Raw genomic sequence first — 54986 nt, 5'->3', positions numbered from 1 at the left:
CGGACTTCTCGGCCGTGGCCTTGAGCGCTTCCGCCTGCGGACCGGCCGCTTGAGTATTGTATCCAAGCAGCACGGCTTCCCCGTCGGAGATCTGCTTCTGCGCGGCTTTGAGCACCAGCGGCGGCACATCATTGCCCTCTTCGACGGCGGCGAGGAACTCCTCGGAGGTGACGTTCTCCAGCCCCATGTCGGCAAAGAGCCACAGCGGCACAGGCTCGGTCGCCGCGACCTTCTCCCCGCCGTGGTCCTTCTTCACCGCATCGATGTCGGTCTGCAGCTCGTCGAGTTCGGACTTGTAGTCCTTCGCGTTCGCTGTGAACTCGTCCTTGTGGTCGGGCAGTTCCTCGCCGAGGTGGGTCGCCACTTCGTCGACGAGTTTCGTCATCGTCGGCACCGAGTACCAGAGATGTTCGTTGAACGATCCGTGATCGTGGTCGTGGCCCTCATGATCTTCGCTTTCCTCGGAGTGGTCGTGGCCCTCTTCCGAGTGTTCGTCATCGTCGTGGGTGTGTCCGCCGCCGTGGGCCTCTTCGTCCTCCTCGCCCTCACCATGGTCGTGGTCGTGCGGCTCATTGCCGAGACCTTCGGAGCCGGGCAGACCGGAGATCGCCACGGTGTCGATGGTCGTGACTTCAGTGCCCGAAGCTTCGAGCATCGTGGTCATGAACGCATCGTAGCCGCCGCCGTTCTCGACGACGAGGTCGGCCTTCGAGAGTTTGAGGCGGTCCTGGGTGGTCGCCTCGTAGGAGTGCGGGTCCTGGTTCGGATCGTCGATGATCGGGCTGACGTCGGCGAAGTCGCCGGCGACCTGAGAGACGATGTCGGCGTAGACGTTCGTCGAGGTCACTACGCGCAATTGGCTCGAGTCCGAGTCGGAGGAGCCTCCCCCGCAGCCGCTGAGGACCAACGCCGTGGAGGCCGCGATGGCTCCGGTGGTGAGAACGATGCGGGAAGCTGGCATGAGGGGCCTTTCTGAGGCGGTGGTGTGTTTGCGACATCGTCGACGATACTCAGATGAAGGGTCGGCCACTAATATAAATATTTATATATAGCAACGCATTTATGCGTCACCCGTCGCCAGGGAGATGTCTCGTCCGCACCTGCCCTCTTCTGTCTCTCAAGCAGCGCGAAGCTCGACTCCAGTAGCGCAAATCCCAGCTCAAGTAGCGCGAAGCTCGAAGCAACCAGCGCGAAATCCGGCTCAAGTAGCGCGAAGCCCGAAAAGCGCGCCGCTGGCGGAACGTTTTTCGCGTTTCGCGCTACCTGAGCGACCAGACTCCTCTCTCGCGAGACGCAGAACCGCCCGAGAGTCTCCTCCCGGGCGGTTCATCGTTCGGCGACCGGCTTCTTCAGCCTCCACCGGCCAGCAACCGGCTTCTTCGGCCCTCAGCGGTCAGTTGACGGTTGCCTTCAGCCTTCAGCAGTCCGCTGCCGGCCTCTTCGGCCTCCACCGGTCAGTTGCCGGTTGTCACAGTGCCGGTCAGGCGGCCTTCGCTTCGAGCTTGGCGGCCAGCAGCGCAGCGATCTGCACCGTGTTCAGCGCCGCGCCCTTGCGCAGGTTGTCGTTGGCGACGAAGAGGACGAGCCCCTTGCCGGCCGGAGCCGACTGGTCGGCGCGGATGCGACCGACGAAGCTCACGTTCTGTCCGGCAGCCTTGAGCGGCGTCGGCACGTCGTCGAGGGCAACGCCGGGAGCCTGGCTGAGGATCTCCGACGCCTGTTCGGGGCTGATCTCGGAGTCGAACTCGGCGTGGATGCTCAGGCTGTGTCCGGTGAACACCGGCACGCGCACGCAGGTGCCGGCAACAAGAAGCTCGGGCAGGCCGAGGATCTTCCGGCTTTCGTTGCGCAGCTTCTTCTCCTCGTCCGTCTCGTTCTGACCGTCGTCGACGACCGCTCCGGCCATCGGCAGGACGTTGAACGCGATCGGTTCGACGTAGTTGTCCGGTTCCGGCAGGGTCACCGCGGTGCCGTCGGTGGTGAGCTTGCGGGCATCGGAGATGCCGGCTTCGAGCTGCCCGGCGAGCTCCTCGACTCCCGACAGTCCCGAACCGGACACCGCCTGGTACGTGGACACGATGAGACGGGACAGACCGGCCTTCGCGTGGAGAGCCTTGAGCACGGGCATCGCGGCCATGGTCGTGCAGTTCGGGTTCGCGATGATGCCCTTGGGCAGCTCATCGAGGGCCTCGGGGTTGACCTCGCTGACGACCAGCGGGACCTCCGGGTCCGAACGCCAGGCCGAGGAATTGTCGACGACGGTGACGCCGGCGGCGGCGAAACGTTCGGCCTGTGCCCGGGAGGTGGCCCCACCCGCGGAGAACAGGGCGATGTCGAGTCCGCTCGGGTCCGCCTCGGCGGCATCCTCGACGGTGATCGGCTGACCCTTGAAGTCGATGGTCTTCCCAGCCGAACGGGCCGAGGCGAACAGCCTCAGGGTCCCGATCTCGAATCCGGGATCGTCGGCCAGAAGGTCGAGCATGACGCCTCCGACCTGGCCGGTGGCTCCGACTACTCCAACATCCACACTCATCGTCCGGTACCTCCGTACACCACGGCTTCGTTGTCTTCGCTGTTGAGTCCGTAGGCGGCGTGGGCGGCACGGACCGCGTCGTCGAGCAGATCTGCTCGGGTGACGACGCTGATGCGGATCTCCGAGGTGGAGATCATGTCGATATTGACCTGGGCTTCACTGAGTGCCTCGAACAGGGTCGCGGTCACACCCGGGTGGGACCGCATTCCGGCACCGACGACGGAGAGCTTGCCGATCTGGTCGTCGTAGCGAACCTGGTCGAAGCCGATCTCGGCCTTCACCGCGTCGAGGGCTTCGAGTGCCTTCGCACCGTCGGCCATGGGCAGGGTGAAGGAGATGTCCGTCTTGCCCGGTTCGCGGGTGGAGATGTTCTGGACGATCATGTCGATATTGGCTTCTTGCTTCGCCAAGGTCTTGAAGATCTCGGCGGCCTTGCCTGGGACGTCGGGAACACCGACGATCGTGACTTTGGCTTCCGAGCGATCATGGGCGACGCCGGAGATGATTGCCTGTTCCATGGTGGACTCCGTTTCTGATTCCGCTGCCGGGGTCGAGGAACCCCGTCCCTGTCGGAAGGCTTCGGGGATGGGTGAATCGGTCACCCAGGTACCTTGGTTGCGAGAGAATGAGGACCGCACGTGCACAGGCACGTTGTAGCGGCGGGCGTATTCGACGCAGCGGAGCATGAGGACCTTGGCGCCTGAGGCGGCCATCTCCATCATCTCCTCGTAGCCGATCTCATCGATCTTGCGCGCCGAGGGCACGATCCGCGGGTCGGCGGTGAAGACACCATCGACATCGGTGTAGATCTCACACACATCGGCATCGAGGGACGCGGCCAACGCCACAGCCGTGGTGTCGGAGCCGCCGCGGCCGAGCGTGGTGATGTTCTTCGCGGTCTGACTGACTCCCTGGAACCCCGCGACGATGGCAACGTATCCCTCGTCGAGGGAGGACCGGATCCGGCCGGGGGTGACATCGATGATGCGGGCCTTGCCGAACTGCTCATCGGTGATGACTCCGGCCTGGGAGCCGGTGAAGGATTGGGCTTCGAAGCCGAGATTGGCGATCGCCATGGCCAGGACCGCCATCGAGATGCGCTCACCGGCGGTCAGCAGCATATCGAGTTCGCGGGCGGGTGGCATGGGGGAAACCTGTTGGGCTAAGTCGATGAGATCATCGGTACTGTCACCCATGGCCGACACCACAACTACTACTTCGTGGCCGGCTTGACGGTACTCGACAATTCGTTTGGCCACCCGCTTGACCGATTCCGCATCGGCTACCGAGGACCCACCGAACTTCTGGACGACTATGCTCACTGCAGTATCTTCCTTATCGCTGATAAGTTCCGTGCCAGGCGATCGATTCCATGGTTCCACGCATGGAGGTCTCGTGCTTCATCGATCAGGATTTCAGCCGTGTCGGGCTCCCGGCACCTCGACCATTGTATGAGGTAGGTCATTGCGGTTCACCTTCGCCCGCCATTCAGACACCGCCTGACCGGGCCCGACACCGCTCGTCTCCACCCCGTCCGATCACCGTGTACATGGGCGAAGCGAGGGGTGGCCACCGACCGTTCAGTCCCCGTTCAGAAATTGTTATACAAGGGGGTCCGAAAGGGGCGATCCGGGCAGGGCGACGACGGTCCGGATCCGTCGCCGAGGTGGTCAGTCGATTTCGCGGCGGCCGGAGAATGCCCGACCCAGGGTGACTTCGTCGGCGTATTCGAGGTCGCCGCCCACGGGCAGGCCCGAGGCCAGCCGGGTCACGGTCACGCCGAGGCTGCCGAGCAGGCGCACGAGGTAGGTGGCGGTGGCTTCGCCTTCGAGGTTCGGGTCGGTGGCGATGACGGTCTCGGTGACCTCGCCGTCCTGCAGCCGGGTCATGAGTTCCTTGATCCGCAGATTGTCCGGGCCGACCCCGGCCATCGGGTCGATCGCCCCGCCGAGGACGTGGTAGAGACCCCGGTATTCCCGGGTCCGTTCGATGGCGACGACGTCCTTGGGCTCTTCGACCACACAGACCATCGACCGGTCACGACGCGGATCCTGACAGACCGTGCATTCGGCTTCTTCGGACACGTTTCCGCAGATCTCGCAGAACCGCACCCGCTTCTTGACGTCGGTGAGGGCCTGCGCGAGCGCGTTGACGTCCTGCGCATCCGTCTGGAGGATGTGGAAGGCGAGTCGCTGCGCTGATTTCGGCCCGATGCCAGGAAGCTTGCCGAACTCTTCGACCAGATCCTGGAGGGCACCTTCGTAGACAGCGCTCATACTTCTCTTTCGTCAATGATTTCGCCACCGAGGACACGCGCGATCACGTCGACCCCCATCTGGGGTGCCTCGGAGACGTCGAGATCCGTTTCCGGATCATACTCGTCCTCATCCGATCCCGGATTCTGCGGGTACGGGTTGGCCACCGGCGCCGAGGCGCTGCCCTGCCCGCCGTAGCCACCGCCGTTGGTCGGGGTGTCGGAACCGAAACCGGATCCGCCCGGCGAGGAGGTGTTGACCCCATGCTTCTCTGCCAGTGCGGCGAAGCGGGATTTGAATGGCTTCGCCTCGTTCCCCCGGGCCGTCGGCGGGGTCTGAACGGGAGGTGCCGGCGGGGTGTCCGGTGCCGAGGATCCTCCCCCGAAACCGCTGGGGGCCGCGGTGACGTCCGGATAGTCGAGATCATCGTCCGGCGGTGGGACGACAACGGCTCCGACGTCGACGGCTCCGCTGCCTGCACTGGTGGAGTCGACATCCGTGGGACCGTCATCAAACGGCGCGGAGGTCGGCCCGTCATGCCAGTTCGGTTCATCCCACCGCGGTTCGACGTACTCCATCGGCGAGTTCTCATCAGTGGGCGATGACTCCTGTGCACTCGACGAAGGCGGCGGTGTGCCGAACGACGATGCCTGACCATGGGAATCATGCGTGTGCTCGACTGACGAGGGCGCATGCGTCGAAGCGGACAAGCTGTCGCCGCCCGCCGGTTCGGGTGCTTCGTCGGTCGATGCCCCGAAGAAGTCATCATCGGAGAGGTCGGGGACGACGATCTCACGGTCGTCGGATCCGAGTCCGGGGTCATTCGTACCGACATTCGGTTCGACCGGGCCCGCCGGTTCGGGCGCAGTCTCCGATTGAGTTGCAGTCTCCGGTTGGGTTGTAGCCTCTGGTCGGGTTGCAGCCTCTGATTCGGGCGCAGCCTCCGGTTGGGGCGCAGTCTCCGGATCGGCGACATCCCCGGACGGGGCGGGCTCGTCGCGTCGTGCGGAATCGTCTGTCACCGGTCCGGCCGGTTCGGCTTCCGTGGTGTGCCCGTAGCCGGGGCGGCTGTCTTCAGAGTTCGGTTCGCTGGGTCGCCCCGGCTGGTCTCCCTCCTCGTCATCGGAGGACCAGGGGCCCTGGGTCGGGCCGCTCGGTTCCCAGAACTTCTCATGGTCGACCTGCGGTTTGTCGACTTCACGGGTGCCGACGACTGCGGCAACTTCCTGCGGGCTGGGGCGGCGCTGAGTCGGAGCGGGTCCGTAGCTGCCTCCGCCAGTGCTCATCGGTGGCGCCGAGGATCCCTTGCCCTGAGGGCTGCCTCCCGAGGCGTTGCCGCCGATGCGGCCGACCTCTCCAATGTCGATGCGCGCCTGGATGCCGAGCACATCATTGATGGCCGCGGCCAGTTTCGACGCATGATCGCGCTGCTGGAAGCCCTGCACCGAACCAGGGTTGTTGAAGCCGAGGTAGACGGTCCCGTCGGAGAACGACTGCGGGATCGCATTGGCGGCGATGATCGCTCGGGTCAGTCGACTGCGTTTCTCCACCGCCGCGAGGATGCTCGGCCATGCCCGACGGATGGCTTCGATCTCTCCGCCGATATCGCCGCGGCCGGCCACCGAGGTGGCTTCCGGAGCCGACTGTTCGCGCGCAGTCTCGGGCGCAGCCTGCTCCCGCACCGACTCATGCGTGTTCCGCTGCGATGCGTTCGGCTGCGGTGCGTTCGGCTGCTGCGCCGTCGGAGCGGATTGATCCTGGGGGCCGGGTCCGGCCTGCCCCACGTCGGGTTCGGCCTCCTGCGAGTTCGGGCCCGGCTGCTGGTTGCCCGGCTCCTGGGCCGGTGTCGGCTCAGGTTCCGGCGAGCTCGGACCCGGTTCTGCGGCGTCCGGCTCCGCAGGTGCCGTTGGCTGAGACTGTTCTGCCGGCCTCTCAGACGCTGTCGGTGGAGACTGTTCTGCCGGCTGAGGCTCTTCTGGTCGCTGAGGCGGCTCAGCGGGTGCGTTGAGCATCGATTCGGCGGCGACGGCCATGGCCGCGATGTCGTCGAAATCGTCATGAGCGGCAGATCGGGGCTGTCCCGCTGACGCGTTCTGCGTCGGCGCTTCGTTGCCTCGTCCGTCCGTTCCACCCGGTGCCTGACCCTGTGCCTGCCCCTGGCCGGGCACCGGTCCCTGCCCCTGGCCGGGCACAGGTCCCTGCCCGGGCCCCGCCGCCTGTCCGGGGACCTGCCCCTGTTCAGAAGTCTGCGCAGGCGGCACGTTCGCGGCGACGCCGGTGGCGGACATGCCGATGCGACGCTCCATCCGTTCGACCCGGCTGAGCACGGCATCGCGGCTTCGGCCGGAGCCTGGCAGCAGGATGCGCGCACACATGAGTTCGAGCTGCAGCCTCGGCGAGGTCGCTCCCGACATCTCAGTCAGTCCCACATTGAGCAGGTCTGCGGCACGTGAGAGTTCGCCCTGGCCGAAGCCGTTGGCCTGCAGGGTCAACCGCTCCAAACGGTCCGGCGGCACCTCGGGCAGGAAAGCATGGGCCGCTTCGGGGGCGGCGTTGATGACGATGAGGTCACGGAAGCGCTCAAGGAGGTCCTCGACGAACCGTCTGGGGTCCTGACCGGATTCGATGACGCGTTCCACAGCCCGGTAGACCCCGGCACCGTCACCGGCGGAGAACGCATCGACGATGTCGGACAGCAGTGAGTCCGGGGTGTAGCCGAGCAGAGCCACGGCCCGCCCGTAGTCGACTCCGTCCGGCCCGGAGCCGGCGATGAGCTGGTCGAGCACGGACAGGGTGTCGCGCACGGATCCGCCGCCGGCACGCACGACCAGCGGCAGCACGCCCTTGGCGACATTCACATCCTCGCGAGCACACAGATCCTCGAGGTAATTGCCCAGGGCCTCGGGCGGCACCAGTCGGAAGGGATAGTGGTGGGTCCGCGACCGGATCGTGCCGATGACCTTCTCCGGCTCGGTCGTGGCGAAGACGAACTTGATGTGCGGCGGCGGCTCTTCGACGATCTTGAGCAGAGCGTTGAAGCCCTGCGAGGTGACCATGTGCGCCTCATCGAGGATGAACACCTTGTAACGATCCCGCGCGGGCGCATAGATCGCGCGCTCACGCAGATCACGGGCGTCATCGACACCGTTGTGGCTGGCCGCGTCGATCTCGACGACGTCGAGCGAACCCGGTCCCCCGTTCGCCAGATCCCGACAGCTCGGGCACTCCCCGCAGGGCACCGGCGTCGGTCCCTGCTCGCAGTTGAGGCACCGGGCCAGGATCCGCGCCGAGGTGGTCTTTCCGCACCCGCGCGGTCCGGAGAACAGATAGGCATGGTTGATGCGGCCACGTTCGATGGCGGCCTTCAGCGGATCGGTCACATGCTCTTGACCGATGACCTCGTCGAAGGTCTCTGGGCGGTATCTTCTGTACAGTGCGGTGGACACGTCCCCTAGCCTAATGCCAACGGCTGACACGAGATAAGGCACGCTCTCACCCCGCCTTTGTCGCCCGCCGTGCGATCAGGCACGATAGAGATCATGACCCGCCCCAACCCCGGTTCCGACGAGAACGACCCCGCGAAGACCTTCCGCATCGGCCACAGGGAACGTGACGAAGCGATCGAGATTCTGCGCGAGGCGGCCGGGGACGGACGGATCACGGTCGACGAACTCGACGAACGGATGGAGAAGGTCCAGTCCGCGAAATTCCCGGTCGACCTCGACGAAGTCCTGTCCGATCTCATCACGGAACTGCCGTCCGATCGCTTCCGCCCCACCTCGGCAGTCTCACCGATCGACAACCGCGCGCTGGCCCTCCAAGGTCGGGACCGGTTAGATCCGCTCATCATTCGGGCCGGCTGGGAGTCCGAGGTCCGCCGCGCCAATTGGGCCGTTCCGCCATTCATCCGCTTGGAACCGGCGATGTCGAACATCGAACTCAACTTCCTCGAAGTCGAGACCGCCTTAGAGACCATCGACGTCGAAATCATCGCGGGCCTGGGATCGGTCACCGTTGTCATCCCCGACGACTGGGCCGTCAACGTCGACGCACTGTCGAAGACCTGGGGCAGCGTGAAATCCGTGGTCAACGCGGTCCCGACCGGCCGCCGTCCCCTCGTGCGGATGAGCGGATCGGTGGGAATGGGCTCGTTCAAGGCCCGCTTCGCGAACTACTTCGACCGGCGACGAATGGCCAAGTGATGGAACCCGGACTCGGTGCGGTCATCTTCCTCACCTTCTGCATCATCGCCGTCTTCAGCCTCGGCGCGTTCCTCATCTACCGGGTGATGACCAAACCCGGCGCGCACATCGGCTCCCGACTGCCCGAATACGACCCCGACAGCGCCGAGGATCCCGACGCCGAGGCTGCCCCCACCGAGCCGTCCCCTCGGGACTCCCCCGCCGGCCGGGATCTCCTCGACGGCCCGGACGACCCCGACAGCCCGGATGACCGCGAGGATCGGAACGGCCCTCGCGGACCCGACCGTCGATGAGAACACCGCGTCCCTGACACCGCATCGCGTCCCTGACATCGCGCAGCCGGTGTGAACACAGGATCTGCGACGGCCCGGCATCCTTGAAAACCCGGGCCGCCCGTGATCGACTCTTGCCATGACCGAGATTCGGATCACACGCATCGACTCCGCCGATGAGGACGGCCTGCTCGCCTGGAACGAGCTCATGCGCGTCGCCTACACCTCAGATCGCACGGCCGCGTGGTGGCGCAGCCCCGAGACGACGCTGAGCCAGTTCGCCACGCCGCGCACCGACAAGGAGGACTTCGCGCTCATCGCCCACCTCGGCGACGAGGCCGTCGGCGGTGCCGAGATCAACGTCACCGCCGATTCCCCGGCCGAGGTCGAACTCGGTGTCCTGCCGGCCTGCCGCCGACGCGGCTGCGGTACGGCCCTCGCCGAGGCGGTCGAACAGATCCTGGCCGACCGCGACCGCCCCTCGGTGATCGTCCAGACCGAAACCTACTGCCCCGAAGGCGTCGCATTCGCCGAGTCCCGAGACATGCGCATCGGCAATGAGGAGCACCGGCTGCTGCTCGACCTGCCCGCCTATCTGCAGGCCGATGCCGATCGGTACAAGGACTCCGGTGCCGCCACGACCGTTCCCGTGATCAAGGAGGACCCGGACTTCTCGGTCACTTCGTGGATCGGCGGCTGCCCGGAAGAGGTCCTCGCCTCCTGGACGCGGCTGCGGGAGCAGATGGACGAAGACGTCCCGGTCGGCGACCTCACCCGCACCGTCAGCCATGCCAGCACCGCCGCCATCCGCAGCCACGAGGAGCGGATGGAAGAGCAGGGCTGGACCCTGGTCGGTTCGATGGCGCATGTCGGCGACCTCGCCGTCGGCTATACGGAGATCATGGTCTCGGCCCATGACCCGCAGATCGTCATCCAGGAGGACACGCTCGTCGACCGCGCCTATCGGAATCGGGGCATCGGACGGGCCCTCAAGATCGCGAACCTCCGCCAACTGCCCGCTGTGGAGGCGACGGCCTCCGCGCGGTGGGTGCAGACGTACACGGCGACGAACAACGATCCGATGCTCGCGCTCAACCGGGACCTCGGCTTCACCGTCGCCGATACGATGACGGCGCTCGAGGGTCGGGTCGACCGCAACAGGGCATGACCCGTTCCCGTCAGCCGGCCAGCAGTGAGGCGAGTCCGCCGACGAGGCCGAAGGAGATGCCGAGCACCCAACCGAGGACGAGGAGTCCGAGGAAGACGATGCCGAGGATGAAGCCCCATTTGCCCATCTCGTTGTCTGCCCGACCGGCGTCCTGAGAACGCTTGCGTGCCATGTGGCCGGTGATGATGCCGATGACGGGGCCGAGGAAGTTGAAGCCGAGGAAGGTCGACAGAGTCGCGACGAGTGAGACGATGCCGAGCACCTTGCCCGGGTCCTCCTCGGTGCGCGGATCGGTGCGCGAAGCATAGGCCATCGGGGGCTGGCCCGGGTAGGTCTGGGGAGCGCCCGGGTAGGTCTGGGACACGCCGGACGGGTTCTGCTGGGAATAGGGCGGCAGTTCCTGTCCTGCGTGTGCAGCGTCCAACTGTCCCGAGTGGGGGTCGTCGTGCTGTCCGGGCAGTGGGGTGGGGGCGGCGTTCATGACGTCTGGTCTCCTTCCGAAAGACTGTTGAGACCAGCTTAGGAAGAACACGGTGGCCGCCGATATGGACCAATCCCCCGCCTCGGCGAAGGAAATCCCGACACTCAGCGCAGGTCGCCGCCGCGCACTTCAGCGCACATCGACGAGGGCCTGGTCTTTTCGCCCCATGAGGTAGAGGAGCAGCTCGAGCGGCGCCCCGGTGATCGTGGAACCGTCCCCCGCCTGCTTCTTCCCAGCGGTGCGAGACCCGAAGCCCGGTGCCGTGATCGTCACGGGGCCCTCGGCTTTGGCAGCGAAGGGCAGGAGCGCGACCCTCGTCTGCGCCCAGACGGTCGCGGTCTCTGCACGGGAGAGCTGTCGCGGCATCCATTCGATGGCGGCACGGCGGATGTCTTCGTGGTGGACGAGGAATTCGGTCGTGTTCATCACGGGCTCGACTCCGGGCAAGGCGCCCGGAGTCCACTTCGGTGGGGCCGCGACGAGGCCGAGCAGCTGGGCGAAGGGCGTCTGCGCGTAGTCGGCCTCCTTCGCCTCTCTCCGATCGTCGAATCTCGATAGGAAGATGCCCAGCGCCGCGGACGGGTGGCGTTCGCGGATGACGAGGTGGGTGGCAAGATCCCTGACGGTCCACCCCTCACACAGAGTGGGCGCATCCTCACCCGCACGGCGGGCGGAGTCGACGAGACGCAGGCGTTCGGCGCGGGCCAGATTTTCTCTCATGTCCGCCAGTCTTCCATCCCCGGCTTGGACTCACCTGGAAGCCCACGCGCTGATGAAGTCCGCGACGCGCGAAACCGAGCGGAAGTCCGCGAGTTCATCGCCGCGGGTGGGCCCGTCGGTGACGATGACGACGGGTTTGTCCTCTTTCGCTGCGGAACGAACAACGCGCAGACCCGAGAGCACCGCGAGCGAGGATCCGAGCACGACGATCCCCGACGCCTCATCGCAGATCCGGTTCGCCTCCTGCAGTCGGGCCGGCGGCACCGAGTCACCGAAGTAGACGACATCGGGTTTGAGGATGCCTGCACATTCGGGACAGTCGGCGATGACGAAGCCCGCGGTGTCATCGAGGTCGACGTCACCGTCGGGGGCGCTCTCGAGATCGTCGGGATCGATCCCGACTTCCTGGGCGAAGCCCGGATTGAGCTCGCTCAGTCTCTGCTGCAGCCAGTCCCGATCGACGAGGTGGCCGTTGTCGAGGCAGATGACCCGATCGAGGCTGCCGTGCAGGTCGATGACGGGGCTCGGCAGCGGCCCGGCTCCCGCAGCGCCGCGTCTGAGTGCGACCGCCTCGGCGGCGGCCTGATGGAGTCCGTCGACGTTCTGGGTGACGATGCCGGCCACGGGAAGACCCGCGAGGGCGAGATGGCCGGCATTGGGCCGGGAACGGCGCATCCGCGGCCAGCCGATCCATGACCGCGCCCAATACCGGGCACGCTGATCGGGGTGGGAGAGGAAGGTCTGGATGGTCATCGGCGATCGCGGCTGCGCGTCCGGCCCGCGGTAGTCCGGGACACCGGAGTCCGTGCTCATTCCCGCTCCCGTGAGCACCGCCCATTCCGACGTGTCGAAACGCGTCGTGAGGACATCGATGATCTCCTCATCGCTGTGGCTGGGCCCCGGACGCGTTCTGTCGCGCAGGGGATCGAAGATGACTGCCATGGTCCCACCTTAGACATCGGGGCTGACTTGCGTCAGTCCCCGGGGCTAGGGTGGAGGCATGGTCAACGTTCTGCTCGTTCATCATTCCCCGTCGACGGCGACGAAGCGGATCGCCGAGGCGGCTCTGGCCGGACTGCGGCTGCCCGAGCTCGGCGACATCGACGTCACCGTCCGACCCGCTCTGGACACCAGTGTCGACGATGTCCTCGCCGCCGATGCCTATGTGCTCGGGACGACCGCGAACTTCGGGTACATCTCGGGTGCGCTCAAGCACTTCTTCGACACCACCTATGACGCGGTGCGGGAGCCGACGGCCGGTCGGCCCTTCTCCTACTGGATCCACGGCGGCTATGACACGACCGGCGCCGAGACCGCGATGAGTCAGATCACCACCGGTCTGGGATGGAAGCTGGCCTTCGACCCCCTCGTCTTCACCGGTGAGGTCAGCGACTCCCACCTCGAGGCGGCCACAGAGCTCGCCGCTACGGTCGCCGCCTCGGCCGGCTGACGTCCGGGCGTCCACCTTCACCTGTCTCAAACTCCTGGGGATTCCTGCATGAAAGTACTTTCCATAATGGAAAGTACTTGTTACACTGAAATGACTTTCAGCCGCATCGCCTCCGCGATGCCCACCCGAAGGAGCAGGCATGGAGACCACCCCCACCCCACAGCAGGCCGACGAACTCCTCGCACAGGTCGACGCTTCGCAGAAGCAGGCCCGAACACATGACTCCTGGCCGCTGGTGACGATGCTCTTCGTCCTCACCGCAGGCATCTCCGTCGGCCTCGTCGCCATCGGCATCATCGACGACGACACGACACAGCTGATCATCTTCGGTGCGGGTCTGGCCTGGCTGGTGCCGGCGATGATCGTCTACCTCGTCAAGGCGCTGAGCTGGAGCCGACGCTCAACCGCTCTGCTGCTGACCTGGCTGCCGCTGACCGTCCTCGTCACCCTGGCCGCGATCATCACCGACTCGATCTCACCGGGGCCCGTGGTCCCGCTGGCGGCTGCCGCCTTCCTGTGGATCGCCTCACCGGTCATCGCGCTCATCGGCCTGCGCCGCTGAGTCCGAGACCCGCGAGACCGCCCGAGACGAAGGACCCGATCATGACCTCGAAGAACAACGCTGCCGACGACACGATCCCCGACCTCGGCGATTCCCTGGCTCGGATCGATCCGGGCCTGGGCAATCCGACCCGACTGGGCATCGTCGCCAGCCTCAAAAACCGCGACCGGGCAGAGTTCCGACTCCTGCGGGATTCGCTCGGCGTCTCGGACTCCGTGCTCTCCCGGCACATCACGGCCCTGGAATCGACCGGCATGGTCGCGGTAAAGAAGGGCTATGTCGGCAAACGCCCCCGGACCTGGGTCTCGATCACCGACGAAGGCACGCGACGCTTGGACGCCCACGTTCAGGCGCTGCGGGAGCTTGCCGGCAGCTGAACCGTCTGCCCAGGTGAGAGACCTCATCGAGCAACTGGGTGTGCCTGAGTGACCGGGCCCGCCCGTATCGATAACATGGGGAGTCGGAGCGATCCGGCTCCCCGATGCAAGGAGGCACGATGAGCACCACCTCGGTCAACAGCGGACTCGAATTCCGTGAGCTCCACGAGATCTCCCATCTCATCCGCTCCGGACGGCTGAGCGCCCGGGAAGCCACCACGGCGATGCTCGACCGCATCGCAGACCTTGATCCGGCGCTGGGATCCTATGTCACCGTGATGGGCGAGACGGCACTCGCCGAGGCGGCCGACCGCGATGACCGCCTCGCCCGGGGCGATTGGCTCGGCCCGCTGCACGGAGTGCCGCTGGCGATCAAGGACCTCGCGTACACCCACGATGCACCGACCGGGGCGGGCACGACCATCCACGCGGACTTCCAACCGGACTGCGACGCCACCGTCGTCGCTCGGCTGAGGGCGGCAGGGGCGATCATCCTCGGCAAGCTGCGCCTGACCGAGGGCGCCTTCACCGGTCACCATCCCGATCTGCCCACGCCGGTCAACCCCTGGGACTCCGAGACTTGGACGGGGGTGTCCTCGAGCGGTTCGGGCGTCGCCACCGCCGCCGGCCTCTGCTTCGGCTCCCTGGGCTCGGACACCGGCGGCTCGATCCGCCTCCCCTCCTCGGCCAACGGCGTCACGGGACTCAAACCCACCTGGGGGCGAGTCTCGCGCCACGGCATCTTCGGCCTCGCCCCGAGCCTCGATCACATCGGGCCGATGACACGCAGCGCCCGGGACGCCGCACTCATCCTCGAAACCATCGCCGGACACGATCCGCACGATCCGACCTCGGCACTGGCTCCGGTGCCCCGCTACAGTCGGCATCTGAGACTCGAGCGAACCCCGGTCGTCGGCTTCGACCGGGAGCTGGCCGCCGAGCACTTCGACGATGCGACGAACGCCATGCTCGAATCGACGATCGAGACGATCACCGGACTGGGCTGGCGCGTTCTCGACGTCCGCACTCCGGGCCTGCCCGAAGCGGCCCAGGAATGGACGGCTCTGTGCGGTGTCGAGACCGCCGGGGTCCACGCCGCGACCTACCCTGCACGTCAGAGCGACTACGGTCCCGACCTGTCCGGGCTCATCGAGATCGGACAGGGACTGACCGCCGTCGACTACCACCGACTGCTCGAGTCCCGCCGCGCATTCACCGGGCGCATGCGCTCCCTCATGGCCGATATCGATCTGCTCCTGCTGCCCGGCATCGGAGTGGCCTCCCCGACGATCGACCAGATGAGCTCTCTCGCGACCGGCCCCGAGCTGTTTGCTGCCGTGACGGTTCCCACGGCGCCGATCGACAGCTGCGGACTGCCGTCGATCACCCTGCCCGCGGGCTTCACCGACCGCGGCACCCCGGTGGCCGCACAGTTCGTCGCCGGGGACTTCGACGAGCAGCTGCTCCTCGCCGCCGGCCACACCCTGCAGCAGGTCACCGATTTCCACCGTGAGCATCCGGACCTCGTCGCGCACTGATGCCGCAGTATCCTTGATCCGTGCCCACGATCAAGCCCTGCTCCCCGACGGCTCGACCGTCCTCGTCCGTCGTGGAGCGTCGTCTTCCCCGCTACGCGGCCGGCCAGCTCCCGATGCCGACGAGGATCCTCGGCTCGCGGGAGGCCATGGGCGAGGAGACGTACTGGGCCGAGCACTCGCACCCCACGCATGAGCTGCTGTGGCGCGATTCCGGGGTCGGCACCGTCACAGTCGGCTCCCGAACGTGGACGATCACCGCACCCCTGGGAATGTGGATCCCCGCAGGCGTCGCCCACTCCGGCTGGACCCCGGCCGGTGTCGTCCTCCGCGCGGCCCATTTCAGTGTCGACGGCCCCCGCGTCAGTGACACCCCGACGGCGATCGCCGTCACCGATCTCCTCCGCCTTCTGCTCGATCGACTGCTCGATCTCGAGGTCAGCAGCGAGTCCTATGCCCTGACCGAGGCGATGATCCTCGACGTCATGGCACCGACCGGTCATGAGCTGCTCGTCCACCAGCCGAGCAGCTCACTGCTGAGACCCATCGTCGACGCGGTCCTCGACGATCCGAGCGATCCGACGAGTCTGCAGGAGTGGTCCCGGAGGCTGGGCGTGAGCTCCCGGACCATCACTCGCGCTTTCGCTGCCGAGACCGGCTTGGGTTTCAACCGGTGGATCACGACCGCTCGGATCCAACATGCGGTCACCCTCATGGGCGCCGGCCATGAGATCGAGACCGCCGCCCTCGACGTCGGCTACTCGTCCGCGAGCGCCTTCACCACCGCGTTCAAGCGGATCACCGGCACCACTCCGGGTCTCTTCGGCCGCTGAGATCGCCGCCGGGGCCGACCGCTCAGCTGGGCCGGGTCGGGCAATCTCCTGTCCGTTCCGCGAAATCATGTGTCCGAATATCCTGATTGCGCCCGGCCGCCTCCTCGGATACCTTGATTAGGCACACCTAAGCTACCGGTCCTTGCGACGCATGCTCCGGGCCCCTGAACTCATCCGATCCGGGAGCCTCGACCCGCGGGCAAGCACTGCCGAAAGGAAACGATGTCCCGTCCACACCGTGCGCTGGTTCTCACCGCAGCCGCCTCCGCCGTGTTCATGCTCGCCGCATGCTCACCGTCCGACTCCTCCAACGAAGCCGACGGCGGTGACAGCTCGTGGCAGCCGGTGACCATCGAGCATGCTCTCGGAACGACGAAGATCGCGGAGAAGCCCGAGCGGGTCGCCACCGTCAATTGGGCCAATCACGAGGTTCCTCTGGCCCTCGGCGTCGTCCCTGTCGGCATGGCGCGGGCGGACTTCGGCGATGACGACGGCAACGGGGTCCTCCCCTGGGTCGAGGACAGGCTCGAGGAACTCGACGCCGAGACCCCGACTCTCTTCGACGAGACCGACGGCGTCGATTTCGAAGCCGTCGCCGACACAGAGCCGGACGTCATCCTCGCCGGCTACTCCGGTCTGTCTCAGGAAGACTACGACACGCTGTCGGAGATCGCTCCAGTCGTCGCCTACCCCGACACGGCCTGGGGCACCCCGTGGCGGGAGATGATCGAGATCAACAGCGAAGCCATCGGCATGAAGGCTGAAGGTGAACAGCTGGTCGAGGATCTCGAATCCGAGATCGACTCTGCCGTGGACGAGCACCCGGCGATCAAGGACAAATCGACGATGTTCCTCACCCACGTCGATCCCTCCGATCTGTCCGAGGTCAACTTCTACACCACGCACGACACCCGTGCGATGTTCTTCGAGGACCTGGGTATGAAGGCCCCGGCCAGCATCGAGAAGGCATCGGACGACACCGATCAGTTCTCCTCATCGGTCAGCGCCGAACAGGCCGATGTCTTCGACGATGTCGACATCATCGTCACCTACGGCGACGACGAGCTCGTCAAGACCCTCGAAGGCGACAAGCTGCTCTCACAGATGACGGCGGTGAAGAACGACGCCATCGTCAACCTGCCCAGCGATGACCCCCTGGGCACCGCGGCGAATCCGACTCCGCTGTCGATCTCCTTCGTCCTCGACGACTACCTCGACGCCCTCGACGGGGCCGCCTCGGCCGAGAAGTAGGACCCGCTCATCGCGATGACCGCACTCACCACCATCGAGTCGACCGCCGCCCGGCTGCGGCGGTCGACTCGCGTCCGCCTGCTGTGGATGCTCGCCGCGCTCACCCTCGTCGTCGTCCTCGGCATCGCCTCGACGATGATCGGCTCCCGCGGCGTCGACCTCGCCGATGTCATCGCCGCCTACGGCGGCTCGGCCACCGGCTTCGACCAGGCGGCCGTGGCCAAACGCATCCCACGTACCCTGCTCGCCGTCTGCGTCGGCGCCGCCCTCGGCGTCTCGGGCGCAGTGATGCAGGGGGTGACCCGCAACCCGCTGGCCGATCCCGGGATCCTCGGCGTCAACACCGGAGCCTCCCTGGCCGTGGTCATCGGCATCGCCTACTTCGGACTGGCCAGCGCCACCCAGTACATCTGGTTCGCCATCATCGGCGCGGCCATCACCGCGGTATTCGTCTACACGATCGGGTCCTTGGGCAGGCAGGGAGCGACCCCGCTCAAGCTGGCCCTGGCCGGGGCCGCCACCGCAGCGGCCCTGACCTCCTTCATCAGCGCCGTCGTTCTGCCCCGCGGTGACATCTCCGACCTCGCCCGCGACTGGCAGATCGGCGGGGTCGGCGGAGTGACGATGAGTGCGGTCATCCTCGTCGGACCGTTCCTCCTCGCCGGGTTCCTCATCTGCATCTATTCGGCCCCCGGGCTCAACGCCCTGGCCCTCGGCGACGAACTCGCCGCCGGACTCGGCCAACACGTCGGCCTGACCCGGCTCGTCTCCGCGGCCGGCGCCGTCGTCCTCTGCGGCGGCGCGACCGCGGTGGCCGGACCGATCGGCTTCCTCGGACTCGTCATCCCCCATGCCTGTCGTCTGCTCATCGGCGTCGACCATCGGTGGCTGATCCCGTTCTCTGCAGTCACCGGTGCGGGACTGCTGACGGCATCGGATATCCTCGGGCGCATCATCGCCCGCCCCGCCGAACTCGACGTCGGCATCCTCACCGCCCTCATCGGCGCCCCCTTCTTCATCGCCATCGTCCGTCGGCAGAAGGTCAGGTCCCTGTGAGTCTGACCCAGCACAGTTCCACCGCCGAGGCGGTCGCCGGCCTGCGCAGATCGCGCGCAAGGCGATACACGACCATCGTCTCCGTGCTCGCCGCGCTCGTCGTGGTCGTCTTCCTCACCAGCCTCATGGTCGGTCAGACGTTCTACTCGCCGGCCGAGGTCATCGGCGTGATCAGAGGCGAGCAGGTGCCGGGAGCCTCCTTCACGGTCGGTCGGCTGCGCCTGCCCCGGGCGGTGCTCGCCGCACTGGTCGGTCTGAGCTTCGGGCTCGGCGGGGTCACCTTCCAGACCATGCTGCGCAATCCCTTGGCCAGTCCCGACATCATCGGCATCAGTTCTGGTGCCTCGGCGGCCGCCGTGTTCGCGATCATCACCCTGGGTCTGGGGCGCACGGGAGTCTCGGTCGTCGCCATCACCGCCGGTCTCGCCGTGGCGCTGCTCATCTATCTGCTCGCCTATAAGAACGGAGCGGCCGGGATCCGGCTCATCCTCGTCGGCATCGGGATCGCCTCGATGCTCGATGCCCTCATCAACTGGGAGCTGACACGAGCCGCGCAATGGGACCTGCAGGAGGCCCTGCGCTGGCTGGCCGGCAGCCTCAACGGCGCCGCTTGGGACTCGGCGGTGCCCGTCCTCATCGCCTTCATCGCGCTCGCCCCGATCCTGCTCAGTCAGGCGAAGAACCTGTCGATCACTCAGCTCGGCGACGAGGCCGCAGAGGCCCTGGGCGTCCGGGTGGCCCGCACCCGGCTGCTCGTCATCGTCACCGCAGTCGGCCTCATCGCCTTCGCCACCGCCGCGGCCGGGCCGGTGGCGTTCGTGGCGTTCCTGTCCGGGCCGATCGCCGCCCGCCTCATCGGTCCGGGCTCGTCCCCGCTTCTGCCGGCCGGGCTCGTCGGGGCTCTGCTCGTGCTCGTCGCCGATCTTGTCGGCCAGTTCGCCCTCGGCACCCGCTACCCGGTGGGAGTGATCACCGGCATCCTCGGTGCGCCCTACCTCATCTACCTCATCATCAGGATCAACCGTTCGGGAGGCTCCCTGTGACCACGGACCACTCACTGACCGCGAAGGACCTCCACCTGTCCTACGGCGATGCCGAGGTCATCGCGGGACTGAATCTGGATCTTCAGGCCGGATGCATCACCGCCATCGTCGGGGCCAACGCCTGCGGAAAGTCGACCCTGCTCAAATCGATGTCGAGGCTGTTGGCACCGAGGTCGGGCGCCGTCGTCCTCGACGGCAGGAAGGTGCACTCGATGCCGGCCAAACGACTCGCCCGCATCCTCGGTCTGCTCCCCCAGACGCCGATCGCCCCCGAAGGCATCACCGTCGCCGACCTCGTCGGTCGGGGACGCCACCCCCACCAGGGGGCCTTCTCCCGCTGGAGCGCCGAGGACGACCTCGCCGTTGCAGACGCCCTGGACACCACGGGCACGGCTGTGCTCGCCGATCGTCCCGTCGACGAGCTCTCGGGCGGTCAGCGGCAGCGGGTGTGGATCGCCATGGCTCTGGCGCAGCAGACGGACATCCTCCTCCTCGACGAACCGACGACCTTCCTCGACGTCAATCATCAGGTGGAGGTCCTCGATCTGCTCACCGAGCTCAATCAGCGCTCCGGAGTCACGATCGTCATGGTCCTCCATGATCTCAACCTCGCCGCCCGCTACTGCGACCGGCTCGTCATGCTCGCCGATGGGAACATCCATGCCTCCGGCACACCGGCCGAGGTGCTCACCGAGGCCAATGTCGAGCGTGTCTTCGGTCTGCCCAATCAGATCATCGTCGATCCGGTGTCCGGTCAGCCGCTCATGGTGCCGATCGGGCGGCATCGCACTCTCGGCTGAGAGCCGGCCGGATCACGCTTCGGTCCGACGACGCTTGGCCACGGCCGGCAGCTTGGTGAGGTTCTCCTCGTGGTCGTCGCCGAGGATGATGCTTCAGTCGTCGTCATCGACAGATGGTGCGAGAATCGCCGACCCGGCCGATCGGCGTTCGCTGCCGAAGCCGACGAGAACGACGATCATACCGACGATGACGCCGATGACGGTCTCAACGGCCCGCGAGGTCAGCAGCTCGACCACCGGCTGCGGGTGTCCGATCTGCGTCATCATCAGGGCCAGCGGAGTGATGAAGAACAGTGCCACGGAGTAGTTGCGCAGAACGAAGACCTCGGCGAGGAACTGGAGCACGATGACCCAGACGACGAGCTGCCAGGCTTCGACGGGGAAGGACAGCAGGAAGGCGGTGACGATCACTCCGCCGAGGGTCCCGACCACACGATGCAGACCCCGCTTGAGGCGGGCGGAGCGCCTCGGCGGTGCGACCGGTGCCACCGCGGCGACCATCGCCCAATAGCTGTGGGACAGCAGCGGCAGCACATCGATGAGCAGGGTGCCCAGAATGCCGGCGATCAAGGGGGCGATGGTGAAGCGAATGGCATGGGCCAGCAGGTCCCGTTTGCCCACGGGTGACAGTCCCACCCGGACGTAGGTCTCCTTGTCTCGGGGCATCCGCTCACCGACACGGTGGGCCAGGGCACCGAGGCCGATGCACACCAGCGCCGAGGCGGCTGCGACGGGCACGGCCACCTGGACGGGTGCCCCGTCGGGAATCGAGCCCACGGCCCCGGTGGCGAAGATGAAGAAGATCGACCCGCCGGGTTTGAGGCGGAAGCGCACGGCCATGACCGCGCCGATCCCCGAGACCAGGGCGGTGACGACGATGAGCACCCAGATGCTGGTCTGTGCCGTGCCCAACAGGGCTCCGATGCCGACGCAGGAGACGAGCACACCGGCCGCGATCGACTGCCGCCTGATCCGCGAGCGCGGGGATTCGAACCGGGCGTAGATGCCGGTGAATGCGCCGAAGGCGGCGTAGATGGCCAGATCGAGGCGGTCGACGCCGAGCAGCACGAGCAGCGGAATCGCCACTCCCAAAGCGATCCGGAACGCGGGGATGTGATCGCGTTCGGCCGGTGAGATGCGGAAGAACTCCTGGACGTGGCTCAAACGGGGCCGGCCTCCTTCGACTGCGAGGTGTGATCGTGTCGATCGTAACCGAGGTCCCGGCGGCGCTCGTGCCGGCAGCGCTTGAGAGTGACGAAGCTCGCGTCGGCTCAGCGTGCGTCGTGAAGCCGAGCCGAACATCGCAGCAGATGGTCCCGTTCAGCGGAGCTGCCGGCCCGGTCGGCGGCTCGGACGTAGAGCTCAGCAGCCCGACGGAGATCACCGGAGCGTTCGCGCAGATGCGCTTCGACGGCCTGGCGGCGGGGAAGATCCTCGTCGAGTTCACGCAGCAGGGCCAGTCCCGCAGCGGGGCCGCGGGCCTCACCCACCGCGACAGCCCGGTTGAGGCGGACGATCGGAGTGTCGGTCAGTTCGAGGAGTTCGTCGTACCAATCGACGATCTGCCCCCAATCGGTGTCCTCGACCCGCTGCGCATCCGCGTGCAGGGCTGCGATCGCGGCCTGCACCTGGAATTCGCCGAGCTGGTCGCGAGCCAACGCAGCGCCCAGGAGCATGATGCCTTCGCCGATGAGGTCCGTGTCCCACAGTGATCGGTCCTGCTCGGCCAGCGCGATGAGTCTGCCCTCGGCATCGAACCGGGAGGCGCGTCGGGCATGGTGCAGCAGCATGAGAGCCAGCAGACCGGACGCCTCGGGATGGTGTGTCATCGTCAACAGGGTTCGGGTGAGGCGGATGGCCTCGGAAGCGAGATCGATATCGCCGGAGTGGCCCTCGTTGAACACGAGGTAGAGGACGCGGAGGACCGACGACAGATCGCCGGGTCGGTCGAGTCCGCGGTCGGCGATGATGCGCTTGGCGCGGCTGATCCGCTGCGCCATCGTCGCCTCGGGAACCAGATAGGCCGCGGCGATCTGCCGCGTCGTCAGTCCGCCCACAGCGCGGAGGGTCACTGCGACGGCGGAGGCGGGAGACAGGTCCGGGTGAGAGCAGAGAAAGTAGAGCGCCAGAGTGTCATCAGCGCTGGTCACATGCTCAGACGGGCCAGACACTCGAGCCGGTTGCTCGACGACGAACCGCTGCTCGCGCCGCGTGCGCGCCGTCTCGGAGCGCACAGCGTCAAGGAACTTCCGCCAGGCCACGGTCACAAGCCACCCGCGCCGGTCGCGGGGAGGATCGTCCGGCCATGCGGACAATGCTTGAAGCAGCGCTCCTCGGCGGCCGGGAAATCTGCTCCCCGGCCGCGGAGGATGCCGATCACTGCGGGGACGAGCTCTCGCAGCCCCTCCTCGTCGAAGGCTCCCGCGGCGGTCATGGGGTCATTCCGTCACGGTCGGCGACTGTCCGAGGAAGGGCCGGAGTTCGAGCCACTCCCGGATCGGTTCGCCGCCGAGCCCCGGCGCGGCCGAGAGCTCACCGGCCAGTTCGACGGCGCGGTCCCAGCCGTCGACGTCGATGACCATCCAACCGGCGATGAGGTCCTTGGTCTCGGGGAACGGCCCGTCGGTGACCGGTGGCCGGCCCTCTCCCCCGGAGCGGACGAAGGTCCCCTCGGGTGACAGCGCCTGGGAGTCGACGAATTCTCCGGAGTCCCTGAGCCGCTGCGCGAAGTCGTTCATATACGCCACGTGCGCGTCGATCTCCGCCGGACTCCACTGATCCATGGGGGTGTAGTCCATGTATTCGCTCGGCATCCGGTAGTGCTTGAGCATGAGGTACTTGGCCATTGTGTCTCCTTCTCCGGTGTCGCTTGCACGGGCTGTGCTCGCTGACATGACTGGGAAGCAGCCGGACGAGGGTTTTCGACATCGGCTGCGAAGAATCTCTCACCGTGTCGGAATCCCACTCCAGAATAGGCCGATGTGTCCGACCTGGAACATGCGTCACCGGATGCGAACACGAACCGTCCCCTGACCGCCGACCCGCGCTGAGAGGCTTGTCATGTACGCAGCACCGACACCTCTTCACCACGAGTCCAGGAGCCGACATGAAGACCCAGACACTCCTCAAGACCATCACCGTCGCCGGAGCCCTCGCAGCGACCCTGTCGCTCTCGGCCTGCGATATGCACATCTCGTTCGGGCCCGAAGGTCAGGGCCAGGAACAGCAGGGCCAGCCCGCACAGTCCGAGGACGCGCAGAACCCCGAGACGGACACCACCCAGGCCGCCGAGGAACCGACTTCGGAGTCTCACTCCTCGTCCACCTCGACGTCTGACTCCGCTGCCGACGGGTCGACCTCGAACGGGACATCATCGAGCGGATCGGCTGCGAATGGAACCACGAGCAGCAGCGGATCCACGGATTCGAGCAGCTCATCCTCGGCGAGTGATTCCTCCACCTCGAGCGGATCGTCGTCCTCGGGCGGCAGCGCCGCGGGCGAGGACTACCAGGGTCCGCGGATCGGTGAAGAGGGAGTCGAACTCGACCTGGACGGCAATGGCAGGATCCCCGCGGATGCGCTCGAGAAGGACATCAAGCACGCCTACGCCGAGCAGGGCACCACGGTCGACACGGTCGACTGCTACGCGGACCTGCGGATCACCGCCCGCCGAGGCTCGCAGAACTGCACCGTCACGGCAGCCGGCAAGAACCACTACGGCACGGTGAAGATCACCTCGGCGTCGCAGTCCGGCATCGGCTACAGCCTCGAGTTCCCGAATATCTGAGCCTCCCCGAACCGCTCCCCTCGAGCGTCCCGCGATCCGCTCGTTTCGAGCACCTCGCATCCCCACCGCACTCCCCTGGCCGGCCCGGTCCGGGGAGTGCGGTCATTCCTGAGATGGAACAAGTTCGCCTCCTTCATCGTTATCCCTGCTGTGGGCGTCGGCACTGGCCGGGATCCGCGCACCGATTCGTCAACCGCACCGATTCGTCAACCGATCAGGAGCACAGCATGACAAGACGGGTCCAATACACCTCCAACGGCGGCATCGATCAGCTTCACCTCGCCGAGGTGGCCACCCCCGAGGTCGGCCGCGGACACGTCCTCGTCTCCGTCCTCTACACCGGACTCAACCCACTGGACTGGAAGATGCTCCAGGGCGGTCGCTTCGGCACCGTCGAGGGCAGCTCGGGCAACGGCGTCGACTTCTCCGGTGTCGTCGCCGAGGTCGGCTCCGGCGTCGAGGACTTCGCGCCCGGCGACCTCGTCTACGGCGGGCTGCCGAAGCAGGCACAGACCGGGCAGCTGCTCATCGAGGATCCCGCAGACCGTCTCGATCGGGTCCCGCGCGGCCTCGGGATCGACACTGCCGGCGGTCTCTACATCACGGGGCGCACCGCGATGTCCGGGATCCGCGACCTGGGCCTCAACGAGGGCGACACGCTCTTCGTCTCCGGGGCCTCCGGCGGCGTCGGCATCATCGTCGCCCAGCTCGCCCGCAACCTCGGCGCGCGCGTCATCGGCAGCGCCAGTCAGGGCAATCACGCCCTTCTGCGCAGCCTCGGCGTCGAACCCGTGACCTACGGAGAGGGCATGTGGGACAACGTCCGCACACTCGCTCCGAACGGAATCCAGGCCGCGTATTCGACCCAGGGCGAGGACGAGGTCGCCGGCCTGCTCGACGCCGGCGTCCCGGCCGAGCGCATCGTCTCGATCGGTGCCGGTCCCACCGTCGCGGAGACGTACGGGGTGAGCATCGCGGGTGAGGCCACGGCTCGCCGAGACGACATGGTCTGGCTCGGTGAGGCGATCGCCTACGGCCATATCCACGTGCCCATCGACCGAGTCTTCGACGTCGATGAGGTCCAGGACGCCTACCGGCACCTGCTCACCGCCCACCCGGCCGGCAAGGTCCTGCTGCGCTTCCCCGCGAAGCCGCTGACCGATGAGCAGCGGGCTCACCTCCGCTGAGTCGCCGGGCATCGCTCGCACCACCGACCAGCACGACAACCACGACGACAATCATCCCAACAGACAGAATCCACAACAGTTAAGGAGCACCATCATGGCCATCTCCGACAAGAAGATCGCATTCCTGCTGACCCGCGGCGTCGAGCAGGTCGAACTGACCAGCCCTCGCACGGCCCTCGACGACGCCGGAGCGACGACGTCCATTGTCTCTCCCTCCGAGGCAACGCTGCAGGCGATGGAAGGCGATTGGGAGCATGCACAGACCTTCGACGTCGACGTTCCGGTCGCCGAGGCCGCTGTCGAGGACTTCGACGCGCTCGTGCTGCCCGGCGGAACCCTCAACGCCGACGCCCTGCGCCTGAACGAGGACGCCGTCGCTTTGGTCAAGGCGTTCTTCGCCGCCGACAAACCGGTGGCCGCGATCTGCCACGCACCATGGATCCTCGCCGAGGCGGGGGTGGCCGAAGGGCGGAAGCTCACCTCCTTCATCTCGACGAAGACGGACCTCATCAACGCCGGTGCACAGTGGGAGGACTCCGAGGTCGTCGTCGACGGCAATCTCATCACTTCCCGCAACCCCGGTGATCTCGAGGCCTTCAACGCCGCGATCGCCGAGAAGTTGAGCTGATTGCGTCAGCACCGCACGGTGCAGCACTGACCACCGCGGCGAGCCGCTGAGCACGCCGGACCCACGGGAGGCTCCCGGACGATCCGTCCGGGAGCCTCCCGTCTGTCGTCGACAGTGCGGCATCATATGCTGGCCGGAGACACCAGCGCGGCATGAATCGGGACCGCGCCCGCTCGGACGAAGGAGAGCACAGCTATGCCGGAAGGCCACGTGATCCACAATCTGGCCAGCGACCTCGTCGATCTCTTCTCCGGCCATCGCCTCTCCTCGTCCACTCCGCAGGGACGCTTCACCGGTGCCCATCTGCTCGATGGCGATGCGCTCGAGAGTGCCGACGCCTGGGGGAAGCATCTCTTCATCGGGTTCGCCTCCACCGACGCCCGGGTCCACATCCACCTCGGAATCTACGGCACGATGCGGTTGCTGCCCGGCGAGCCCGAGGTCGTCGGACAGGTCAGGTGGAGGATCACCGACGGAGTGAACACGGCCGATCTGCGCGGGCCGAACACCTGTGCGCTGCTCGACCCTCCCGAGGTCGCTGCCGTCATCGACCGACTCGGGCCCGACCCACTGCGCGCCGATGCCGATCCCCAGAGATTCATCGACAGAGTGCTCAGGTCACGCTCGACCGTGGCCACTCTGCTCATGGACCAGTCCGTGATCGCGGGAACGGGGAACATCTTCCGCGCCGAGGTGCTGTTCCGCCTCGGCATCGATCCGCTCACTCCGGGCAAATCGCTCGGACGTGAGCGTGCGGAAGCGATCTGGCACGACACCGTCGAACTCATGGAGATCGGTCGTCGGCGCGGTCGCATCGACACCGTCCGACCCGAACATGAGCCGGAGGCGATGGGCAGGCCTCCGCGCGAGGACGACCACGGCGGTGAGGTGTATGTCTACCGGCGTCAGAATCAGCCCTGCTGGATCTGCGGCAGCCCGATACTCACGACCACGATCGCCGGCCGGAACCTGTTCTGGTGCCCGGTGTGCCAGGCAGCCTGACCCTGCCCTGGGCGGCCGAAGCCGGACCGGCCGACATGCGAGCCGGCAGTCTCTGCAACGCAGAAGTCCCGGACCGTCGTGTCGACGATCCGGGACTTCTCTGGCGGAGGATAGGGGATTCGAACCCCTGAGGGCGTTAACCCAACCCGCGTTCCAGGCGAGCGCCATAGGCCACTAGGCGAATCCTCCGCGAGCCAGCTTATCCGAGTCGTGACGACAATGCGAAATCGCAGTGGCCGAGTGTGAACCATCCCACGTCCTGCGGGTGAAGAACCCTGCCCACGGCAGGTCCCGCTGCCTCGCGAGCTTCTGGCCCCGCCCACTCGTTTTGTGTGCCGAGGTCGCTCTCGACTAGACTGGTCGCTGGCTCCCCGTGCGGCGTCATCTTGTGAACTCCCCCAGGGCCGGAAGGCAGCAAGGGTAAGCGAGCTCTGGCGGGTGCACGGGGAGTCCTTTTTGCCTGAAGATCACAATTTCACAACTCCCCTTTTCCCCCGTCGGCCCAGGTCAGTCCCGCCGACAATGCCCCGCGGTCGCCTATTTCCAGGGTTGAGAAGCGCTTTCGTTAATACTTTCGTGATTTCACTTCATTACCATTGTTCGCAGCTCTCATCCCTGTGTTCGAACGAGGTTCCCTGTTGCCCAAGAAGATCCAAGGGGCTATTGCCGCCTTTTCGGTGCTTGCCCTGCTCACGGCGTGCACGCCGTCGAGCTCCGACCCCGACGCGACTCGCAAAGATGCGAAGACCGCCGAGGCAGCCGCCGATCCCGTCTTCCGCGTCGGTGCCATCACGAACGACTCGGCCGAGACCGCCGCCGAGGCGGCCCCGTCTTCCCCGCCCACCGATGATGCGACATCCACCGCGGCCCCGAGCGCATCAGCACCGGCAGCCATCCCGACCGGCGACGCTTTCGGAGAGGTCGTCGAATCCGGTGACGAGCTCGATCTCGAGGCCGGGCAGCGCATCGGCATCGCCGTCGAGAACGCCACCCTCACCGACGTCTCCGTCACCGAGCAGGAGCACCCCCGCATCACCGCCGACCCGGGCACCTTCTTCGACGTCTCCGGCACCGCCCTCGACACCGATGACGATGCGCAGGCGGGCTCTTCGACCCCGACGTCCACGTCTTCCGAACCGAGCGACAGCTCCTCATCCGAGGCCGCCTCGGGCGAGACCAAAGACAAGGACGGCGCCGAGGCGGTCACCGCCCCTGCAGAGTCTGCCGCCTGGATCTCCCGCTATGATCTCGTCGCCGACAGCGAGTACACCGTGGAGGCCACCGCCACCACACCAGACGGGGACGAAGCCGAGCTCAAGACCACGGTGGCCGTCGGTGCCACCACCGCCGCGCCGATGTCGGTGCGCACGACGCTCGCCGACGATCAGACGGTCGGCGTCGCCGCCCCCATCATCCTCAGCTTCGGCTCCACCGTGTCCGAAGACTTCCGCGACGATGTGGAACGCAGACTCTCGGTGAAGGTCACCGACAAGGACGGCAAGGAGCGCAAGGTCGAAGGGTCCTGGGGATGGCTGTACGACGATCCGCAGTCCCGACTGCACTTCCGCCCGAAGGAGTTCTGGCCCGCCCATTCGAAGGTCTCCGTCGACGTGCCGCTGAAGAATGTGCCCACGGGCGAGAACAGCGTGGGGCAGAACGACCTCACCCTCGATTTCGAGATCGGCCGCAAACAGGTCGTCGAGGCAAGCGCGAAGACCCACCGCATGGTCGTCACCCGTGACGGCAAAGAGGTGATGGACTTCCCCGCGTCCCTCGGCGCCCCGAAATCTCCGTCGTACAACGGCACCCACGTGGTGATGTCGAAGGCCGCCGACTACACGATGAAGTCAGAGCAGTGGGACTATGAGACCGATGTGCAGTGGGCCGTGCGCATCCACAACAACGGCGAATTCATCCATGCCGCCCCCTGGTCGACCGGCGTCCAAGGTTCGCAGAACGTCTCCCACGGCTGCATCAACCTCTCGACCCAACGGGCGAAGCAGTACTTCGATTCGGCGATCTTCGGCGACCCCGTCGAGATCACCGGCTCCCACGTGAGCCTGTCGACTCAGGACAGCGACATCTCCGACTGGGTCTACAGCTGGAAAGACTGGCAGAAGCTGAGCGCGCTCGACTGAGCACGCCCAGCTTCCCGGCCGGCCCCCTGTTCTACTTGTCGAGCTTCTTCACTGCCTTGTCGATCATCGGCACGTAGCGCTCGAGAGTCCACGGGACGGTGAGCGGGTTGATGATCGAGGACCCGGTGACGAAGGCCTGGTCCTCTGATGCCACGACGGCGCCGGATTTGACGGCGGGAATGTTTGCGTACAGTCCCTGGGACTCCACTTCCTTCTTGTTCTTCGCATCGGAGTAGAACGTGAAGATGAGGTCCGAGTCGTTGAGCTTGTCGGCATTCTCCAGACCGATGAGTGCCGAGTCCGTGCCCGGTTCGTCGTAGTCCTTCTTCAGCTCGTCGATGACCGGGTCCGGGGTCAATCCGAGCGCGGAGACCATCGCCACGCGCTGCTCGGAGGGATAGAAGACACCGAGTGTGCCGGGCCCCGAGTTGTAGACGTAGGAGAACGTGAGGTCCTTGTACTCGTCCCGCTTGGCCTCTTTCAGCTGGGTTTTGATGTCGTCGACGAGGCCCTCGGACTCCTCTTCCTGACCGAGCGCTTTCCCGATCGTCGTGATCTGCTCATCCCATTCAATCGTCCACGGCTGCTTCGGGTAGGCCACGGTCGGGGCGATGTCATCGAGCTGCTTGTACTGCTCAGCGGTCACACCCGACCAGGGGGCGAGGATGACATCGGGTTCGAGTTCGGCGATGGCCTCGACGTCGAGTTCCGTGTCGCCCTGGAACTGCTTGGGCAGCTCCTCTCCTTTTTCCTTCACGGCTTCATAGATCCACGGCATGTACCCCGTGTCGTCGCTGCCCCAGGCATATTCCTCCATACCGACCGGAGTCTTGCCCAACGCGATCGCGGTCTCCGTCGATCCCTGGCCGAGGGTGACGACGCGTTCGGGCTCGGACTCGATGACCGCCTCCCCCAGCGCGTGCTTGATCGTCACGGTCTCGAAATCGGCAGATCCGGATTCCTCCGCGGACTGCGATCCCTGTCCGCAGGCGGTGGCGGTGAGCGAGAGCGCAACGAGCGCTCCGGCGATGACGGCCCGGCGGCTGTGAGGAACTGACATTCCTGTCCTTTCGACAGTGGTCGGAGCCTGATGCGACTCCTCGACATTAACGTAGGACAGCCTAACTTAACTGGCTGCCGATTCCGCAATGCCTGTGAGTCACTTCACGTCGAAGTTCCTTCTCTGCTGAGAGCAGAAGCTCTCGCCGAGGCGGCCCTGCAGATCGTAGGCTCACCACATGACCCACATGCTCCCGCACAGTCCGACCCCGCCGCTGCTGTGGCGTGAGGCGCTCGGCCGCGCACTCCGACTGCGCCGCACCGACATGGGTCTCACCCTGGCACAGGTCTCTGAACGGTCCGGGGTCTCGACCCAGTTCCTCTCCGAGATCGAACGCGGACTCAAGGACCCGTCGTCGGAGGTCATCGAGGCCGTCGCAGCGGTCCTCGGATTGCAGCTGCCGCAGATCCTCGTGCTCGCGGCTGTCGGCATGACCTCCGGAGTCTCCGCGACCACGCTCCTCTCCGCCGCCGATATGACGCGAGCCGCACCCTCGCCGCCGGCGGCGGGTCAGGTGCGGCTCGCTCTGGCCGCCTGAACGACTCAGCCGTTGCCGGCCTCGAGCCGATTCGCCCGCAGCGCCTCGAGGCGGGCGCGGTATTCGGCTTCCTCGATGTCACCTTCGGCGAAACGCTGCGCCAGGGTCGCCTCGGCGCTCCTCGTCCCCTCTCGTGCCGCATACGCCCACGGCGGTCCCCCGGCCTGCCGCCACCGGCGTCGGTTGAGGGTGATGATGTCGAGGAGGACAAGTCCTGCCAGTGCGGCCGCGCGCGGTCCCGGCCGCCTCGCCGCGAAGAAGATCGCAGGTGAGACGACCGCAGTGCCGATGCGTACGATCATTGCACCCGACGCCGTCGTCATCCTCGGGGAGTACTTCCGACCACCTCGGCGGGAGCAGGGAGTCAGAGGATGACGTCGACGAGTCCGAAGTCCCGTGCCGCCTGGGCGTCGAGGACGAGGTCGCGATCGAAGTCACGGTGGATCTGCTCCGGGGTCCGCCCTGTGCTGCCGGCGAGCATCTCTTCGACTTCTCGGCGCTGTCGGACGATCTCGTCTGCGGCGACGATGAGGTCGGGAATCGTGCCCCGTGCACCTTCGGCATGCGGCTGACGCAGCACTGCGCGGGCATGTGCGAGCATCGCCCGCTGACCGGGCTCTCCTGCGGCCAGGAGCACTGCCGCATCCGCGACCGCCTGCCCGACGCAGGTGGTGGCCACGGGCGCGCCGATGTGGTGCATGGCGTCGAAGATCGCAGTCATCGCGGTCAGTGACCCGCCCGGGGAGTTGATGTACATGCTGATCGGCAGATCCCGGCTGCCCGAATCGAGGTGGAGCAGCTGCGCAATGATCGTGTTCGCCACTCCGTCGTCGATGGGCACGCCGAGGTAGACGATGCGGTTTCCGAGCAGATGCGAGTAGACGTCGACGATCTTCTCGCTGCCCCCGGAGCGGTCGACGACATTGGGAATCGTGTACTGGCTCATCGCCCTCCTCCGATCTGGGCATGCAGGTCGGCCGGGGAAGTGAGGACCCGGTCGATGAGTCCGTACTCGATCGCCTCCTCGGCGGTGAACCACCGGTCCCGCAGTGAGTCTTCGAAGATGCGTTCGTGCGTCTTCCCGGTCGCCTCGGCGATCCGTTGCAGGACGGAGTCCCGGACCTCTCGGAGGTCGTCGCCTTGGAGTTCGATGTCGGCGGCGGCTCCGCCGATCCCACCCGAGCCTTGGTGGAGGAGGATACGAGCGTGAGGCAGGGCGAGACGTTTCCCTGTCGTGCCCATGCTGAGCACGAACTGCCCCGCCGAGGCGGCCCACCCGAAGGCGATCGTGACCACATCATTGGGCAGGGCGGCGATGGTGTCGGCGATCGCATGCATCATCGGCACGGATCCGCCCGGAGAATTGATCCACAGGTGGATATCGGAACGCGGATCCTCGGCGGAGAGGAGGACGAGGCGGGAGATGATCTCCATTCCGCTCTCGTCGCGCAGCTCTCCGTTGAAGACGACGGATCGGTAGGCGTAGAGCATGCGCTGGGATTCGGGGATCGTGGTCGTCGGCGGAGACTCGTCGGCGTCGGAGAACATCGGTGGGCTGGTTGCGGATCGTGTGTGCATGCCTCAACTGTGCGACCTGGCGACGGCGTAGCGGGCACAAATCCGCTGGAAGCGGGACGGTGCCGCTGTGAGCGGACGAACACCGGCAGCTGAGGCTCCGGCGACCCTTGACTCTTCGACCGGGCTCGGACATAGGATCGGCCGCATGAGTACACAGCGAGATCGGGCCGGCCGCCTCCTCGATGGGCACGGTCGCACCTTCGCCGCGGAGGCCTCGATCACTCTCCGGGACAAGCCGGCCCCGCTGTGGCAGCTGCTCGTCCTCAGCCTGCTCCTGTCGACGCGCATCAGCTCTGGCATCGCCCTCGCGAGCGCGCGCGAACTGTTCTCGGCGAAGTGGAGAACTCCGCAGAGCCTGCACGCGAGCACGTGGCAACAGCGAGTCGATGCGCTCGGGCGCGGCGGTTATCGGCGGTACGACGAGAGCACCGCCACCCGTCTGTCCGAGGCCGCCGGTCTGCTCATCGACCGCTGGGACGGGGACCTGCGGAAGCTGCGCGATGAGGCCGAGGGGCAGCCTCGCCGGATTGCGAAGCTCCTGCAGGAATTCACCGGGATCGGTCCGACCGGGGCGTCCATCTTCCTCCGAGAGGTCCAGCAGGTCTGGCCCTCGGTCAGGCCCGCCTTCGACCCGCTCGTCCGCAAGGGCGCGAAGACGGCCGGTCTGCCTGAGCAGGACGAGAAGCTGGCCGCATTGGTCGACGAAGAGGACCTCGCCGGGTTCGCGGCCGCGCTCGTGCGTCTCGCCCGAGATCCGGACCTCGCCGCCGACGCGCAGGACTGAGACCGCCACGCGGGCTCGCGTGCTAGCATCGACGCACAGGAAAGGGGACGAGATGATGGCGAATATGTGGCTGACTCTGCAGCTGCTCGTCGTCGTGCTGTCTTCCGATCTCGACTCGGTCGTTCCCCAATCCCCCATTCATCTCATCGTTCTGGCTCTCCTCGGCGCGGCCCTGCTGACGCCGATCGCTGCCTGGGCGAGCATCGCTCTGCTGCGCGTGCTGTCGCTGTCGACGCGTCCACCGTCGCTGCCGGACATGCGCAGCAGTGTGCGCGAGTTCCGGATGCCCGAAGAACCCGGCACTCCGGGTACGGCTTTGGCCAGAGCACCGACCGGCGTCGTTCACGCCATCGCCTGAACGACGCTTCCCCCGCGCTGTCGCACGGGACCCGGGTGCCGTTTCGCACGGGGCCAGGGTGTCGTTTCGCACGGGACCCGGGTGCCCTTCGCACGGAACCCGCGTGCCGCCTCGGCGCGGGGAATCTCCCCGACCGACGGTGCATCCGTCCGCGAAGTGTCCTCCTGCCTCGTCACGGTGATGGCCTCATTCGGCCCAACTCACCCGCGCCGCAGTGCGCCCAGTCCCTAGGACACAGCCCAGATGAATATCTATGAATTCCTCCCCATCCGCCTGCTCGTCGAAGCCGCATACACCGTGGTCACCGGCATCAGCTCCTTCCTCGAACCCTTAGCCGGCGGCTTCAGCGCAGCACTGGCCGTCATCGTGCTCACCCTTCTGGTGCGGGCGGTGCTCATCCCCGTCGGAGTCTCCCAGGTCAAAGCCGGGATCACCCGCAAACGGCTCGCACCGAAGATCAGCGAGCTCCAGACGAAGTACAAGAAGCAGCCCGAGCTCAAGCAGCAGAAGCTCATGGAGCTGTACAAGGAGGAGAACGCCTCCCCCTTCGCCGGGTGCCTGCCGGTGCTCGCACAGATGCCCGTGCTCATGGCCGTCTACGGACTATTCATCAACGCGACGATCGGCGGGCACACCAATGAGCTGCTCGGACACACGTTCCTCGGACTGCCCCTGAGCACGAGCTTCGTCAAGCTGCTCGGCGCCGGAGACCTGACCGGTTCGGCGATCACCGTCTACCTCATCCTCGTCGTGCTCATCGGCGTCGTCGCCGGCTTCTCCCGCCACCTGCTCACCCCCGCCGCCCCGGAGACTCCCGCAGCTCCCCCGGCCCGATCAGGCCACGAGTCCCCGGCGATGCCGGACCTGTCGGGAGTGATGAAGACCCTGAGCTTCATGCCCTTCATCACCGCAGTGATCGCGCTCTTCGTCCCCTTGGCTGCCGCTCTCTACCTGGCGACGACGACCACGTGGACGCTGTGCGAACGACTCGTCCTCAACCGTCTCCTCGGCGCAAACGAGGAACAGCCGGTGAAGAGCTGAGAACGTACGTCGGGCTCAGCGGTGCGGTGCAGCGCTTCGTGCTGCACCGCGCATTATGCGGCGCAGTGATTCGCGCGGCAGACGAAGAGCCCGGGGTGAAGGACCTGCGATCCTCCTACCTCGGGCTCTTCGGTTCGACGGTCGGTGCACGACCGCCTCGGCGATCAGGCGGTGATGACCTCCTGTCGGGCCTCGGGCGTGACCGTGAGATCCCCGTCGACGACGGTGGCGCGGATCCGGCCACCGTCGCCAACCGCCTCGGTGACGAGGAGATCGGCGATCCGGTCATCAAGCTCGCGCTGGATCACCCGGCGCAGCGGACGGGCACCGAATTCGGGCTCATACCCGGCGTCGGCGAGCCAGTCGAGAGCCTCGGGCGAGACATCGAGACCGATGCCCTGAGCCTCGAGACGCTGCCGTGAAGCCTCGAGCTGATGGCCCACGATGGCGTGGAGCTGCTCACGATCGAGACGGGAGAACATCACGGTGTCGTCGATGCGGTTGATGAACTCCGGACGCATGAACTCCTTGAGCCGACCCATGACCTTGGCCTTGAGGTCCTTCTCCGCATCCTCGGCGGCACCAGAGGCGAAGCCCAGCGGAGTGCCGGACATGAACTCCGAACCGAGGTTGCTCGTCATGATGATGACGGTGTTGCGGAAGTCGACCGTCCGACCCTGACCGTCGGTCAGCCGTCCGTCGTCGAGGACCTGCAGCAGCAGGTTGAACGCATCCGGGTGGGCCTTCTCGACCTCGTCGAGAAGGATGACCGAGTACGGGCGGCGGCGGACCTGCTCGGTGAGCTGCCCGGCCTCGTCGTAGCCGACGTAGCCGGGAGGGGCACCGACGAGACGGGACACGGTGTGGCGTTCGCCGAACTCACTCATGTCGAAGCGGATCATCGCGGATGCGTCATCGAACAGGGTCTGTGCGAGCGCCTTGGCCAGTTCGGTCTTGCCGACACCGGTGGGGCCGAGGAACAGGAAGCTGCCGATCGGCCGGTTGGGGTCGCTCATCCCGGTCTGGCTGCGGCGGATGGCGCGTGACACCGCGGTCACCGCTTCGTCCTGCCCGACTACACGATCGTGGAGGACGTCCTCCATGTTCGCCAGGCGCACCTTCTGACTCTGCGTCATCCGGGCCGCCGGGATTCCGGTGGCACGGGAGACCACCTGGGCGATCTCCTGGTCGTCGATGATCGCCTCGGCGGCAACGGTCTTCGCGGCGTCGGCACCCGGGTTCTCCGCGGTGTCGATCCGGGCGGCCACCTCGGTGGTCTCATCGCGCAGGCGTCCGGCGCGTTCGTAGTCCTCGACCTCGATCGCGGATTTCTTCTCCGCCTCGAGCTCGGAGAGCTTGAGCTTGAGGGCGTCGATGTCGACACCAGGTCCGCGCTTGAGCGACATCCGGGCACCGGCCTGGTCGATGAGGTCGATGGCCTTGTCCGGAAGGAACCGGTCGGTGATGTAGCGGTTGGAGAGTTCGACGGCGGCCCGGACCGCCTCGTCGGTGTAGGTGACCTCGTGGAATTCGGCGTAGCGGTCCTTGAGTCCGTCGAGGATGGTCACGGCATCGGCGACGCTCGGTTCGCCCACGGTCACCGGCTGGAATCGGCGTTCGAGAGCTGAATCCTTCTCGATCGTGCGGTATTCCTTGAGCGTGGTCGCGCCGATCATGTGCAGATCGCCGCGCGCCAGTCGCGGTTTGAGGATGTTGCCGGCATCCATCGAATTCGCTTCGCCGTTGCCGCCGGCGCCGACGAGGGTGTGGAGTTCATCGACGAAGACGATCATGTCTCCGTCCTCGGCGATCTCATTCAGCGCCCCGGTCAGTCGTTCTTCGAAGTCGCCTCGGTAGCGGGTGCCCGCGAGCATTCCGGGCATGTCGAGGGAGATGATGCGTTTGCCGTGCAGCTGCTTGGGCACATCGCCGGAGTGGATGGCACGTGCGAGGCCTTCGGCGATCGCGGTCTTGCCGACGCCGGCCTCGCCGAGGAGGACGGGGTTGTTCTTCGTCCGGCGGGCGAGGATCTCAATGGTCTGTTCGATCTCGTGGGCACGGCCGATGACCGGGTCGAGGCGGCCTTCGGCGGCGAGCGCCGTGAGGTCGGTGCCGTACTTCTCCAGCACCGATCCCTGCCCGTCCTCACCGTCGGCTTCCTGACCGGGGTGCATGCCTGCGGCCTCGGCTGCTTCGGCTCCTGCCTGCAGGGCCGCCTGGGTGACTCCGGCCTGGGAGAGGATGCGGCCCGCAGGCATCTCCTGGTTGAGCACGAAGGCGAAGAAGATGTGCTCCGGGTCGATGTAGGTCGAGCCGAAGGCGCGGGCCACCTGGTAGGCGTCGAGCAGCGCCCGCTGGGCCGAACCGGTCAGCGTCGGTGTGGATTCCACCTCGGTGTCGGTACTCGCCGGAAGGCGCTCTTCGATGCTGTGAGCGATGGCCTCGGGGTCAGCACCTGCCTGCCGCACGGCGGAGATTCCCGGTTCGGAATCGACCATCGTGCGGAGGATGTGGAGTGCGTCGACCTCGGACTGTCCGTGCCTGCCGGCGAATTCGGCGGCGGCCTCGATGACTTCGTGGCTGCGCTTGCTCAGCAGGCGGTTGATGTCGACGGCTCGCCCGCGGCGGGCTCCGTTCTGTCCCTGGAGGAAGCGGGCGAGGAACTCGTCGAATGAGTCTCCACCCGAACCTGCGGGTCCGAAGAATGTGGCCAAAGCCGACCTCCTCTTTCAGAGTTGAGCGTATACGACTCAATCAACAGGAGATCCGCTGCAGTTATTCCCGCGCGAATCTGAGGTCGCCGTCACACGCCGCCACGGCCCCGATGAGGGGCTGGCGGCCGGGTGGAGCGGACGCGGTCGGACGGTCGGACGGTCGGACGGAGCGGCAGTCGCCTTCACCACGGAGCGGCAGCACAGCCTCAGACGCACTCAGCCTTTCGAGGGCCATCCATTGGGTTCGCAGCCCTGCAGACCTTTGGTCTGCTGCTGCATGAGCGGTGCGGCCTCCCCGGGGCCGGGACAGGACTCGTGACCATGGCCCAGTGCATGTCCGACCTCGTGATTGATGAGGTACTGCCGATACTGGACGATGTCATCGAACTCCTCGGTGGCCGCGACCCAGCGTTTGGCGTTGAGGATGACATTGGGTCCGTTGCGGCACGAGAGTTTGCCCAGGGTGCGCAGTGGCAGGCACATTTCGTCGACGGTGTCGGGGCTGGCGATGGAGATCATCGTGTCCTGCCCCTCGTCGACGAGTTCGATGGAGACATCGTCGATGTCCTGCCAGCCGCGCTCGTCCTGGAGGGTCCTGATGATGAAGTCGCCGGCTTCGTCGACGTCGATGGGCAGGTTGTCTTCGACGCGCAGTGCAACCTTGAAGGTCTTGCCTCCGTCGCGGTTGAGTCCGGTCTCTTCGGCCGGTCGATCCCATTTCCCGCTGCCGTGAGCGTCGATGTCGTCTTCGCTGACTCCTGCCGCGCCGGCGTCATCGACGTTCGCGGTTTCGGTCGGCGCAGGCGACTCCGTCGGGTCGTCGCTCGCCTGGCCGCTTGTCTGGTCACTCGGGCCGGGCGATGCCACGGCAGTCTCGGCTGCCTTCGGGGTCGGCCGGGTCTCCTCGTCTGCGGCGGGCGCACAACCGCTCAAACCGATGAGCAGCGAGACAGCGGCAAGGGAGGTCAGGGCGCGTAGGTGCGAGCGGGAGGCGAGGCGGTTTCGACTGAGCACGCATGCGAGTCTAGCCGCCGCCTCGTCGAGAAACAGGTTGAGTGCCGAAACACGCGTGCACGCGGCAGTGCTTCGGCGCTCATCCCGTGTCTCGACGCCCGGCTTGAGTTTCGACGCCCGGCTTGTGTCTCGGCGCTCCGCTTGTGTTTCGGCGAAATCAGAACTCGAGGACACCGCCGGGGCCGCGCAGCTTCGCCCGCAGGCGGCACTCTGGTCCTTCAAGAACTTCGGCGTCGCCGGCTCCGAGCACCTCGAGCACCTGCCGGGCCGCCTCGGGTTCCGGGGATTCCACATGGAACTCGAGGAGTTCGAGGGTGGGCAGGGCCGCCTCGGCGGGGTGAACCGACTCGGCCCAGTCGATGAGGAACGGCTGCGCACCTGCGTGCGGGAGCGGGGAGCGGGTGGTCAGTCGCCATTCGAGGCGGTCGCCGTCAGCGGTGTCGCGGGCCATGTCCTTGACCTCGCCGAAGTCGATTCCGGCGGAGTTCGCGGCCGCGATCTTTGCGAGGAAGGCCCGCGGGTGGATGGCCCAGGTCTGCAGGGTCAGCCCCGTGGACAGGTGCGCGTCGAGCGGGAGCGTCCCATCAGCGGGCGGTTCCTGCTGCGGGTCGGGCCCGAGGATCTCGAGGTAGGTGCGGGCACCGTCCGGCCAGTGCGCGGGGGCGAGACCGAGCAGGAAGTTCGCGGTCCCCATCCCCGTGTGCGAACCGCCGGAGACAGCACGCAGACCGGTGGCTTCCTCGACGGCGGCGACCCCGGCTTCCAGGTCGGGAACCGTGATGATGAGGTGGTCGAGTTCAGCGGGAATGGTGTTCGGAACGTCCATGATCCACCCGGACCTTTCAAATGAGTGCGTAGACCCTCAGTCTCCCCCGCTTCGACGTCGAGGGCAATGCCGAAGAGGGCGCGGGCCGTGCGAATCGTCGCCGGGGCACCCTTAGGGCCAGCCACCAAGCGAGCAGCATCCCGGGCCTCGGGTGCGTACCGCCCACGAGCTCCGGACGCGCAACGCCCTCGGCGTGCCTCATTCGGACCCGAACCTCGAATTGCTCAACATCTTCTCGAGGGTCGGGTGCGACGATGACCTGATGGTCGAAATCCGAATTGCTCAACATGTCTCAATATGAAGCCCCGGATTGACCGCGATCAGTACGATGCGCTTAACTCGAACCATGCACTTCCACCTCGGGACCCGCTCCGGACATCGCCTCTGCCTGCATTCCATGGCACCGGCAACGTCCGCATATTGTTGAACTATCACACTGACGTTTCGCAATTCCATCTCTCCGGCCCGAAGGACCTCATTCCATGACGGACGACCGTCCCGCCACCTCGACGCGCCACGCTCAGCGTCACCTCGACCGCCGATCGCTCCTCGGACTCGGTCTCGGTTTCGGCACACTGCTCACCCTCAGCGCCTGCACACCACGGGACGCCGGTTCCCTCGCGGACGGCGAACCCGTGCGCGGTGGGGTGCTCACCTACTTCGAACCGCAGACCTGGACGCTGCTCTACCCGCCGTCGGTCGGCTTCTATCCCAACGGCGGAATCATGAACAACATCTCCGCCCGCCTGCTGTGGCAGGACCCGGAGACGCTCGACCTGCACCCCTGGCTGGCCACCGAGCTGCCGGAGATCGACGCCGAGGCCAGGACCTACACCTTCACCATCCGTGAGGGAGTGACCTACTCGGACGGTTCGCCGCTGACTCCGGCGAACGTCGCGAGGAACTTCGACCTCTTCGGCCGTGGCGACGAGTCACGCACCCTGCCGGTGTCCGAACAGATCTCGAACTACGAACGCAGCGAAGTCCTTGATGACCACCGAGTGCGATTCCATTTCTCCGCCCCGTCCCCCGGCTTCGCCCAGGCGACCTCGACGATGAACGCAGGACTGCTCGCCGACTCCACCCTCACCCTCGACGCCGAAGGCTTCGGCCCCGGCGGAGCCACGCAGATCCACACCTGCGGCCCCTTCCACATCACCGCCGAGACGATCGGCACGAAGCTGTCTGTCCGCGCCCGGGAGGACTACGACTGGGCGCCCCCGCACCTGGACCATCAGGGCCGAGCCCACCTCGACGGCATCGACTACCTCGTCAACAACGAATACTCGGTGCGCATCGGAGCCGTGCTCTCCGGGCAGGCCGACGGCGTCCGCGACGTCCAGGCACCGGACGAGTCACGCGTGACCGAGCAGGGACTGCGCCTCTTCGCGAAAGCGACGAACGGGATCAACAACAGCATCAACTTCCGCTTCCGCCACGATCTGCTCGCCGATGTCGACGTCCGGCGGGCGCTCATCGCCGCCATCGACCGCCAGGAGATCGTCGACAAGCTCTTCACCCCGAACTACCCGCTGGCCACCGGGCTGCTGGCCAAGGGCGCGATGGGCTACACGGATCAGTCGGGTTCCTGGGAATACGACCCGGACAGAGCCAACCGACTCCTCGATGAGGCCGGGTGGAGCGAACGCAACGGGCAGGGCTACCGCGTCAAGGACGGGCAGCCGCTGGCCCTGACGGTGAATATCGCACTGCCGCAGCCGCGTTCGAACGAAGTCCAGACCCTCATCCAACAGCAGCTGCGTCGCGTCGGCGTGCGCCTGTCGATCAACCCCGGCGACCAATCGAAGCAGACTCTCGACGCCCTCGACCTCGATACCGTGCAGATCTACCACTCGATGGTTGCCCGTGCCGACTTCGACAACCTGCGCTCGAACTACTCCTCGGTCAACCGCGATGTCTTCCTCAACGGCGCCGACCGCACGGATGCCGCCGACGGTTCGATCGATGCGAAGGTCGACGAACTCCTCGAAGCCCTGGCCTCCGAGCCCGATCATGAGAAACGTCAGCAGGCCGCCGAGGCGGTCCAGAACTACCTCGTCGAGCAGGCCTACGTGCTGCCGTTCTTCGAGGAGCCGCAGGTCTTCGCCTTCCGCCGCCGCGTCCACGGCTTCACCACCGAACCCGTGGGCCGGCCCGACTTCTACAGCACCTGGCTGGCAGGAGAGAAATGATCCTCGACACCCGCTATCTCATCGTCCGCCTGGGCCAAGCGGTCCTGGTCCTCCTCCTCGCGTTCACCGCGGCGTTCATCCTGCTCAGCCTCATCCCCGGCGACGGCGTCACCGCCCGCTTCGCCGATCCCACGTTGGGCCTCTCCCCTGAACAGATCGCCGAGATCCGAGAGGCCACCGGCGCCGACGACTCGTGGTTCGGACGCTATATCACCAGCCTGACCGGATTCCTCACCGGCAACTTCGGCTATTCGGTCCAGACCGGCGCGGCCGTATCGACGATCATCTCCGCGGCCCTGCCCTCGACCGCGGTGCTCGCGATCTCCGGGTTCGTCACCGCCCTCGTCCTCGCCGTACTCATCGCCGTCTTCGCGACCTACGGCCCGGCCACCGGGCCGCTGTCGCGAGTGCGTCGGGTTCTCGACTCGGTGCCCAGTCTCTTCATCTCGATCCCCGTGTTCTGGCTCGGAATCCTGCTCAGCCAGGTCTTCTCCTTCCAGCTCGGAATCGTCTCGGTCGTCGATGCCGGCCCCGCCGAAGCGCTCGTGCTGCCGACCCTGACGGTGGCGGTCCCGCTCTCGGCTCCGATCGCCCAGGTGCTCATCCGCTCCATCACCGAGGTGCAGGCCTCCGGGTTCGTCAAGGTCACCACCGCGAAGGGCGCCTCCGAGCTGTGGCTCCTCGTCCACACCGTCGCCCGCAATGCGGTGCTGCCGGGACTGACGATCATCGGGCTCGTCTTCGGCGAGCTCGTCGCCGGTGCCGTGGTCACCGAAACCGTCTTCGGCCGCAACGGCATCGGACTCATCACCGCCCAGGCGGTGACCCACCGCGACAATCCGATTCTGCTGGCCGTCGTCGTCATCGCCACCTTCGGCTACGTCATCATCAACCTCATCGTCGACCTCCTCTATCCCATCATCGACGTCCGGCTGCGCTCGAAACGCAGCGTCGCCTCGGTGAGCAGGAGCCTGCGCAGTCACGACGGGCCCACACGACGGGCCCTGACGGCAACCGCGGCGAGCGTCGGCGTCGACCTCGACTGGGATGCCGATCCCGCGCCCTCCGGCGAGACGAAGGAGAAGAACGCATGAGCATCACCGATGTCTTCACTCGTGGTCAGGGTGCCGGCCCACACCGTGCCCGCGTGCACGGAGCTCGGACGCGTCCCGGGATTCCCCCGGCCACCGTCGTCTCGGCGCTGGTCCTGCTCATCGCCATCGCCTGGGCCCTCGTCCCCGGCCTGTTCACCCACTACGATCCGAACGACGGCGGGGACACTCCGGCACTGCTGGCACCGAGCCTCGAGCACTGGTTCGGCACCGACCAGACCGGTCGCGATGCCTTCACCCGCGTCGTCTACGGCGCCTCCCAATCCCTGCTGGCTGCTCTCGTGGCGGTCGGTGTCGGATTGGTCCTCGGTACGACGATCGGGCTCATCGCCGGCACCAGACGCGGCTGGCTCGATGATGTGCTCATGCGCCTCGTCGATGTGCTGCTGTCGATTCCCGCGATCCTGCTCAGCCTCTCGATCGTCGTCGTCCTCGGCTTCGGCACGATCAACGCGGCCATCGCCGTCGGCGTCACGGCGATCGCCCAATTCGCCCGTCTCGCCCGCTCCCAGGCGGTGCAGATCAACACGAGCGACTTCGTGGCCGCGGCCTACGGCTCCGGCGGCACATTCTTCTCCGTCCTCGTCCGCCACATCCTCCCGAATTCGATCTCTCCGGTGCTGTCGCTGGCGGTGCTGCAGATCGGATCCGCGATCCTCCAGATCTCAACACTCGGGTTCCTCGGCTACGGCACCCCGCCGCCGACCCCCGAATGGGGCCTCATCATCGCCGAGGGCCGCAATTTCGTGGCCACCGCATGGTGGCTGACCGTGCTGCCCGGCATCGTGGTCATGGCCATCGTGCTCGCCACCCATCAGATCGGCAACACCCTGCGAAAGGTGACATCATGACCGGGTCTTCGCTGCTGCGCATCGACGGGCTCTCCGTCGACTACACCCACCGAGGCGGCCCTTCCGTCCCGGCCGTGAGCGAGCTCGATCTCGTGGTCCGCCCCGGCTCGATGACGGCCGTGGTCGGCGAATCCGGTTCGGGGAAGTCGACGACGGCCAGCGCCGTCATCGGCCTGCTCCCGTCCTCGGCGCGGGTCACGGCCGGGCGGATCCGCCTCGGCGATCTCGATCTGCTGTCGTTGGGCGCTGCCGGGTGGCGGGGTGTGCGCGGGACGCAGATCGGCTACGTCCCGCAGGACCCTGGGTCCTCGCTCAACCCGCTGCAGACCATCGGGAAGTCCGTCGCCGAGGCGCTGCGCATCCACCGTCGTGCGAACCGGGCAGAGGCCCGCGCCCAGGTCATCGAGCTGCTGGCACGGGTCGGCATCGACCGGCCGGAGAAACGGGCCGACCAGTTCCCGCATGAACTCTCCGGCGGGATGCGGCAACGGGTGCTCATCGCCGCGGCCATCGCACTGCGCCCGCGCCTGCTCATCGCCGACGAACCGACTTCGGCGCTCGATGTGACCGTGCAGAAGCAGGTCCTCGACCTTCTCGACCAGCTGCGGGCCGAGACCGGGATGGGCGTCCTCTTCATCACCCACGACCTCGCCGTCGCCGGGGAGCGAGCCGACGAACTCGCCGTCATGCACGGCGGGCTCATCGTCGAGTCGGGCCCGGCCGGTCGGGTCTTCTCCCACCCCTCCACCGAGTACGCCTCCCGCCTCATCACCGATGCCCCAGCCCTGCAGACGAAGGCCCGCCCTGCCCTCGCCGAGGCGGCCGCGCGGTCTGCACACCCGTTCGTCTCCGTCGAATCACTCACCCACGTCTTCGACCGCACCGGGGATCAGGTCTCCGGTGTCGAAGACGTGGACTTCACGGTGGCCCGCGGCACCACCCACGGCATCGTCGGCGAATCGGGTTCAGGCAAGACGACCACGGGCAAGGCCCTGGCCGGTTTCCTCACACCCCAGTCCGGGCAGCTGCGCATCGGCGACTTCGACGCCGCCGAGTTCGGGCGGGGCCGTCCCTCCCGGCAGCGGCGGCGAGAGTTCCGGCGCACCGTCCAGCTCGTGCATCAGAACCCATTCTCCGCGCTCGATCCCAAGCATTCGATCCGCTCGACCCTGACAGAGCCTCTGCGCAACTTCCGCCTCGGCGATCGCGCCTCCCGGCCCCGGCTCGTCGCCGAGGCGATGGACCGGGTGGCGCTGCCGGCTGACTTCCTCGACCGCCGTCCCGCCGAACTCTCCGGCGGGCAGCTGCAGCGGGTCGCGATCGCCCGCGCCCTCATCGTCGAACCCGAGCTCGTCGTCTTCGATGAAGCGGTTTCGGCTCTCGACGTCACCGTGCAGGCACAGATCCTCACCCTGCTCGACGATCTGCAGAGCCAGCTCGACCTCACCTACGTCTTCATCTCCCACGACCTCGCCGTCATCCGTCAGATCGCTGATACGGTATCCGTGATGTCGCGCGGGCATCTCATGGAGACCGGCCCGACCGAGGAGATCTTCGCCCGCCCGCGCACGTCCTACACGCGGAGTCTGCTCGACGCGATCCCCCGTCCCGCGACACTGTCGTCGGACTCACCACCCGCGGACGATCGACCGCTCACCCCGACCCTGCTCACCACGGCAGCAGAAAGCTGAGACCCATGACCAGTCACCCCACCGACCATCAGGCGACGGGCCCGAAACTCGGATTCTTCACCCGCCTGCTCGAGGACGCCCCGGCCGCGCAACGCTACCGCTTCGCCCTCGAGCAGATCGAGACGGCCGAGGACTTCGGCTTCCATTCCGCCTGGGTCGCTCAACACCACTTCTCCGCGACCGAAGGCGGCCTCCCCTCCCCGCTCGTCTTCCTCTCCCACGCAGCCGCCCGAACCCGTCGGATCCGACTGGGCACCGCGATCATCACCTTGCCGATGGAGAATGCGGTCCGTGTGGCCGAAGACGCCGCCGTCCTCGACGAACTCTCGGTCGGACGGCTCGAGATCGGCCTGGGGTCGGGCGGAAATCCGAAGTCCTTCCCCGCCTTCGGCACGAGCTTCGAGGAACGTCGGGAGACGTTCGCCGACAATCTCGCGACCCTGCGCACCCTGTTCGCCGGCGGGCCGCTTCCCACCGCACACCGGCTCTACCCCGCCTCGAGTCCCGACCGGGCGAATCTCGACCGGCGACTGTGGCAGGCGACCTTCTCTTCGGGCGGGGCCGGGGCGGCCGGTGCCGCCGGGGACGGGCTTATGCTCTCGCGGACGCAGCCGCGTCCGCAGGACGATCCCGGGGCCCGCCTCGACGAGGTGCAGCTGCCCGTCATCGACACCTATCTCTCCCAGCTGCCCGACGGGGTCGAACCGCGCATCCTCGCCTCCCGCACTGCCGTGGTCGCCGATGCCGCAGACCTGCCGCGGCTGCGAGAGATCACCGAACCGGCGCTGCGGGCCGAGGCCGACCGCCTCGTCGGCTATGACACCTCAGGGCTGAGCCTCGACGAGCTCCTCGAGGCCACCGACACCTTCCTCGGCACGCCCGAGCAGGTGAGCGAACGGCTCCACCGTGACCGCGTTCTCGACCGGGCCACGGACGTCAGTTTCCAGGTGCATTCGGTGCCGGCGACGAATGAGACCGCTCTGCGATCGATCGAACTGCTCGCCACCGAGGTGGCCCCCGCCCTGGGATTCGCCGTGACCAAGGAGCGGGTGCACTGAGATGGCCGACATCATCAACCTCCTCGCGGGGATCGCTGCGAACGATCCTCTCGATGCCCTCCTTGACCACCGGGCCCAGGCCAAGGAGAACGCACAGCTGAGCTTCGAAGCGCTGCTCGAACCGGCTGATCCGGCCGAAGTGAGCTACCGCGACCGCTACGCGGTCGCTGCCTTCACTGCAGGCCTGCTCGGGGCTCCGCGCGCCGAGGAGTTCTACCGTGATCTGCTCCGCGATGAAGACGAGTCCGCGTCGTGGGCGGTCGCCGAACTCCTCGACGATGCGACCGCGGCTGCGGGTGCGGGAGCGGCTGCGGGACCCGGCCCGGACGACGAGTCCGATTCGGCTGCGATGTCCGGCGTGCACGGACCGTACGGCATCTACGAATCCTCGGCTCTGGCACAGGAGAGCGTCCCGGGTCCGTGGCTCGCCGCGCGAGAGGCGACGGCGGACCGTCTCGGCGAGAAGCTCGTGGCCGGACTCGAATTCGCTCATCTGCTCGTGCTCCATCCGCGCGATTGCCGTCCCGGGCATCTCGCGCTCCTGCTCGAGGCAGGATGGGACGAGGACGGCATCGTCACCCTCGCCCAGCTCGTGTCGTTCCTCAATTTCCAGATCCGCATCAGCACCGGTCTGGCAGCACTGACCAGTGCGACTCCGACGCCGGACGTTCCCGCACCTCGGACTCCGGGCTCGTCGGACGACACCTCCACCTCGGCACAGGTGGAGCGGGCACTGAGCCACGTCGGGGACCGGGTGAAGACCCATCCGACTCTCACACGGCCCGAGCTGTTCCAGCAGGCCGGGCTCGGCTGGGTGCCGTGGATCGCCCCCGTCGCCGAGGCGGATCTCACCGATGCCCAACGTGATGCCCTCGTCGAGGCGGGACGGGCGAAGAACCCCTATTTCCGTCTCCTCGCCCGCGATCCGGCAGCGTTGAAAGCGCGCACACTGACCGATTTCGACATCTTCTTCAACACCACTGACGGTGTGGGTCGGGCCGAACGCGAACTCGCGGCCACTGCGGCCTCGCGGCTCAACGGCTGCCTCTTCTGCGCCTCGATCCACGCGGATCGGGCCACCGAGGAATCGGGCCGACGGGATCTCGTGCAGCGGCTGCTCGATGAGGGCATCGGTACGACGTCCCGCCTCGGCGATCCGGTGTGGGATGCCGTCGTCGATGCCTCGGTTGCGCTCACGCTGACCCCGCAGTCCTTCGGACCCGATCACGTTGCCACGCTGCGTCAGGCCGGGCTCGACGACGCGGACATCATCGATGTCCTCGGCTGCGCGGCGTTCTTCAATTGGGCGAATCGCCTCATGCTCTCTCTCGGTGAGCCGGAGCTGCTGAAGCCGGGGAAGTGAGACGGACGACGACATCGTCGACGGTGGTCGGGTGACCGCTGGGGCCGAGGATCGTCCGTCGGGATTCCTCGGCGGTCATGACCGTCCATTCGTCAGGGTCGAAGCGGGCCGTGATGGAGGCGGCGGTCGCTGAGGCCTCGACCGGCGGCGCGGTATGCCCGTGCTCGTCGTGGTTGTGGTTCTTCGGACTCTGGCCGTGGTCGTGATGGAGGTGGCCGACGATGAGCAGTGTTCCGCCCGGTGCCACCCAGGACGCGATCCGGTCGTAGAACTCCAGCTGCGGAATCGCCGGGTGCGCGTAGTGGGTGGTGACGAGGTCGAACCGGGTCTCCGGCTGCCAAGCGGACAGGTCTGCCCGGACCCAGCGGATGTGGCGCTCCAGTCCGAGGGCCGCAGCCCGGTCCTGAGCCGTGTCCAAGGCCGTGTCGGAGATGTCCGCGCCGGTGACATTCCACCCCTGGCTCGCGAGCCAGAGCGCTTCCGTGCCGGCTCCGCAACCTGCGTCGAGCGCGGTTCCCGGTTCGAGTTCGCTGACTTGGTCGATCAGGTGCGGATTCGGGTCCCCGGAGCTCATCATCGCCCCGCGCTCTCCGCTCCAGGTGCCTTCCCAGTAGTCCTTGTCGAATGAGTGCGTCATCAGCCGACCCTTCCTGCTCGCCAAGCCTCCAGCTGCTCCACGGCCAAGTCGAGGTCCTCGTTGATGAGAATGGAGTTGATGTGCTGGGCGGCGAGCGCTCCTGCGGCCGCGGCTCCACTGACCTGAGCGCCGATGTCGGTGGCGTTGCCGGCCGCCCAGACTCCGGGCATCGCGGTCTGTCCGAAGGCGTCGGTCTCGATGAACGCGCCGGCCGGGTGCGAGGTGGGTTCGAGGCCGATGCCGGAGAACAGCTCTGATCGGGCGACCATCGGCGTGGCCACGACGGCGGCATCGACGGCGACGACATTCCCGTCGTCGAGACGCACGCCAGTGAGGCGGTCCTCGACGATCTCGAGACTGTCGATGCCGCCGTCGATGACGGGAATGTCGAGAGCCTCGAGTTTCGTCTGCTCGTCCTCGGTCAGCCGGTGGTCGCCGGCGAAGAGCATGACATTCGCACTCCACTGTCGGAACAGGAACGCCTTGTGGACTGCCATCGGGTCGGTGACCAACACTCCGATGCGGCTGTCGCGGACCTCCCAGCCGTGGCAGTACGGGCAATGGAGCACTCCGTGTCCCCACTGTTCGCGCACCCCGGGGATCGCGGGCAGCTCGTCGACCAGCCCGGTCGCGATGAGCAGGGTCCTGCTCCTGATCGGACCGGCTCCGCTCAGGTTGAGTGTGAATCCGGTGTCATCACGCGTGACGCCGATGCCCTCGTCATCGACGATCTCCCCGCCGTATCCGCGGACCTCCTCACGTCCCCGCGCCAGCAGCCGGTCGGGGCGGATGCCTTCGTGGCCAAGCAGCCCGTGGACCGCTTCTGCCGGTGCGTTGCGAGGCTGTCCCGCATCGACGAGTGTCACCGCCCGACGTGCGCGGACCAGGGTCAGTGCGGCGCTCAGTCCTGCCGCTCCTGCTCCGATGATGACGACGTCTCGGAGAGCGTCGGTGTCTTCTGCCATGATCTCGTCCTCCCGATCGTTCCGGGACCGCCGCTCTGGCACCCGGATGTTCCGATCATGACGAGACCTGAGCGGTATTGCAATTGGATTTTCCGAATGGCAAACTCAGGGTCATGGATGATCCGATGAATCGCACTCTCGATGCCGTGGGGCCACGGCTGAAGCAGCTGCGTCAGCGCCGCGACATCACGTTGAGTGACCTTGCCGCCGAGACGGGAATCTCGATCAGCACACTGTCTCGGCTCGAAGCCGGCCACCGACGCCCCACGCTCGAACAGCTGCTGCCCCTGGCACGCGCCTTCGGAGCCACTCTCGACGAACTCGTCGACGCCCCGCCGACCGGCGACCCGCGCGTGAATATGCGCCCGATCCCTACCCGCGACGGGCGGACGATCCTTCCGCTGACACGACGGGCGGGAGGCATCCAGGCCTACAAGTTCATCCTCCCCACCGGATCAGACGATGCCGAGCCCGAGCTGCGCACCCATGAGGGCTACGACTGGGCGTTCGTCCTCAACGGCCGGCTCCGGCTCGTCCTCGGAGAGCACGACCTCATCCTCGAGCCCGGGGAGGCCGCAGAGTTCGACACCCGCACCCCGCACTGGTTCGGAGCCACCAGCTCAGGGCCGGTCGAGTTCCTCAGCCTCGTCGGCAAGCAGGGCGAACGCGCCCACGTCAGGGCGGCTCCGAAGCGGGCCGACTCCGTGTAGCGTCGGCACCCGCCCGCTTGCCCCCGAGTCTCAGCTCAGGCGACGTCCATGAGCGTCGAGCGGATGATGAAGCGGTTGCCCGTCGGTGATTCGACGCTGAAGCCGCCTCCTCGTCCCGGCACCACATCGATGGTCAGATGCGTGTGCTTCCAGTACTCGAACTGCTCGGTCGACATCCAGAAGTCCAGTCCGGCCTTCTCGGAATCCTCGATGGGCAATTCGAAGTGGCCCAGCAGGACGTCGGCCTCCGACGTGAGGAAGTCCCCTTCGGGGAAGCACATCGGCGACGACCCGTCACAGCATCCGCCGGACTGATGGAACATGAGCTGCCCGTGCTTGTCGACGAGGCCGGCGAGCAGGTCGACGGCGGCTTGAGTCATCGCCACTCGCGATCTCTCTTCGCCTTCGATCGTCGGTGTCGATTCGAGAACGGCTGTTTCGGCTGTATCACTCATCAGAAGAATCCTTGTGCGCTTTCGGAGTAGCTGACCAGCAGGTTCTTCGTCTGCTGGTAGTGGTCGAGCATCATCTTGTGGTTCTCGCGGCCGATGCCCGAGGACTTGTATCCGCCGAAGGCCGCGTGGGCCGGGTAGGCGTGGAAGTTATTCACCCACACACGGCCGGCTTGGATGTCACGTCCGGCCCGGTAGGCGGTGTTGCCGGTGCGCGACCAGACTCCGGCACCGAGGCCGTAGAGGGTGTCATTGGCGATCGAGATCGCATCGTCGTAGTCGGAGAACGAAGTCAGGGCGACGACCGGACCGAAGATCTCCTCCTGGAAGACACGCATCGTGTTCGTGCCTTTGAAGATCGTCGGCTGGATGTAGAAGCCGCCGGCGAGGTCTCCGTCGAGTTCGGCCTTGTCGCCGCCGATGAGCACCTCGGCGCCTTCGTCTCGGCCGATCTTGAGGTAGGACATGATCTTCTCGAACTGGTCGTTCGAGGCCTGTGCACCGACCTGGGTGTCGGTGTCGAGCGGATTGCCCTGCTTGATGGCGCGTACGCGTTCGACGCCGGCGGCCACGAAGTCGTCGAAGATCGAGTCCTGGACGAGCGCACGGGATGGGCAGGTGCAGACCTCTCCCTGGTTGAGCGCGAACATCGCGAATCCTTCGAGGGCTTTGTCCCGGTAGCTGTCATCGGCGTCCATGACGTCGTCGAAGAAGATGTTCGGTGACTTGCCGCCGAGCTCCAGGGTCACCGGGATGATGTTCTGCGAGGCGTACTGCATGATCAGTCGACCGGTCGTCGTCTCACCGGTAAACGCGACCTTGCGAATGCGCTTGTTCGACGCCAGGGGCTTTCCGGCCTCGACTCCGAAGCCGTTGATGATGTTGAGGACTCCGGCCGGCAGCAGGTCACCGATGAGTTCGGCGAGGACGAGGATCGACGCCGGAGTCTGCTCCGCAGGTTTGAGGACGACGCAGTTGCCGGCGGCGAGCGCCGGGGCCAGCTTCCAGGTCGCCATGAGCAGAGGGAAGTTCCAGGGGATGATCTGTCCGACGACGCCGAGGGGTTCCTGGAAGTGGTAGGCAACGGTGTCGTCGTCGATCTGCGAGATTCCGCCCTCCTGCGCCCTGATCGCCGAGGCGAAATAGCGGAAGTGGTCGACGGCCAGCGGCAGGTCCGCGGCCAACGGTTCGCGGATGCCCTTGCCGTTGTCCCAGGTCTCGGCGACGGCGAGCATCTCGAGGTTGTTCTCGATCCGGTCGGCGATCTTGAGCAGGATGTTCGCCCGCTCCGTGGTCGAGGTCTTGCCCCAGGCCGGGGCCGCCGCCCAGGCCGCGTCGAGGGCGGTCTCGACATCGTCTGCCGTGGAGCTGGGGATCTCTGTGAACACCTGGCCGGTGACGGGGGTGATGTTCTCGAAGTAGTTGCCGTCCTTCGGCGGCACCCACTCTCCGCCGATGTAGTTCTCATAGCGCGATTTGAACGTGATGAGAGAACCGTCGGTTCCGGGTGCTGAGTAGACTGCCATGACACTCCTTCGTGTGAGTCCATCCGCTCGGATTCCTCTGTCACGCCCGATGCACTGACCGGCGTCCACCGAGTCGATGGATAACGTCCTCTCACCATAGGCCGGACTGTCCGACGGGACAATAGGTCGGCGGTTCTCGGCAGAGAGTTCGTCCGCAGGCAGAACGGTGCTCTGCACGTGTCTCCTCGCGCCTCAGACCGCGATGATCGAACCGTTTGAGGGCAGGGACCCTCTGAACGATATTCGCCGAGCGGCGGCTCGCTCGATATCGGAGCCGTCGAGCGCTTGAACGTGCAGATGAGGTTCCGTGCTGTTGCCCGAGTTCCCGCAGCGGCCGATCTCCTGACCGACATGCACATCCTGACCCGGTCGAACCCGAGCACTGCCCCGCTGCAGATGGCACAGAGCCACGATTCCACCGGAGCTCTTGATCATCACATGGTTTCCGGCCAGCGCCCGCCACCCCGCTTCGGCACGCCTGCGCTGAGTCAGCGCATAGCCGAGTGAGGGCAGGCCCCGATAGGCAGGATGATCGAATTCGGAATCGTGGACGGTCATCACCGTGCCATCGGTCGGGGCGAGCACGGAACGGCCGAAGCCTGTGAAATTCTCTGGAGGCTCAGACCGCACCAGCGATCCGAGAGTGAAGACCGCCGACCTCCCTGCATCGTCGACCGGTACGAAGTCGATGCTGAAGGAGGTCGCGAACATCGTTGTACCATGACTCGGCACGCGATCGGCCGGGCTGTTCTGTACCAGCCAACGACCGGTGAAGGGGAACTCCAGGTCGAGACTTGCCGCTTCCATCGGATCCGTCATCGTCCGCGTCCAGTTCGCCGAATGGCAGCATAGAGAACCATATCCCTGCGCTCCCTGCCGATCATCTGATGGCCTGCCAGCACGCCTTCTCGCACGTAACCGGCGTGTTCTGCCGTTCGCAGTGACGAGACATTCCACGGTTCTATGAAGAGTGTGACTCTGTACAGACCAGGAATCGTCCACGCGAATTCGGTCAGCAGTGCCAGCGCCTCGCTCGCAAGTCCCTGTTTCCTCTGCGAAGGAACGATCGCATACCCTGCAGTCGCGCGCCCTTCCCCCAGCTCCTTCAGCCACAAGCCGCAATGACCGACAGCGTCGTCATCCGTCCGTCTGGCTATCGTGAATGAGAAACCGGTTCCCTCGCGATTCCTCTTCTGCTGGCGACTCAGCCACGCCTTCGCCTGCTGCTCCGTCGCGCAGCTCGGCAGCGATCCCGTCAGAGGCACATAGGGATCGGTCGAGAGTTCACGCGCCATTGCACTGTCTCGCGCTTCCACCGCTCGCAGGCGAACTCGACCACGAGCAGGAGACGTCGCCGGCCAGGGCGGAATTGCGGAGCTCGTCATATCAGCGGCTTGACCATGATCAGGCAGGGCGTGCTTTCGCCCCACAGGTCGGTCTCCTCGAGCGAAATGAATCCCGCCGTCTCGTAGAAGTGCCGGGTTCGCGCATAGTTCGCATCGCTGTGCGAAAACCCGAGAGTCTTCACTTGCAGCAATTTCACCCCACGCTTCCGGGCATCGGCACTGATCGCCCGCATCATCGCCGTCCCGACCCCCGCACCGTCCATGTCTCCATGGTGCGTGCCTCGTCGATGTATTCTGCATTCGATTCGGGCCTGCCGAACCATTCCGGCACGGTCGCAAGCAGACGCTCCACATCCTCGGGGACCGCTTCGTCGCGGTGTGCCGCCCATCGTGTCTGAGCCATGATCCCCATCTTAGGTGCGACACAGAACCGTCAACTCTGCGTTGTTAGACTCACGTCCATGAGTGAGCCCCAAAGCCCCGTCCTCCGTCTGATCCCGTATCTCGCGGCGATCACCGCGGCCGTCTTCATCACACTGCCGCGTCTCGGCGGCGACGGGGATCTGCTCATCAACCTCGTCTTCGGGGCCGTGGCGTATTTCGCCGCGTACTACATCGTCAAGCTCATCATCCACGTCATCGTCACCCGCATCGACGATGATCCTTCCTGACCCTACTTCTTCGCCTGCGCGGGCACGACGACCTTGCGGATGACGATGAGCGCCGAGGCGGCCACCGGCACCGCGACGACCGCACCGAGCACACCGCCGAGGGTTCCGCCGGCGATCGCTGCGATGATGACGAGCGCTCCGGGCACGTCGACAGCGGCCTTCATGATGCGCGGGCTGAGCAGATAGGCCTCGACCTGCATGTAGACGAGGTAGTAGATGCCTGCGGCGATGCCGAGCCCCGGCGAGACCATGAGGCACGATGCCGTGATGATGATCGCACCCGCGATTGGGCCGACGAGCGGAATGAGCGAGGCGAGGAACGCGATGAAGGCGAGCAGCGCCGGCAGGGGCGCGCCGATGATGGACAGGAAGATCGCCGAGCACACACCGTTGACGATTCCCAGGGACAGCTGGCCGAGGACGTAGCGTCCGATGGAGCGGGTGACCTCCTCGGTGACGGATTCGACCGTCGGCCGCGAGGAGGCCGCAACCAGGGAGAACATTGCGGATTTGATCGTCGGCATCGTCACGGCGAAGTAGATGGTGAGGATGACGACGATGATCACGCCGGTGAGGAAACTGAGGATCCCCGCCCCGATCGACACGACACCGCCGCCGACGGAGAGCACATTCTTCGGATCCGAGACCCATGCGCCGATGTTCGCAAACACCGCATCGATGTCGATCGCACCGGTGAACTGCTTTTCGAGTTCCGTCACCCACCCCGTCGCCGCGAGGTTCGCCACGATCCCGGGCAGATCCGCGATGAACGTCTGGATCTGACTGATCACGGCCGGGGCGATTAGCAGCGCCACCCCGACGACGATGAGGATGAAGGCTGCGACGACGATGAGGACCGCCAGCGAGCGCGGCACCTTGCGTGCGACGAACCACTGCACGATCGGGTCGAGTCCGAGGGCGAGGAACAGTGCCAGACCGACGTAGATGAGCAGGGTTGCCACGGACTGCAGCGCCGTCATCAGCGCGATCGCCAGTCCCACACCCAGAGCGCCGGTGAAGCCGACCCGGAATGCGTTGTTGAGTGTCAGGGATTTGCCCTGCCCAGTGCCCATGACCTCAAGTGTAACCAGCGATCATGCGCCGGTCGGCACTCTCACGTTAGGATCGGCTGGAGACCCCAACCGTAGAGAAAGTGGTATGTCGAGAATGAACGCAGAACCGAACAGCATCGATGTCTGGGAGGCGTTCCTCGACCCGC

Annotated in this window: 58 protein-coding genes, 1 tRNA gene and 1 other RNA gene (2 of these 60 cut by a window edge); 31 read left to right on the top strand and 29 right to left on the bottom strand. The window is 66.4% G+C overall.

Features of this window, described 5'->3' with window-relative positions:
* The 5 genes from ACPUD7_RS05070 to ACPUD7_RS05050 form a co-directional block, all read right to left on the bottom strand.
* On the bottom strand, positions 1–961 hold the 5' portion of the coding sequence (locus ACPUD7_RS05070; RefSeq protein WP_425119327.1) for a metal ABC transporter solute-binding protein, Zn/Mn family. 113 nt of this gene lie to the left of the window's left edge; the window shows 961 of its 1074 coding nt (coding positions 1–961); its start codon is at positions 959–961; its stop codon lies off the left edge, out of view.
* Positions 962–1480: 519 nt separating this feature from the next.
* Positions 1481–2533, bottom strand: a complete 1053-nt coding sequence (locus tag ACPUD7_RS05065) for an aspartate-semialdehyde dehydrogenase (protein WP_425119326.1) — start codon at positions 2531–2533, stop codon at positions 1481–1483.
* On the bottom strand, positions 2530–3855 hold the full coding sequence (locus tag ACPUD7_RS05060; protein ID WP_135537296.1) for an aspartate kinase: 1326 nt from the start codon (positions 3853–3855) through the stop codon (positions 2530–2532). The genes ACPUD7_RS05065 and ACPUD7_RS05060 overlap by 4 nt, the downstream gene beginning before the upstream one ends.
* A gap of 348 nt (positions 3856–4203) precedes the next feature.
* Positions 4204–4809, bottom strand: a complete 606-nt coding sequence (recR, locus tag ACPUD7_RS05055) for a recombination mediator RecR (RefSeq protein WP_135537297.1) — start codon at positions 4807–4809, stop codon at positions 4204–4206.
* Entirely contained in the window at positions 4806–8234 is a 3429-nt protein-coding gene (locus tag ACPUD7_RS05050; protein WP_425119325.1) for a DNA polymerase III subunit gamma and tau, read from the bottom strand. The genes recR and ACPUD7_RS05050 overlap by 4 nt, the downstream gene beginning before the upstream one ends.
* A 93-nt stretch (positions 8235–8327) precedes the next feature.
* Here ACPUD7_RS05050 and ACPUD7_RS05045 point away from each other — a divergent pair, with 93 nt between their 5' ends.
* The 3 genes from ACPUD7_RS05045 to ACPUD7_RS05035 all read left to right on the top strand — a co-directional run bounded on the left by ACPUD7_RS05045 (position 8328) and on the right by ACPUD7_RS05035 (position 10430).
* The gene (locus ACPUD7_RS05045) at positions 8328–8990 is read left to right on the top strand and encodes a DUF1707 SHOCT-like domain-containing protein (protein ID WP_135537299.1); all 663 of its coding nucleotides are present in this window, start codon (positions 8328–8330) and stop codon (positions 8988–8990) included.
* A complete protein-coding gene (locus ACPUD7_RS05040; RefSeq protein WP_425119324.1) occupies positions 8987–9283 on the top strand; it encodes a hypothetical protein in 297 nt (98 codons plus the stop codon). The genes ACPUD7_RS05045 and ACPUD7_RS05040 overlap by 4 nt, the downstream gene beginning before the upstream one ends.
* 118 nt (positions 9284–9401) lie before the next feature.
* Positions 9402–10430, top strand: coding sequence for a GNAT family N-acetyltransferase (locus ACPUD7_RS05035; protein WP_425119323.1), 1029 nt, complete (start codon positions 9402–9404; stop codon positions 10428–10430).
* Between the two features lie 10 nt (positions 10431–10440).
* Here the strand turns inward: ACPUD7_RS05035 and ACPUD7_RS05030 are convergent, their stop codons facing one another.
* From ACPUD7_RS05030 to ACPUD7_RS05020, 3 genes are all read right to left on the bottom strand, one after another.
* The gene (locus tag ACPUD7_RS05030) at positions 10441–10911 is read right to left on the bottom strand and encodes a DUF4190 domain-containing protein (RefSeq protein WP_425119322.1); all 471 of its coding nucleotides are present in this window, start codon (positions 10909–10911) and stop codon (positions 10441–10443) included.
* A gap of 129 nt (positions 10912–11040) precedes the next feature.
* Positions 11041–11631, bottom strand: coding sequence for a TIGR03085 family metal-binding protein (locus ACPUD7_RS05025; protein WP_425119321.1), 591 nt, complete (start codon positions 11629–11631; stop codon positions 11041–11043).
* Between the two features lie 30 nt (positions 11632–11661).
* Positions 11662–12573 (bottom strand): Sir2 family NAD-dependent protein deacetylase, encoded by a 912-nt coding sequence (locus ACPUD7_RS05020; RefSeq protein ID WP_425119320.1) that lies wholly within the window; start codon positions 12571–12573, stop codon positions 11662–11664.
* A 58-nt stretch (positions 12574–12631) separates the two neighbouring features.
* Between ACPUD7_RS05020 and ACPUD7_RS05015 the strand changes: the two genes are divergently transcribed.
* The 9 genes from ACPUD7_RS05015 to ACPUD7_RS04975 all read left to right on the top strand — a co-directional run bounded on the left by ACPUD7_RS05015 (position 12632) and on the right by ACPUD7_RS04975 (position 20538).
* Positions 12632–13081, top strand: coding sequence for a flavodoxin family protein (locus ACPUD7_RS05015; RefSeq protein WP_135537305.1), 450 nt, complete (start codon positions 12632–12634; stop codon positions 13079–13081).
* A 139-nt stretch (positions 13082–13220) separates the two neighbouring features.
* Positions 13221–13643 (top strand): hypothetical protein, encoded by a 423-nt coding sequence (locus tag ACPUD7_RS05010; protein ID WP_135537306.1) that lies wholly within the window; start codon positions 13221–13223, stop codon positions 13641–13643.
* 41 nt (positions 13644–13684) lie between these two features.
* Positions 13685–14020 (top strand): winged helix-turn-helix domain-containing protein, encoded by a 336-nt coding sequence (locus ACPUD7_RS05005; RefSeq protein ID WP_135537307.1) that lies wholly within the window; start codon positions 13685–13687, stop codon positions 14018–14020.
* A gap of 119 nt (positions 14021–14139) precedes the next feature.
* The gene (locus ACPUD7_RS05000; RefSeq protein WP_240688842.1) at positions 14140–15558 is read left to right on the top strand and encodes an amidase; all 1419 of its coding nucleotides are present in this window, start codon (positions 14140–14142) and stop codon (positions 15556–15558) included.
* 20 nt (positions 15559–15578) lie between these two features.
* Entirely contained in the window at positions 15579–16388 is an 810-nt protein-coding gene (locus ACPUD7_RS04995; protein WP_425119319.1) for a helix-turn-helix domain-containing protein, read from the top strand.
* Positions 16389–16610: 222 nt separating this feature from the next.
* Positions 16611–17639, top strand: a complete 1029-nt coding sequence (locus tag ACPUD7_RS04990) for an iron-siderophore ABC transporter substrate-binding protein (RefSeq protein WP_425119317.1) — start codon at positions 16611–16613, stop codon at positions 17637–17639.
* Positions 17640–17654: 15 nt separating this feature from the next.
* Complete coding sequence (locus ACPUD7_RS04985; RefSeq protein ID WP_135537310.1) at positions 17655–18695, top strand: FecCD family ABC transporter permease; 1041 nt, start codon at positions 17655–17657, stop codon at positions 18693–18695.
* On the top strand, positions 18692–19738 hold the full coding sequence (locus tag ACPUD7_RS04980; RefSeq protein ID WP_135810838.1) for a FecCD family ABC transporter permease: 1047 nt from the start codon (positions 18692–18694) through the stop codon (positions 19736–19738). The genes ACPUD7_RS04985 and ACPUD7_RS04980 overlap by 4 nt, the downstream gene beginning before the upstream one ends.
* A complete protein-coding gene (locus tag ACPUD7_RS04975) occupies positions 19735–20538 on the top strand; it encodes an ABC transporter ATP-binding protein (protein WP_135537312.1) in 804 nt (267 codons plus the stop codon). Before ACPUD7_RS04980 ends, ACPUD7_RS04975 begins: the two co-directional genes overlap by 4 nt.
* Positions 20539–20631: 93 nt before the next feature.
* Here ACPUD7_RS04975 and ACPUD7_RS04970 read toward each other — a convergent pair whose 3' ends face one another.
* The 4 genes from ACPUD7_RS04970 to ACPUD7_RS04955 form a co-directional block, all read right to left on the bottom strand.
* Positions 20632–21702, bottom strand: coding sequence for an FUSC family protein (locus ACPUD7_RS04970; RefSeq protein WP_240689529.1), 1071 nt, complete (start codon positions 21700–21702; stop codon positions 20632–20634).
* A gap of 107 nt (positions 21703–21809) precedes the next feature.
* Positions 21810–22688 (bottom strand): RNA polymerase sigma factor, encoded by an 879-nt coding sequence (locus ACPUD7_RS04965; protein WP_346763065.1) that lies wholly within the window; start codon positions 22686–22688, stop codon positions 21810–21812.
* A 113-nt stretch (positions 22689–22801) separates the two neighbouring features.
* Positions 22802–22972, bottom strand: coding sequence for a hypothetical protein (locus ACPUD7_RS04960; RefSeq protein WP_346763066.1), 171 nt, complete (start codon positions 22970–22972; stop codon positions 22802–22804).
* A 4-nt stretch (positions 22973–22976) separates the two neighbouring features.
* The gene (locus ACPUD7_RS04955) at positions 22977–23384 is read right to left on the bottom strand and encodes a YciI family protein (RefSeq protein WP_135537314.1); all 408 of its coding nucleotides are present in this window, start codon (positions 23382–23384) and stop codon (positions 22977–22979) included.
* A gap of 260 nt (positions 23385–23644) precedes the next feature.
* Here ACPUD7_RS04955 and ACPUD7_RS04950 point away from each other — a divergent pair, with 260 nt between their 5' ends.
* The 4 genes from ACPUD7_RS04950 (at position 23645) to ACPUD7_RS04935 (ending at position 27142) form a co-directional block, all read left to right on the top strand.
* Positions 23645–24325 carry a hypothetical protein gene (locus tag ACPUD7_RS04950; protein WP_135537315.1) on the top strand — a complete coding sequence of 227 codons (681 nt, stop codon included), beginning with the start codon at positions 23645–23647 and terminating at the stop codon, positions 24323–24325.
* Positions 24326–24552: 227 nt separating this feature from the next.
* On the top strand, positions 24553–25512 hold the full coding sequence (locus ACPUD7_RS04945; protein ID WP_425119316.1) for an NADP-dependent oxidoreductase: 960 nt from the start codon (positions 24553–24555) through the stop codon (positions 25510–25512).
* Positions 25513–25606: 94 nt separating this feature from the next.
* Entirely contained in the window at positions 25607–26140 is a 534-nt protein-coding gene (locus tag ACPUD7_RS04940; protein WP_135537317.1) for a type 1 glutamine amidotransferase domain-containing protein, read from the top strand.
* A gap of 195 nt (positions 26141–26335) precedes the next feature.
* Entirely contained in the window at positions 26336–27142 is an 807-nt protein-coding gene (locus tag ACPUD7_RS04935) for an Fpg/Nei family DNA glycosylase (RefSeq protein WP_135810842.1), read from the top strand.
* 101 nt (positions 27143–27243) lie between these two features.
* Here the strand turns inward: ACPUD7_RS04935 and ACPUD7_RS04930 are convergent.
* Positions 27244–27331 (bottom strand) — tRNA-Ser (locus ACPUD7_RS04930).
* A 173-nt stretch (positions 27332–27504) separates the two neighbouring features.
* Between ACPUD7_RS04930 and ffs the strand changes: the two genes are divergently transcribed.
* Both ffs and ACPUD7_RS04920 read left to right on the top strand, forming a co-directional pair.
* An RNA gene (gene ffs / locus ACPUD7_RS04925) (signal recognition particle sRNA small type) lies at positions 27505–27600 on the top strand.
* Positions 27601–27780: 180 nt separating this feature from the next.
* On the top strand, positions 27781–29280 hold the full coding sequence (locus ACPUD7_RS04920) for an Ig-like domain-containing protein (protein WP_425119315.1): 1500 nt from the start codon (positions 27781–27783) through the stop codon (positions 29278–29280).
* Positions 29281–29311: 31 nt separating this feature from the next.
* Here ACPUD7_RS04920 and ACPUD7_RS04915 read toward each other — a convergent pair whose 3' ends face one another.
* Positions 29312–30340 (bottom strand): iron-siderophore ABC transporter substrate-binding protein, encoded by a 1029-nt coding sequence (locus tag ACPUD7_RS04915; protein ID WP_135537319.1) that lies wholly within the window; start codon positions 30338–30340, stop codon positions 29312–29314.
* 178 nt (positions 30341–30518) lie between these two features.
* Here ACPUD7_RS04915 and ACPUD7_RS04910 point away from each other — a divergent pair, with 178 nt between their 5' ends.
* A complete protein-coding gene (locus tag ACPUD7_RS04910; RefSeq protein WP_167854311.1) occupies positions 30519–30878 on the top strand; it encodes a helix-turn-helix domain-containing protein in 360 nt (119 codons plus the stop codon).
* Between the two features lie 5 nt (positions 30879–30883).
* Here ACPUD7_RS04910 and ACPUD7_RS04905 read toward each other — a convergent pair whose 3' ends face one another.
* The 3 genes from ACPUD7_RS04905 to ACPUD7_RS04895 all read right to left on the bottom strand — a co-directional run bounded on the left by ACPUD7_RS04905 (position 30884) and on the right by ACPUD7_RS04895 (position 32456).
* Positions 30884–31180 (bottom strand): hypothetical protein, encoded by a 297-nt coding sequence (locus ACPUD7_RS04905; protein ID WP_425119314.1) that lies wholly within the window; start codon positions 31178–31180, stop codon positions 30884–30886.
* Between the two features lie 62 nt (positions 31181–31242).
* Positions 31243–31824: a ClpP family protease gene (locus ACPUD7_RS04900; protein ID WP_135537321.1), complete on the bottom strand. Its 582-nt coding sequence runs from the start codon at positions 31822–31824 to the stop codon at positions 31243–31245.
* Entirely contained in the window at positions 31821–32456 is a 636-nt protein-coding gene (locus ACPUD7_RS04895; RefSeq protein WP_205683266.1) for a ClpP family protease, read from the bottom strand. Before ACPUD7_RS04895 ends, ACPUD7_RS04900 begins: the two co-directional genes overlap by 4 nt.
* A gap of 145 nt (positions 32457–32601) precedes the next feature.
* On the opposite strand from ACPUD7_RS04895, the gene ACPUD7_RS04890 reads away from it, so the two are divergent.
* The 3 genes from ACPUD7_RS04890 (at position 32602) to ACPUD7_RS04880 (ending at position 34639) form a co-directional block, all read left to right on the top strand.
* A complete protein-coding gene (locus ACPUD7_RS04890) occupies positions 32602–33240 on the top strand; it encodes an endonuclease (RefSeq protein ID WP_135537322.1) in 639 nt (212 codons plus the stop codon).
* Between the two features lie 52 nt (positions 33241–33292).
* Complete coding sequence (locus ACPUD7_RS04885; protein ID WP_135537323.1) at positions 33293–33598, top strand: hypothetical protein; 306 nt, start codon at positions 33293–33295, stop codon at positions 33596–33598.
* Between the two features lie 243 nt (positions 33599–33841).
* On the top strand, positions 33842–34639 hold the full coding sequence (locus ACPUD7_RS04880) for a YidC/Oxa1 family membrane protein insertase (protein ID WP_135537324.1): 798 nt from the start codon (positions 33842–33844) through the stop codon (positions 34637–34639).
* A gap of 164 nt (positions 34640–34803) precedes the next feature.
* Here ACPUD7_RS04880 and ACPUD7_RS04875 read toward each other — a convergent pair whose 3' ends face one another.
* The 3 genes from ACPUD7_RS04875 to ACPUD7_RS04865 form a co-directional block, all read right to left on the bottom strand.
* Positions 34804–37353, bottom strand: coding sequence for an ATP-dependent Clp protease ATP-binding subunit (locus ACPUD7_RS04875; RefSeq protein ID WP_425119313.1), 2550 nt, complete (start codon positions 37351–37353; stop codon positions 34804–34806).
* Positions 37354–37569: 216 nt separating this feature from the next.
* Positions 37570–38367: a DUF3152 domain-containing protein gene (locus ACPUD7_RS04870; RefSeq protein WP_135537326.1), complete on the bottom strand. Its 798-nt coding sequence runs from the start codon at positions 38365–38367 to the stop codon at positions 37570–37572.
* 157 nt (positions 38368–38524) lie between these two features.
* On the bottom strand, positions 38525–39193 hold the full coding sequence (locus tag ACPUD7_RS04865; RefSeq protein ID WP_425119312.1) for a VOC family protein: 669 nt from the start codon (positions 39191–39193) through the stop codon (positions 38525–38527).
* A 482-nt stretch (positions 39194–39675) separates the two neighbouring features.
* Between ACPUD7_RS04865 and ACPUD7_RS04860 the strand changes: the two genes are divergently transcribed.
* The 6 genes from ACPUD7_RS04860 to ACPUD7_RS04835 are packed head-to-tail and all read left to right on the top strand — an operon-like array spanning position 39676 to position 47460.
* On the top strand, positions 39676–41385 hold the full coding sequence (locus tag ACPUD7_RS04860) for a TIGR04028 family ABC transporter substrate-binding protein (protein ID WP_135810894.1): 1710 nt from the start codon (positions 39676–39678) through the stop codon (positions 41383–41385).
* The gene (locus tag ACPUD7_RS04855) at positions 41382–42479 is read left to right on the top strand and encodes an ABC transporter permease (RefSeq protein ID WP_135810895.1); all 1098 of its coding nucleotides are present in this window, start codon (positions 41382–41384) and stop codon (positions 42477–42479) included. Before ACPUD7_RS04860 ends, ACPUD7_RS04855 begins: the two co-directional genes overlap by 4 nt.
* Positions 42476–43348: an ABC transporter permease gene (locus ACPUD7_RS04850; protein WP_425119311.1), complete on the top strand. Its 873-nt coding sequence runs from the start codon at positions 42476–42478 to the stop codon at positions 43346–43348. The genes ACPUD7_RS04855 and ACPUD7_RS04850 overlap by 4 nt, the downstream gene beginning before the upstream one ends.
* The gene (locus tag ACPUD7_RS04845; RefSeq protein WP_425119310.1) at positions 43345–45039 is read left to right on the top strand and encodes a dipeptide ABC transporter ATP-binding protein; all 1695 of its coding nucleotides are present in this window, start codon (positions 43345–43347) and stop codon (positions 45037–45039) included. Before ACPUD7_RS04850 ends, ACPUD7_RS04845 begins: the two co-directional genes overlap by 4 nt.
* A gap of 5 nt (positions 45040–45044) precedes the next feature.
* Positions 45045–46097 (top strand): putative FMN-dependent luciferase-like monooxygenase, encoded by a 1053-nt coding sequence (locus tag ACPUD7_RS04840; RefSeq protein ID WP_425119309.1) that lies wholly within the window; start codon positions 45045–45047, stop codon positions 46095–46097.
* Between the two features lies 1 nt (position 46098).
* Entirely contained in the window at positions 46099–47460 is a 1362-nt protein-coding gene (locus ACPUD7_RS04835) for an alkylhydroperoxidase domain protein (protein ID WP_425119308.1), read from the top strand.
* On the opposite strand, the gene ACPUD7_RS04830 is transcribed toward ACPUD7_RS04835, so the two are convergent.
* Both ACPUD7_RS04830 and ACPUD7_RS04825 read right to left on the bottom strand, forming a co-directional pair.
* Positions 47414–48097: a class I SAM-dependent methyltransferase gene (locus ACPUD7_RS04830; protein WP_425119307.1), complete on the bottom strand. Its 684-nt coding sequence runs from the start codon at positions 48095–48097 to the stop codon at positions 47414–47416. The genes ACPUD7_RS04835 and ACPUD7_RS04830 overlap by 47 nt on opposite strands.
* Positions 48097–49062 carry an NAD(P)/FAD-dependent oxidoreductase gene (locus ACPUD7_RS04825; RefSeq protein WP_425119306.1) on the bottom strand — a complete coding sequence of 322 codons (966 nt, stop codon included), beginning with the start codon at positions 49060–49062 and terminating at the stop codon, positions 48097–48099. The genes ACPUD7_RS04830 and ACPUD7_RS04825 overlap by 1 nt, the downstream gene beginning before the upstream one ends.
* Before the next feature lie 113 nt (positions 49063–49175).
* Between ACPUD7_RS04825 and ACPUD7_RS04820 the strand changes: the two genes are divergently transcribed.
* Positions 49176–49772, top strand: a complete 597-nt coding sequence (locus ACPUD7_RS04820) for a helix-turn-helix domain-containing protein (RefSeq protein ID WP_425119305.1) — start codon at positions 49176–49178, stop codon at positions 49770–49772.
* 35 nt (positions 49773–49807) lie between these two features.
* Here ACPUD7_RS04820 and ACPUD7_RS04815 read toward each other — a convergent pair whose 3' ends face one another.
* The 6 genes from ACPUD7_RS04815 to ACPUD7_RS04790 form a co-directional block, all read right to left on the bottom strand.
* Positions 49808–50227: a DUF779 domain-containing protein gene (locus tag ACPUD7_RS04815; RefSeq protein ID WP_425119304.1), complete on the bottom strand. Its 420-nt coding sequence runs from the start codon at positions 50225–50227 to the stop codon at positions 49808–49810.
* A complete protein-coding gene (gene exaC / locus ACPUD7_RS04810; RefSeq protein ID WP_135537335.1) occupies positions 50227–51750 on the bottom strand; it encodes an acetaldehyde dehydrogenase ExaC in 1524 nt (507 codons plus the stop codon). The genes ACPUD7_RS04815 and exaC overlap by 1 nt, the downstream gene beginning before the upstream one ends.
* Before the next feature lie 192 nt (positions 51751–51942).
* The gene (locus ACPUD7_RS04805; RefSeq protein WP_425119303.1) at positions 51943–52461 is read right to left on the bottom strand and encodes a M23 family metallopeptidase; all 519 of its coding nucleotides are present in this window, start codon (positions 52459–52461) and stop codon (positions 51943–51945) included.
* 104 nt (positions 52462–52565) lie between these two features.
* The gene (locus ACPUD7_RS04800; RefSeq protein WP_135537336.1) at positions 52566–53135 is read right to left on the bottom strand and encodes a GNAT family N-acetyltransferase; all 570 of its coding nucleotides are present in this window, start codon (positions 53133–53135) and stop codon (positions 52566–52568) included.
* On the bottom strand, positions 53132–53359 hold the full coding sequence (locus ACPUD7_RS04795) for a GNAT family N-acetyltransferase (protein WP_240689533.1): 228 nt from the start codon (positions 53357–53359) through the stop codon (positions 53132–53134). Before ACPUD7_RS04795 ends, ACPUD7_RS04800 begins: the two co-directional genes overlap by 4 nt.
* Positions 53329–53499, bottom strand: a complete 171-nt coding sequence (locus ACPUD7_RS04790) for a hypothetical protein (RefSeq protein WP_240689534.1) — start codon at positions 53497–53499, stop codon at positions 53329–53331. Before ACPUD7_RS04790 ends, ACPUD7_RS04795 begins: the two co-directional genes overlap by 31 nt.
* Positions 53500–53557: 58 nt before the next feature.
* Here ACPUD7_RS04790 and ACPUD7_RS04785 point away from each other — a divergent pair, with 58 nt between their 5' ends.
* The gene (locus ACPUD7_RS04785; RefSeq protein ID WP_135537337.1) at positions 53558–53767 is read left to right on the top strand and encodes a hypothetical protein; all 210 of its coding nucleotides are present in this window, start codon (positions 53558–53560) and stop codon (positions 53765–53767) included.
* A gap of 2 nt (positions 53768–53769) precedes the next feature.
* On the opposite strand, the gene ACPUD7_RS04780 is transcribed toward ACPUD7_RS04785, so the two are convergent.
* Positions 53770–54840 (bottom strand): AI-2E family transporter, encoded by a 1071-nt coding sequence (locus ACPUD7_RS04780; protein WP_135537338.1) that lies wholly within the window; start codon positions 54838–54840, stop codon positions 53770–53772.
* A 94-nt stretch (positions 54841–54934) separates the two neighbouring features.
* Between ACPUD7_RS04780 and ACPUD7_RS04775 the strand changes: the two genes are divergently transcribed.
* On the top strand, positions 54935–54986 hold the start of the coding sequence (locus tag ACPUD7_RS04775) for a M3 family metallopeptidase (RefSeq protein WP_135537339.1). It continues 2642 nt past the right edge of the window; only the first 52 of its 2694 coding nucleotides appear in the window; its start codon is at positions 54935–54937; its stop codon lies off the right edge, out of view.

This window comes from Brevibacterium sp. FAM 24630, assembly GCF_049804075.1.
Taxonomy (GTDB): domain Bacteria; phylum Actinomycetota; class Actinomycetes; order Actinomycetales; family Brevibacteriaceae; genus Brevibacterium.
This window is presented reverse-complemented; position numbering and strand designations above follow the sequence as displayed.

Coding starts and splice junctions, on each gene's coding strand:
- ACPUD7_RS04780 (WP_135537338.1), bottom strand. CDS start 54,840: ATGGGCACTGGGCAGGGCAAATCCCTGACACTCAACAACGCATTCCGG.
- ACPUD7_RS05030 (WP_425119322.1), bottom strand. CDS start 10,911: ATGAACGCCGCCCCCACCCCACTGCCCGGACAGCACGACGACCCCCAC.
- ACPUD7_RS04815 (WP_425119304.1), bottom strand. CDS start 50,227: ATGAGTGATACAGCCGAAACAGCCGTTCTCGAATCGACACCGACGATC.
- ACPUD7_RS04805 (WP_425119303.1), bottom strand. CDS start 52,461: ATGTTCGCGACCTCCTTCAGCATCGACTTCGTACCGGTCGACGATGCA.
- ACPUD7_RS04835 (WP_425119308.1), top strand. CDS start 46,099: ATGGCCGACATCATCAACCTCCTCGCGGGGATCGCTGCGAACGATCCT.
- ACPUD7_RS04955 (WP_135537314.1), bottom strand. CDS start 23,384: ATGGCCAAGTACCTCATGCTCAAGCACTACCGGATGCCGAGCGAATAC.
- ACPUD7_RS04825 (WP_425119306.1), bottom strand. CDS start 49,062: ATGGCAGAAGACACCGACGCTCTCCGAGACGTCGTCATCATCGGAGCA.
- ACPUD7_RS04800 (WP_135537336.1), bottom strand. CDS start 53,135: ATGACGAGCTCCGCAATTCCGCCCTGGCCGGCGACGTCTCCTGCTCGT.
- ACPUD7_RS05005 (WP_135537307.1), top strand. CDS start 13,685: ATGACCTCGAAGAACAACGCTGCCGACGACACGATCCCCGACCTCGGC.
- ACPUD7_RS04860 (WP_135810894.1), top strand. CDS start 39,676: ATGACGGACGACCGTCCCGCCACCTCGACGCGCCACGCTCAGCGTCAC.
- ACPUD7_RS04785 (WP_135537337.1), top strand. CDS start 53,558: ATGAGTGAGCCCCAAAGCCCCGTCCTCCGTCTGATCCCGTATCTCGCG.
- exaC (WP_135537335.1), bottom strand. CDS start 51,750: ATGGCAGTCTACTCAGCACCCGGAACCGACGGTTCTCTCATCACGTTC.
- ACPUD7_RS05010 (WP_135537306.1), top strand. CDS start 13,221: ATGGAGACCACCCCCACCCCACAGCAGGCCGACGAACTCCTCGCACAG.
- ACPUD7_RS04855 (WP_135810895.1), top strand. CDS start 41,382: ATGATCCTCGACACCCGCTATCTCATCGTCCGCCTGGGCCAAGCGGTC.
- ACPUD7_RS04795 (WP_240689533.1), bottom strand. CDS start 53,359: ATGGACGGTGCGGGGGTCGGGACGGCGATGATGCGGGCGATCAGTGCC.
- ACPUD7_RS05020 (WP_425119320.1), bottom strand. CDS start 12,573: ATGGCAGTCATCTTCGATCCCCTGCGCGACAGAACGCGTCCGGGGCCC.
- ACPUD7_RS04865 (WP_425119312.1), bottom strand. CDS start 39,193: ATGGACGTTCCGAACACCATTCCCGCTGAACTCGACCACCTCATCATC.
- ACPUD7_RS04950 (WP_135537315.1), top strand. CDS start 23,645: ATGAAGACCCAGACACTCCTCAAGACCATCACCGTCGCCGGAGCCCTC.
- ACPUD7_RS05045 (WP_135537299.1), top strand. CDS start 8,328: ATGACCCGCCCCAACCCCGGTTCCGACGAGAACGACCCCGCGAAGACC.
- ACPUD7_RS05025 (WP_425119321.1), bottom strand. CDS start 11,631: ATGAGAGAAAATCTGGCCCGCGCCGAACGCCTGCGTCTCGTCGACTCC.
- ACPUD7_RS04915 (WP_135537319.1), bottom strand. CDS start 30,340: ATGTCAGTTCCTCACAGCCGCCGGGCCGTCATCGCCGGAGCGCTCGTT.
- recR (WP_135537297.1), bottom strand. CDS start 4,809: ATGAGCGCTGTCTACGAAGGTGCCCTCCAGGATCTGGTCGAAGAGTTC.
- ACPUD7_RS04945 (WP_425119316.1), top strand. CDS start 24,553: ATGACAAGACGGGTCCAATACACCTCCAACGGCGGCATCGATCAGCTT.
- ACPUD7_RS04910 (WP_167854311.1), top strand. CDS start 30,519: ATGACCCACATGCTCCCGCACAGTCCGACCCCGCCGCTGCTGTGGCGT.
- ACPUD7_RS04790 (WP_240689534.1), bottom strand. CDS start 53,499: ATGGCTCAGACACGATGGGCGGCACACCGCGACGAAGCGGTCCCCGAG.
- ACPUD7_RS04985 (WP_135537310.1), top strand. CDS start 17,655: ATGACCGCACTCACCACCATCGAGTCGACCGCCGCCCGGCTGCGGCGG.
- ACPUD7_RS04840 (WP_425119309.1), top strand. CDS start 45,045: ATGACCAGTCACCCCACCGACCATCAGGCGACGGGCCCGAAACTCGGA.
- ACPUD7_RS04940 (WP_135537317.1), top strand. CDS start 25,607: ATGGCCATCTCCGACAAGAAGATCGCATTCCTGCTGACCCGCGGCGTC.
- ACPUD7_RS04960 (WP_346763066.1), bottom strand. CDS start 22,972: ATGACCGCCGCGGGAGCCTTCGACGAGGAGGGGCTGCGAGAGCTCGTC.
- ACPUD7_RS04900 (WP_135537321.1), bottom strand. CDS start 31,824: ATGAGCCAGTACACGATTCCCAATGTCGTCGACCGCTCCGGGGGCAGC.
- ACPUD7_RS04880 (WP_135537324.1), top strand. CDS start 33,842: ATGAATATCTATGAATTCCTCCCCATCCGCCTGCTCGTCGAAGCCGCA.
- ACPUD7_RS04820 (WP_425119305.1), top strand. CDS start 49,176: ATGGATGATCCGATGAATCGCACTCTCGATGCCGTGGGGCCACGGCTG.
- ACPUD7_RS04990 (WP_425119317.1), top strand. CDS start 16,611: ATGTCCCGTCCACACCGTGCGCTGGTTCTCACCGCAGCCGCCTCCGCC.
- ACPUD7_RS04890 (WP_135537322.1), top strand. CDS start 32,602: ATGAGTACACAGCGAGATCGGGCCGGCCGCCTCCTCGATGGGCACGGT.
- ACPUD7_RS04935 (WP_135810842.1), top strand. CDS start 26,336: ATGCCGGAAGGCCACGTGATCCACAATCTGGCCAGCGACCTCGTCGAT.
- ACPUD7_RS05000 (WP_240688842.1), top strand. CDS start 14,140: ATGAGCACCACCTCGGTCAACAGCGGACTCGAATTCCGTGAGCTCCAC.
- ACPUD7_RS04845 (WP_425119310.1), top strand. CDS start 43,345: ATGACCGGGTCTTCGCTGCTGCGCATCGACGGGCTCTCCGTCGACTAC.
- ACPUD7_RS05015 (WP_135537305.1), top strand. CDS start 12,632: ATGGTCAACGTTCTGCTCGTTCATCATTCCCCGTCGACGGCGACGAAG.
- ACPUD7_RS04850 (WP_425119311.1), top strand. CDS start 42,476: ATGAGCATCACCGATGTCTTCACTCGTGGTCAGGGTGCCGGCCCACAC.
- ACPUD7_RS04895 (WP_205683266.1), bottom strand. CDS start 32,456: ATGCACACACGATCCGCAACCAGCCCACCGATGTTCTCCGACGCCGAC.
- ACPUD7_RS04885 (WP_135537323.1), top strand. CDS start 33,293: ATGATGGCGAATATGTGGCTGACTCTGCAGCTGCTCGTCGTCGTGCTG.
- ACPUD7_RS05065 (WP_425119326.1), bottom strand. CDS start 2,533: ATGAGTGTGGATGTTGGAGTAGTCGGAGCCACCGGCCAGGTCGGAGGC.
- ACPUD7_RS04830 (WP_425119307.1), bottom strand. CDS start 48,097: ATGACGCACTCATTCGACAAGGACTACTGGGAAGGCACCTGGAGCGGA.
- ACPUD7_RS04905 (WP_425119314.1), bottom strand. CDS start 31,180: ATGATCGTACGCATCGGCACTGCGGTCGTCTCACCTGCGATCTTCTTC.
- ACPUD7_RS05035 (WP_425119323.1), top strand. CDS start 9,402: ATGACCGAGATTCGGATCACACGCATCGACTCCGCCGATGAGGACGGC.